49 protein-coding genes, 1 tRNA gene and 2 pseudogenes (2 of these 52 running past the window's edge) are annotated in these 57,163 nt (G+C 69.1%); 34 read left to right on the top strand and 18 right to left on the bottom strand.

The features are described 5' to 3' along the window. The 6 genes from ACIPV2_RS07640 to ACIPV2_RS07615 all read left to right on the top strand — a co-directional run. Window positions 1-408, top strand: the 3' portion of a protein-coding gene (locus ACIPV2_RS07640; RefSeq protein ID WP_400839846.1) for a pseudouridine synthase. It extends 411 nt beyond the left edge of the window; the window shows 408 of its 819 coding nt (coding positions 412-819); the start codon falls outside the window, past its left edge; it ends in the stop codon at window positions 406-408. After that, window positions 405-1,529 carry a prephenate dehydrogenase gene (locus tag ACIPV2_RS07635; RefSeq protein WP_400839844.1) on the top strand — a complete coding sequence of 375 codons (1,125 nt, stop codon included), beginning with the start codon at window positions 405-407 and terminating at the stop codon, window positions 1,527-1,529. The genes ACIPV2_RS07640 and ACIPV2_RS07635 overlap by 4 nt, the downstream gene beginning before the upstream one ends. Further along, entirely contained in the window at window positions 1,522-2,256 is a 735-nt protein-coding gene (cmk, locus tag ACIPV2_RS07630; RefSeq protein ID WP_400839842.1) for a (d)CMP kinase, read from the top strand. Before ACIPV2_RS07635 ends, cmk begins: the two co-directional genes overlap by 8 nt. 2 nt (window positions 2,257-2,258) lie before the next feature. Then, a complete protein-coding gene (gene der, locus ACIPV2_RS07625) occupies window positions 2,259-3,779 on the top strand; it encodes a ribosome biogenesis GTPase Der (RefSeq protein WP_101186930.1) in 1,521 nt (506 codons plus the stop codon). A gap of 196 nt (window positions 3,780-3,975) precedes the next feature. Further along, the gene (locus ACIPV2_RS07620; protein ID WP_400839839.1) at window positions 3,976-5,046 is read left to right on the top strand and encodes a Glu/Leu/Phe/Val dehydrogenase dimerization domain-containing protein; all 1,071 of its coding nucleotides are present in this window, start codon (window positions 3,976-3,978) and stop codon (window positions 5,044-5,046) included. Between the two features lie 103 nt (window positions 5,047-5,149). Further along, complete coding sequence (locus ACIPV2_RS07615; protein ID WP_400839837.1) at window positions 5,150-6,076, top strand: NUDIX domain-containing protein; 927 nt, start codon at window positions 5,150-5,152, stop codon at window positions 6,074-6,076. A gap of 101 nt (window positions 6,077-6,177) precedes the next feature. Here the strand turns inward: ACIPV2_RS07615 and ACIPV2_RS07610 are convergent, their stop codons facing one another. From ACIPV2_RS07610 to ACIPV2_RS07600, 3 genes are all read right to left on the bottom strand, one after another. Further along, complete coding sequence (locus ACIPV2_RS07610) at window positions 6,178-6,543, bottom strand: RNA-binding S4 domain-containing protein (RefSeq protein ID WP_400839835.1); 366 nt, start codon at window positions 6,541-6,543, stop codon at window positions 6,178-6,180. Between the two features lie 90 nt (window positions 6,544-6,633). Further along, the gene (locus ACIPV2_RS07605; protein WP_400839833.1) at window positions 6,634-7,086 is read right to left on the bottom strand and encodes a hypothetical protein; all 453 of its coding nucleotides are present in this window, start codon (window positions 7,084-7,086) and stop codon (window positions 6,634-6,636) included. A 31-nt stretch (window positions 7,087-7,117) separates the two neighbouring features. Further along, on the bottom strand, window positions 7,118-7,702 hold the full coding sequence (locus ACIPV2_RS07600) for a GNAT family N-acetyltransferase (RefSeq protein WP_400839832.1): 585 nt from the start codon (window positions 7,700-7,702) through the stop codon (window positions 7,118-7,120). Window positions 7,703-7,846: 144 nt separating this feature from the next. Here ACIPV2_RS07600 and ACIPV2_RS07595 point away from each other — a divergent pair. The 3 genes from ACIPV2_RS07595 to ACIPV2_RS07585 all read left to right on the top strand — a co-directional run bounded on the left by ACIPV2_RS07595 (window position 7,847) and on the right by ACIPV2_RS07585 (window position 12,547). Then, window positions 7,847-7,920 (top strand) — tRNA-Pro (locus ACIPV2_RS07595). A gap of 672 nt (window positions 7,921-8,592) precedes the next feature. Continuing rightward, entirely contained in the window at window positions 8,593-11,151 is a 2,559-nt protein-coding gene (locus tag ACIPV2_RS07590) for an SIR2 family protein (protein WP_400839831.1), read from the top strand. Between the two features lie 148 nt (window positions 11,152-11,299). Further along, complete coding sequence (locus ACIPV2_RS07585; protein ID WP_400839829.1) at window positions 11,300-12,547, top strand: IS256 family transposase; 1,248 nt, start codon at window positions 11,300-11,302, stop codon at window positions 12,545-12,547. Between the two features lie 176 nt (window positions 12,548-12,723). Here the strand turns inward: ACIPV2_RS07585 and ACIPV2_RS07580 are convergent. Beyond that, window positions 12,724-13,705, bottom strand: a pseudogene (locus ACIPV2_RS07580) (TerC family protein). 230 nt (window positions 13,706-13,935) lie between these two features. Between ACIPV2_RS07580 and ACIPV2_RS07575 the strand changes: the two are divergent. The 3 genes and pseudogenes from ACIPV2_RS07575 to ACIPV2_RS07565 all read left to right on the top strand — a co-directional run. Continuing rightward, window positions 13,936-17,067 (top strand): chondroitinase family polysaccharide lyase, encoded by a 3,132-nt coding sequence (locus tag ACIPV2_RS07575; RefSeq protein WP_400839827.1) that lies wholly within the window; start codon window positions 13,936-13,938, stop codon window positions 17,065-17,067. A gap of 83 nt (window positions 17,068-17,150) precedes the next feature. Further along, window positions 17,151-17,657 (top strand): metallophosphoesterase family protein, encoded by a 507-nt coding sequence (locus ACIPV2_RS07570; protein ID WP_400839825.1) that lies wholly within the window; start codon window positions 17,151-17,153, stop codon window positions 17,655-17,657. A gap of 205 nt (window positions 17,658-17,862) precedes the next feature. Continuing rightward, a pseudogene (locus tag ACIPV2_RS07565) lies at window positions 17,863-18,450 on the top strand (DUF998 domain-containing protein); the annotation flags it as partial. 185 nt (window positions 18,451-18,635) lie between these two features. Here the strand turns inward: ACIPV2_RS07565 and ACIPV2_RS07560 are convergent. The 5 genes from ACIPV2_RS07560 to ACIPV2_RS07540 form a co-directional block, all read right to left on the bottom strand. Continuing rightward, window positions 18,636-19,331, bottom strand: a complete 696-nt coding sequence (locus ACIPV2_RS07560; protein WP_400839823.1) for an NADPH-dependent F420 reductase — start codon at window positions 19,329-19,331, stop codon at window positions 18,636-18,638. 44 nt (window positions 19,332-19,375) lie between these two features. After that, the gene (locus ACIPV2_RS07555; protein ID WP_400839821.1) at window positions 19,376-19,636 is read right to left on the bottom strand and encodes a Rho termination factor N-terminal domain-containing protein; all 261 of its coding nucleotides are present in this window, start codon (window positions 19,634-19,636) and stop codon (window positions 19,376-19,378) included. Window positions 19,637-19,748: 112 nt separating this feature from the next. Continuing rightward, on the bottom strand, window positions 19,749-20,174 hold the full coding sequence (locus tag ACIPV2_RS07550) for a pyridoxamine 5'-phosphate oxidase family protein (protein WP_400839819.1): 426 nt from the start codon (window positions 20,172-20,174) through the stop codon (window positions 19,749-19,751). Window positions 20,175-20,229: 55 nt separating this feature from the next. Continuing rightward, the gene (locus ACIPV2_RS07545; RefSeq protein WP_400839817.1) at window positions 20,230-20,661 is read right to left on the bottom strand and encodes a pyrimidine dimer DNA glycosylase/endonuclease V; all 432 of its coding nucleotides are present in this window, start codon (window positions 20,659-20,661) and stop codon (window positions 20,230-20,232) included. Continuing rightward, window positions 20,658-22,919 carry an MMPL family transporter gene (locus ACIPV2_RS07540; RefSeq protein WP_400839815.1) on the bottom strand — a complete coding sequence of 754 codons (2,262 nt, stop codon included), beginning with the start codon at window positions 22,917-22,919 and terminating at the stop codon, window positions 20,658-20,660. Before ACIPV2_RS07540 ends, ACIPV2_RS07545 begins: the two co-directional genes overlap by 4 nt. A gap of 77 nt (window positions 22,920-22,996) precedes the next feature. Here ACIPV2_RS07540 and ACIPV2_RS07535 point away from each other — a divergent pair, with 77 nt between their 5' ends. After that, the gene (locus ACIPV2_RS07535; protein WP_400839813.1) at window positions 22,997-23,362 is read left to right on the top strand and encodes a hypothetical protein; all 366 of its coding nucleotides are present in this window, start codon (window positions 22,997-22,999) and stop codon (window positions 23,360-23,362) included. A 19-nt stretch (window positions 23,363-23,381) separates the two neighbouring features. On the opposite strand, the gene ACIPV2_RS07530 is transcribed toward ACIPV2_RS07535, so the two are convergent. From ACIPV2_RS07530 to ACIPV2_RS07520, 3 genes are read right to left on the bottom strand one after another with little or no spacing between them, the layout of a single operon-like run. Further along, a complete protein-coding gene (locus ACIPV2_RS07530; protein WP_400839811.1) occupies window positions 23,382-26,957 on the bottom strand; it encodes an error-prone DNA polymerase in 3,576 nt (1,191 codons plus the stop codon). After that, window positions 26,957-28,528 carry a DNA polymerase Y family protein gene (locus tag ACIPV2_RS07525; RefSeq protein WP_400839809.1) on the bottom strand — a complete coding sequence of 524 codons (1,572 nt, stop codon included), beginning with the start codon at window positions 28,526-28,528 and terminating at the stop codon, window positions 26,957-26,959. The genes ACIPV2_RS07530 and ACIPV2_RS07525 overlap by 1 nt, the downstream gene beginning before the upstream one ends. After that, complete coding sequence (locus tag ACIPV2_RS07520) at window positions 28,525-29,253, bottom strand: hypothetical protein (protein ID WP_400839808.1); 729 nt, start codon at window positions 29,251-29,253, stop codon at window positions 28,525-28,527. The genes ACIPV2_RS07525 and ACIPV2_RS07520 overlap by 4 nt, the downstream gene beginning before the upstream one ends. Window positions 29,254-29,417: 164 nt before the next feature. On the opposite strand from ACIPV2_RS07520, the gene ACIPV2_RS07515 reads away from it, so the two are divergent. From ACIPV2_RS07515 to ACIPV2_RS07490, 6 genes are all read left to right on the top strand, one after another. After that, on the top strand, window positions 29,418-29,888 hold the full coding sequence (locus tag ACIPV2_RS07515; RefSeq protein ID WP_400839806.1) for a prepilin peptidase: 471 nt from the start codon (window positions 29,418-29,420) through the stop codon (window positions 29,886-29,888). Window positions 29,889-29,931: 43 nt separating this feature from the next. After that, window positions 29,932-30,147, top strand: a complete 216-nt coding sequence (locus ACIPV2_RS07510) for a response regulator (protein ID WP_400839804.1) — start codon at window positions 29,932-29,934, stop codon at window positions 30,145-30,147. Between the two features lie 13 nt (window positions 30,148-30,160). Continuing rightward, the gene (locus tag ACIPV2_RS07505; RefSeq protein WP_400839802.1) at window positions 30,161-30,778 is read left to right on the top strand and encodes a CYTH domain-containing protein; all 618 of its coding nucleotides are present in this window, start codon (window positions 30,161-30,163) and stop codon (window positions 30,776-30,778) included. Window positions 30,779-30,841: 63 nt separating this feature from the next. Then, window positions 30,842-32,077, top strand: coding sequence for a type III polyketide synthase (locus ACIPV2_RS07500; RefSeq protein ID WP_400839800.1), 1,236 nt, complete (start codon window positions 30,842-30,844; stop codon window positions 32,075-32,077). Further along, entirely contained in the window at window positions 32,037-32,789 is a 753-nt protein-coding gene (locus ACIPV2_RS07495) for a methyltransferase domain-containing protein (RefSeq protein ID WP_400839798.1), read from the top strand. Before ACIPV2_RS07500 ends, ACIPV2_RS07495 begins: the two co-directional genes overlap by 41 nt. After that, window positions 32,776-33,924 (top strand): FAD-dependent oxidoreductase, encoded by a 1,149-nt coding sequence (locus ACIPV2_RS07490; protein ID WP_400839796.1) that lies wholly within the window; start codon window positions 32,776-32,778, stop codon window positions 33,922-33,924. Before ACIPV2_RS07495 ends, ACIPV2_RS07490 begins: the two co-directional genes overlap by 14 nt. Window positions 33,925-33,995: 71 nt before the next feature. Here ACIPV2_RS07490 and lpdA read toward each other — a convergent pair whose 3' ends face one another. Next, complete coding sequence (gene lpdA, locus ACIPV2_RS07485) at window positions 33,996-35,393, bottom strand: dihydrolipoyl dehydrogenase (RefSeq protein ID WP_101186904.1); 1,398 nt, start codon at window positions 35,391-35,393, stop codon at window positions 33,996-33,998. A gap of 132 nt (window positions 35,394-35,525) precedes the next feature. Here lpdA and ACIPV2_RS07480 point away from each other — a divergent pair, with 132 nt between their 5' ends. The 3 genes from ACIPV2_RS07480 to ACIPV2_RS07470 all read left to right on the top strand — a co-directional run bounded on the left by ACIPV2_RS07480 (window position 35,526) and on the right by ACIPV2_RS07470 (window position 37,343). Then, a complete protein-coding gene (locus tag ACIPV2_RS07480; RefSeq protein WP_101186903.1) occupies window positions 35,526-36,008 on the top strand; it encodes an FHA domain-containing protein in 483 nt (160 codons plus the stop codon). Next, a complete protein-coding gene (locus tag ACIPV2_RS07475) occupies window positions 36,008-36,697 on the top strand; it encodes a MerR family transcriptional regulator (protein WP_400839794.1) in 690 nt (229 codons plus the stop codon). Before ACIPV2_RS07480 ends, ACIPV2_RS07475 begins: the two co-directional genes overlap by 1 nt. A 100-nt stretch (window positions 36,698-36,797) precedes the next feature. Continuing rightward, window positions 36,798-37,343, top strand: a complete 546-nt coding sequence (locus ACIPV2_RS07470) for a MerR family transcriptional regulator (protein WP_101186901.1) — start codon at window positions 36,798-36,800, stop codon at window positions 37,341-37,343. A gap of 79 nt (window positions 37,344-37,422) precedes the next feature. Here ACIPV2_RS07470 and ACIPV2_RS07465 read toward each other — a convergent pair whose 3' ends face one another. Then, window positions 37,423-38,235, bottom strand: a complete 813-nt coding sequence (locus tag ACIPV2_RS07465) for a ParA family protein (RefSeq protein ID WP_101186900.1) — start codon at window positions 38,233-38,235, stop codon at window positions 37,423-37,425. A 141-nt stretch (window positions 38,236-38,376) separates the two neighbouring features. On the opposite strand from ACIPV2_RS07465, the gene ACIPV2_RS07460 reads away from it, so the two are divergent. Beyond that, on the top strand, window positions 38,377-40,410 hold the full coding sequence (locus tag ACIPV2_RS07460; protein WP_400839792.1) for a MinD/ParA family protein: 2,034 nt from the start codon (window positions 38,377-38,379) through the stop codon (window positions 40,408-40,410). Next, complete coding sequence (def, locus tag ACIPV2_RS07455; RefSeq protein ID WP_400839790.1) at window positions 40,407-40,898, top strand: peptide deformylase; 492 nt, start codon at window positions 40,407-40,409, stop codon at window positions 40,896-40,898. Before ACIPV2_RS07460 ends, def begins: the two co-directional genes overlap by 4 nt. A gap of 92 nt (window positions 40,899-40,990) precedes the next feature. Here the strand turns inward: def and ACIPV2_RS07450 are convergent, their stop codons facing one another. Next, a complete protein-coding gene (locus ACIPV2_RS07450; RefSeq protein ID WP_400839788.1) occupies window positions 40,991-42,817 on the bottom strand; it encodes an AMP-dependent synthetase/ligase in 1,827 nt (608 codons plus the stop codon). 115 nt (window positions 42,818-42,932) lie between these two features. Between ACIPV2_RS07450 and ACIPV2_RS07445 the strand changes: the two genes are divergently transcribed. Both ACIPV2_RS07445 and ACIPV2_RS07440 read left to right on the top strand, forming a co-directional pair. Continuing rightward, entirely contained in the window at window positions 42,933-43,631 is a 699-nt protein-coding gene (locus tag ACIPV2_RS07445) for a lysophospholipid acyltransferase family protein (protein ID WP_400839786.1), read from the top strand. 85 nt (window positions 43,632-43,716) lie between these two features. After that, on the top strand, window positions 43,717-45,054 hold the full coding sequence (locus tag ACIPV2_RS07440; RefSeq protein ID WP_400839784.1) for a class II 3-deoxy-7-phosphoheptulonate synthase: 1,338 nt from the start codon (window positions 43,717-43,719) through the stop codon (window positions 45,052-45,054). 118 nt (window positions 45,055-45,172) lie between these two features. On the opposite strand, the gene pknB is transcribed toward ACIPV2_RS07440, so the two are convergent. Together pknB and ACIPV2_RS07430 are read right to left on the bottom strand one after the other, a co-directional pair. Next, window positions 45,173-47,122, bottom strand: coding sequence for a Stk1 family PASTA domain-containing Ser/Thr kinase (gene pknB, locus ACIPV2_RS07435; protein WP_400839782.1), 1,950 nt, complete (start codon window positions 47,120-47,122; stop codon window positions 45,173-45,175). 82 nt (window positions 47,123-47,204) lie between these two features. Beyond that, window positions 47,205-48,416: a LysM peptidoglycan-binding domain-containing protein gene (locus tag ACIPV2_RS07430; RefSeq protein ID WP_400839780.1), complete on the bottom strand. Its 1,212-nt coding sequence runs from the start codon at window positions 48,414-48,416 to the stop codon at window positions 47,205-47,207. Between the two features lie 170 nt (window positions 48,417-48,586). Between ACIPV2_RS07430 and ACIPV2_RS07425 the strand changes: the two genes are divergently transcribed. Further along, window positions 48,587-48,931, top strand: coding sequence for an Rv2175c family DNA-binding protein (locus tag ACIPV2_RS07425; protein ID WP_400839778.1), 345 nt, complete (start codon window positions 48,587-48,589; stop codon window positions 48,929-48,931). 36 nt (window positions 48,932-48,967) lie between these two features. Here the strand turns inward: ACIPV2_RS07425 and ACIPV2_RS07420 are convergent, their stop codons facing one another. Beyond that, on the bottom strand, window positions 48,968-50,047 hold the full coding sequence (locus tag ACIPV2_RS07420; protein WP_400839959.1) for a polyprenyl synthetase family protein: 1,080 nt from the start codon (window positions 50,045-50,047) through the stop codon (window positions 48,968-48,970). Window positions 50,048-50,140: 93 nt separating this feature from the next. Between ACIPV2_RS07420 and ACIPV2_RS07415 the strand changes: the two genes are divergently transcribed. The 7 genes from ACIPV2_RS07415 to mraY all read left to right on the top strand — a co-directional run. After that, window positions 50,141-50,527 carry a DUF3040 domain-containing protein gene (locus ACIPV2_RS07415; protein WP_400839776.1) on the top strand — a complete coding sequence of 129 codons (387 nt, stop codon included), beginning with the start codon at window positions 50,141-50,143 and terminating at the stop codon, window positions 50,525-50,527. A 277-nt stretch (window positions 50,528-50,804) separates the two neighbouring features. Continuing rightward, complete coding sequence (gene mraZ / locus ACIPV2_RS07410) at window positions 50,805-51,236, top strand: division/cell wall cluster transcriptional repressor MraZ (RefSeq protein WP_101186892.1); 432 nt, start codon at window positions 50,805-50,807, stop codon at window positions 51,234-51,236. 96 nt (window positions 51,237-51,332) lie between these two features. Further along, window positions 51,333-52,271: a 16S rRNA (cytosine(1402)-N(4))-methyltransferase RsmH gene (gene rsmH / locus ACIPV2_RS07405; RefSeq protein ID WP_400839774.1), complete on the top strand. Its 939-nt coding sequence runs from the start codon at window positions 51,333-51,335 to the stop codon at window positions 52,269-52,271. Next, window positions 52,268-52,861: a hypothetical protein gene (locus ACIPV2_RS07400; protein WP_101186890.1), complete on the top strand. Its 594-nt coding sequence runs from the start codon at window positions 52,268-52,270 to the stop codon at window positions 52,859-52,861. Before rsmH ends, ACIPV2_RS07400 begins: the two co-directional genes overlap by 4 nt. A 21-nt stretch (window positions 52,862-52,882) precedes the next feature. Next, a complete protein-coding gene (locus tag ACIPV2_RS07395; protein WP_400839771.1) occupies window positions 52,883-54,682 on the top strand; it encodes a peptidoglycan D,D-transpeptidase FtsI family protein in 1,800 nt (599 codons plus the stop codon). Window positions 54,683-54,712: 30 nt separating this feature from the next. Then, window positions 54,713-56,125 (top strand): UDP-N-acetylmuramoyl-tripeptide--D-alanyl-D-alanine ligase, encoded by a 1,413-nt coding sequence (gene murF, locus ACIPV2_RS07390; protein ID WP_400839769.1) that lies wholly within the window; start codon window positions 54,713-54,715, stop codon window positions 56,123-56,125. Then, window positions 56,122-57,163, top strand: the 5' portion of a protein-coding gene (gene mraY / locus ACIPV2_RS07385) for a phospho-N-acetylmuramoyl-pentapeptide-transferase (protein ID WP_101186887.1). The gene runs 59 nt beyond the window's last position; only the first 1,042 of its 1,101 coding nucleotides appear in the window; its start codon is at window positions 56,122-56,124; its stop codon lies beyond the right edge, outside the window. Before murF ends, mraY begins: the two co-directional genes overlap by 4 nt.

Here is a 57,163-nt window from a genome sequence, read left to right as displayed (position 1 = left end):
CCGTCGTTCGGCGTCACCAAGGTCTACATCGCGAAGGTGTCCGGCACGGTCACGGCGCAGACCATCGCTCAGCTGACTCGCGGGATCGAACTCGAGGACGGACCGATCAAGGCCGACAAGGCTCGGCTCCTGGATGTCTCGCGCGGGTCGAGTTTGGTCGAGCTCACGCTGCACTCCGGACGCAACCGAATCGTCCGGCGCATGATGGCCGCGGTCGGGCATCCGGTCGACGAGCTGGTGCGCCGCCAGTTCGGGCCGCTGCACCTGGGAACTCTCGCGGTCGGCAAGGCGCGCGAGCTGACTAAAATCGAACGAGGCGCGCTGCTGACTCTGTCGCGCCAGGATTCCCCGGCGCCCGCTGCCACCGAGCAGCGACGAGCGCATGACAGCCCTCAGGAGAACGAGTGACCGATTCCCACAGTGCGCGCGCGGCTCAGCATGCCGCGCGGCTCTCGGGGACGGTGCGCGTCGTCGGAGCGGGGCTTCTCGGCTCGAGCATCGGGCATGCCCTCAGCGCCAAGGGCATCGACGTCGTGCTCGCCGACGCATCGCCGTCGCAGCTGCGTCTCGCCATCGACTACGGCGCGGGACGCGCCGCGCGCCACGACGACGCACCGCGGCTGATCGTCGTGGCCGTCCCGCCGGATGTCACCGCGGACGTCATCGAGGCCGAGCTGAGCGCCTACCCGGATGCCGTCGTCACCGACGTCGCGAGCGTGAAGCTCGACCCCTTCGACGAGCTGCGCCGCCGCGGCATCGACTTGACCCGTTACATCGGCTCGCACCCGCTCGCCGGACGTGAGCGCGGGGGAGCGATCTCGGCGCGCGCCGACCTGTTCATCGGCCGTCCGTGGGTGGTCTGCCGCGATGAGCAGACCCGCGCCGCCGATCTCGCCTTGGTCGAAGCGCTCGCGCTCGACGTCGGCGCGATGCCACTGGAGATGACTCCCGACGAGCACGACCGCTCGGTCGCGCTCACCTCCCACGTGCCGCAGGTGGTCGCGAGCCTGCTCGCCGGGCGCCTGGCCGAGGCGGACGAGGGCTCGCTGCGTCTCGCCGGTCAGGGCGTGCGCGACACGACCCGCATCGCCGCCTCGGCGCCGGAGCTGTGGGTGCAGATCCTCGGGGCGAACGCCGCCCCGGTCGTCGAGCTGCTGGATGCCCTGGCCCTGGACCTCAAGGAGGTCGCCGACGCTCTGCGCGAGCCGGACGCTCCCGGTGCCCGCAGAACGGTCGCGGATGCCATCCGCCAGGGCAACGAGGGCGTGGAGCGCCTGCCGGGCAAGCACGGTCAGAACCGACGCTTCGAGACGATGGTCGTCATGGTCGACGACACCCCGGGCCAGCTGGGCCGCCTGTTCGGCGAGCTCGGCGAACTGGGCGTCAACGTCGAGGACCTGCGTCTCGAGCACTCTCCTGGCGCCCAGTTCGGTCTCGCCGAGATTAGCCTGGCGCCGGCCGCACTGCGCGGTGCGATCGAAGGACTGGAAGAGCGCGGCTGGCGGATTGCGGGGAACACCAATGACTAGCCCTTCGACAGGCTCAGGGACCCAGGGGACAGGCACCCACGCGGTTGGTGCCGCGAAGTTCATCGCGATCGACGGGCCCGCCGGCTCCGGCAAGTCCAGCGTCTCGAAGGAGATCGCGCGCCGCGAGCGCTACGGCTACCTCGACACGGGAGCCGCCTACCGGGCGCTGGCGTGGCACGTGCTCGACCTCGGGGACGACACAGCTGACGCCGATGCGGTTCGCGCCGCGGCATCCGATTTCCCGTTCTCGCAGGGACTCGACCCGGATGACCGGATCGTGCGCGTCGGCGACGTGGACGTGACGGCCGCCATCCGCGAGCCGCGGGTGTCGGGCGCGGTCAGCGGCGTCGCTCGCGTACCCGAGGTCCGCGTGCAGGTGAACGAGATGTTCCGTCGCATCGTCGCCGAGTCGGACTACCCGGCCGTGATCGTCGAAGGACGGGACATCACCACCGTCGTCGCGCCCGACGCGCCCGTGCGGATCCTGCTCACCGCAGCGCCCGAGGTGCGCGCCGCCCGCCGCGCCGGCGAGCTCGCAGGCGAGAACGCCGCCGCTGTCGCGGAAGCGCTGCACAAGCGCGACGCATCTGACAGCACCGTCGTCGACTTCCTCAACGCCGCCGAAGGCGTTGACGTGGTCGACTCCACCGAACTTGATTTCGCGCAGACCATCGACGCCGTGCTCGCGGTGATCGCCCAGCGGCGCGACGCTGACAGAGGAGCTTGAACATGGCCGATGAAGAGTACACCGGCGCCCCCGACGATCTCGCCGAGAAGATGGCCTCGCTCGACGAGGACTTCGCCGAACAGCGCGCCACCGCGATGCGCGCATCGCTCAGCGACTACGAGCTGGAAGAGGACGACACCGCGCTGTTGGAGGGCATCGCCCTCGGCGAGGACGGCATCGAGTACTCGCCGGCCCTGCCGGTGGTGGCGATCGTCGGCCGTCCGAACGTGGGCAAGTCGGCGCTCGTGAACCGCATCCTCGGCCGCCGCGAGGCCGTCGTCGAGGACACCCCTGGCGTCACGCGTGACCGCGTCACCTACAAGGCCGAGTGGAATGACCGTCGCTTCTCGCTGGTCGACACCGGTGGCTGGGAGCCGGATGCCAAGGGCATCGACCGCTCGGTCGCCGCTCAGGCCGAGGTCGCGATCGACCTCGCCGACATGGTGCTGTTCGTCGTCGACGCGAAGGTCGGCGCCACCTCCACCGACGAGCACGTCGTGAAGCTGCTGCGCAAGAGCGGCAAGCCCGTGTTCCTCGTCGCGAACAAGATCGATGACGCCCGCCAGGAGCCCGAGGCCGCGGCCCTGTGGAACCTGGGACTGGGTGAGCCGCATCCGGTCTCGGCCATCCACGGTCGCGGTGTGGCCGATCTGCTCGACATGGTCATCGCCAAGCTGCCCGAGGTGTCGGCTGTCGCGAAGGCGGAGATCGGCGGCCCGCGCCGCGTCGCCATCATCGGGCGCCCGAACGTGGGCAAGTCGTCGCTGCTGAACAAGGCGGCGGGCGAGGAGCGCGTGGTCGTGAACGACCTCGCCGGCACCACCCGCGACCCGGTCGACGAGATCGTCGAGCTGGGCGGGAAGATGTGGCGTCTGGTCGACACCGCGGGCATCCGCCGCCGGGTGCACCTGCAGCAGGGCGCGGACTTCTACGCGTCGCTGCGCACCTCCGCCGCGCTCGAGAAGGCCGAGGTCGCCGTCGTCGTGCTCGACGTCTCGCAGCCGATCAGCGTGCAGGACCTGAACATCATCGACATGGTGCTCGAGTCGGGACGCGCGCTCGTGCTCGCGTTCAACAAGTGGGACCGCCTGTCGGACGACGACATGGAGAACTCTGACCGTCGCCGCTACCTCGAGCGGGAGATCGAGCAGGATCTCGCGCACGTCGCATGGGCTCCCCGGGTCAACATCTCGGCGAAGACCGGCAGGCACTTCGACAAGCTCGTCCCCGCGCTCGAGCAGGCTCTGGAGAACTGGGACCGTCGCATCCCGACCGGAAAGTTCAACGCGTTCATCACCGAGCTCGTCGCCGCCCACCCGCACCCCCTGCGCGGTGGCAAGCAGCCGCGCATCCTGTTCGGCACGCAGGCGTCGACCCGTCCGCCGACGTTCGTGCTCTTCACGACCGGATTCCTCGACCCCGGCTACCGCCGCTTCGTGCAGCGACGCCTGCGCGAGCTGTACCAGTTCGAGGGAACGCCGATCGTCATCAACATGCGGGTGCGCGAGCGTCGCCAGCGCTGACCGGCTGGGTTCCTGAGCCTGTCGAAGGACCCGAGCCTGTCGAAGGGCCCCATTGGGTCCCTGAGCGCGCCCCTTTGGGTCCCTGAGCGCGCCCCTTTGGGTCCCTGAGCCTGTCGAAGGGATAATGGCGTCGGATGCCGCAACACCGCGGCATCCGACGCACTGCCCACGAGGCCCCGCACGATACGAGGATGCAATGTCGCACACCCTGCCCCTGCCCGACCTCACCCACGAGCGCGTGGAGGTGACGACCGGGCGACGCAGCGGGCTGTTCATCGCCGTCGCGCTGCACTCGTCCGTGCTCGGCTCGGCCCTGGGCGGAGCTCGCCTGTGGACGTACCCGCACTGGAGCGACGCTCTCGGCGACGCGCTGCGGCTGTCGGCGGCGATGACGCTGAAGAACGCGGCCGCGGGTTTGGATGCCGGTGGCGGCAAGTCGGTGATCGGGCTGGCGCCCGGTGAGACCCTCGACGCCGATCGGCGGAGGGACGCGTTCCTCGACCTCGGCGACGCCGTCGAGCTGATGGGCGGCCTGTACCGCACGGCGGAGGATGTCGGATCGACCACCGACGACATGCTCACGGTCAGCGAGCGCACACAGCACGTCGTCGGACTGCCGTCCGCCGTGGGCGGTTCCGGTGAGCCGGCAGGGCCGACCAGCGTCGGCGTGTACGCGTCGCTGCAGGCCGTGCTCGAGCGTGTGACCGGGTCGGCGGATGCCGCGGGTCGCCGCATCACGATCTCCGGTCTCGGGCAGGTCGGCGGACGGCTGGCATCGCGCCTCGCCGAGCAGGGCGCGCAGCTGACCGTGACCGACATCAACCCCGCACGCCGCTCGTTCGCTGACGAGATCGGAGCGACCTGGGCGGAGCCGGGCACCGAGCATCTGATCGCCGGCGACGTGTTCGTGCCGGCCGGCATCGGCGGCGTGCTGACCGACGAGGTCATCGACGCGCTGGACGTGAAGGCCGTGTGCGGCCCGGCGAACAACCCGCTCGCCGACCGGTCGGGAGCCGACCGTCTCGCGCAGCGCGGCGTGCTGTACGCGCCCGACTTCGTCGTGAACGCCGGCGGAGTGATCTATCTCGACCTCGAGGCGAAGCGCATCGGCTCCAGCGACGAGATCATGCAGCGTGTGGCGGGGATAGGCGACACGGTGCGCCGGATTCTCGATGACGCGGAGGCTCGCGGTGTGACACCGCTGCTCGCCGCGGAGGAGCTCGCAGCGGCGCGCCTGCGTGCCGGAGCAGCCGTCGGCGCGCGCTGACTCTCTGGCCGCTCGAGTCTTCCCGGCGGTCGCCTCGCCGTGGCGGTCGCCTGTTCCTGCGGTCGTCGTGCCGAAGGGCGTCGCGGCATGAAAGGCTGGGGGAGTGACGATCGTTCCTCCCGCCCCCGATGAGCCGCGACGTCCGCTCGGTCCGCAGGACCCGGGTGATGCCTGGGTGATCGCGCCGACCGGGGAGAAGTACTGGGGCCGGTTCGGAGCTGCTGGCGTACTCGCCTTCGATCCTCAGCGCGGGGTGCTGCTGCAGCATCGCGTCGGCTGGAGTCACTTCGGCGGTACCTGGGGCATTCCGGGCGGCGCCCTGCACAAAGATGAGTCGCCCCTCGACGGCGCGCTGCGGGAGGCGCAGGAAGAGGCGGGAATCCCGGACGGCGCGTTGCACGCGAGGTTCGCGCGCGTGCTGGATCTGCAGATCTGGTCGTACACCACCGTCGTCGCCGATGTGCTCGCGCCCTTCGATCCGGTGATCAGCGACCCCGAGAGCCTCGCTCTGGAGTGGGTGCCGGTCGACGAGGTCGATCAGCGGCCGCTGCATCCCGGCTTCGCGGCATCGTGGCCGCTGCTGCGTTCGCTGCTGATGGTGCACCCGGTGATCGTCGTCGACGCGGCGAACGTCGTCGGCTCGGTGCCGGATGGGTGGTGGAAGGACCGGGCGGGAGCCGCGACGCGCCTTCATGAGCGGCTCTCGAAGTGGGCAGCAGACGGCGTGGATGCCGGATCGCTGGGTCTCGAGGCCGACCGCTGGTTCCCGCCGGTGACGATGGTCGTCGAGGGTGCGGCGCGGGCCATCCCGGATGCCGGGCAGCAGACTCACGGCGCCCGGGTCGCCATCGTGCGCGCCGCGGGCGCCGGAGACGAAGCGATCGTCGAGGAGGCCCGCCGCCTCGGCGCAGACGGTTCAGAGGTGATAACCGTGACCAGCGACCGCGGCCTCGCCGCCCGACTCGAGGAGGTCGACGCGAAAGTCGAGTCGGCCGGCTGGCTGCTGCGCCAGATGGATGCCCGCGGCTGACCCGATCGCTTCCAGTCAGAACGGTGGTCGCTCCGTCGGATCTGGACCGGCAGCGTGTGGCGAACCAGGCGGGTCGGGAAGCTCGATTGACGGCACGAACATCACTCGTACGGATCCCGACCGCGCAGCCGGTCGATCTCGCGCCTCTCGCGTTTGGTTGGCCGCCCGGCGCCGCGGTCGCGCACGGCGAGCATGGCCGACGGCTCGCGAGGGGGAGTGCGGTCTTCGTACGCCGTCACCGCGACGGGCGCGCCGACGCGCTTCGACAGCGTCTGCTTCACGATGAGGATGCGGTCGAACCCCGACATCCTCACCCGCACCTCATCGCCCGGCTTCACGGTCTGCGCGGCCTTGGTCCGCTCGCCTCCGACGCGCACGTGCCCGGCCCGGCAGGCCGCCGTGGCGGCGGAGCGGGTCTTGTAGATGCGGATCGCCCAGAGCCAGCTGTCGACGCGTACGGGTTTCATGGCATCCATCATCTGCCCTTCTCCAGAACGCGATCAGCGACGGCGACGTCGAGCGGATGCCGCGGGGCGTCCACCCGTCGGATGAAACGGTCAGCCCTCGACGGTGACCTCGCCGATGCTGCCGTCGACGCCGAGGTGCACGGCGGGCCAGTACCCCTCGGGGAAGTGCTGCCCGCACGAGTCGGTGAAGTGCAGCACGGTCGCGTCGTCGGTGATCTCGAGGGTGTCGAGCACGAGATCGTCTGCGCCCTCGTCGAGCTCGCTTGGGGATGGGGTCCTGTCGCTGAAGTGGGTGATGACAGCGTCGGATGCCCGGCGCCGGATCTCATCGAGATCTTCGACCACAGCGTGGGCGCGGGGGACGAGCGTGCGCACGGCTTCGACGTCGGCTCCGTCGATCATCAGCTCCAGTTCACGGCCGTCGATCGTCAGCGCGCCCGAGAACCAGTCGTGCGTGACGACGTCGCCATCGTCGAGCGTGGTCTCGGCGCGCGAGAGGGTGCCGAGTTCCGGATCTTCGATGGTCGGATGCTGGGTGCTCATGCGGTTACCGTAGCGCCTGAGTGCCCCGCGATCAGTCGGCCAGGCCGCGCGTCATCAGGACTCGCCCTGCGGTGAGGTCAGGACCGCGCTCGAATCCGGCGGCGAGGAAGGTGGAGACGGTGCCGTGGTACAGGTCGTTTGACCGGTGCGAGCCGGTGGATGTGTCGACCGGGTACGCCTCGATCATGCGTGCGTCCGATTCGCGGGCATAGTCGAGAGCGGATGCCAGCAATCTGGCGTTCAGCCCCTGAGCGCGGTGCTCCTGCCGGACGACGAAGCAGGTGACCGCCCAGACCGACTCATCGTCGAGCGCTTCGGTGGTGGTGGATGCGATGGCGCGGGTGTGCAGGATGCGCTGCTGGACGGTGCGCGGCCCGACGCGGATCCATCCGGCAGCCTCGCCGTCGACATACGCGATGAGCCCAGGGGGAGGGCCGGCGGCGATCTCGCCGTGCAGCATGTCGCGGCGCTGCTCGACGGTGGTCGTCTGCCAGACCTTGTTGCGCACGACCGGCCAGATGCACTGGCAGTCGGCACCGTCGCCGCCGCCGGAGAGCGAGTGCTGCACGTCGCCCCACCGGGTGATCGTCGCCGGTTCTGTGATGATCGTCGCCATGGCGGCACGCTACGCCGGGGCCCGGACATCGGCAACGGTTGCTTGCGCGGGTCGGCTTCCGCCACGCCCGGCGGCACCGGTTCGCGGCAGCCGAATCCGTCGGTTAGGATAGTGGAGTTGCCCGCGCTCCGGTGCGGACTGCCACGGGCTGTGGCGCAGCTTGGTAGCGCACCTGACTGGGGGTCAGGGGGTCGCAGGTTCAAATCCTGTCAGCCCGACGCAGACGCAAGAGGAGGGGGTTCCGATCCGCGAGGATCGGAACCCCCTCCTCTTGCGTCTACTCGCGCCCGTAAAGCGGGACCACGCGGCGCCGAGAGGCTCCGCGCGCCGCCGTACCGCCCAACTCATGTTGATCTCGATGACGAGCGGCGCGTGGAGGGCGCCGTGGGGATGCAGCCCGACGTAGAGGGTTGTTGGCAATACTGATTGCAGAACAGCTGGATGAAAGGGAAGGGCGCCTGCTTGGAGCAGGCGCCCTTCCCCAGCGCGCTCGTAAGGAATGCGCGGGCCTAGCCCACGTCAGAGTGCGCCGTTTGAAGGTGACGTCGCCTCAGCTCCTCAGGGCACACCTTTCGTTGTTGGATCGCGCTAGTGGCTGACGGATCCTTGCAGGAGCGTCCACGATGCGTCATCTTGGTGTGATGACGATCGATGCCCTCACCGCGGACGAGGTAATAACCAAGTTGACTCCGCTCATGCCCCGGATCCGATCCGCGGCGCGGAACGGAAAGTACCACTTGGTTCTCGGCGCGGGCGCGTCATTCGGAGCGATGAATGGGCGAAAGCGTAGCATCCCAATGGCGGAGCGGCTCGTTGAGATGCTTGCTGGCGAGTTTAGCTCGGCGCCTATCCCCCCGGGCACCTCCTTGCCGCGTGCCTATCAGCGCGCGGTGTCAACGACAAGCGACCAGGTCGTCTGGAAGTTCCTGCAAGGAGTCTTCGGCGGATGTCGCCACGAGGATTGGTTCACTGGGCTCGTGTCCCTACCGTGGCGCCGTGCTTGGACTCTGAACATCGACGATGCTTTCGAGAACGCGTATCGCGATGGATTGCGGGCGCCGACCCAGCCACTTCGTGTAGTGAACTGGACAGATGAATATGCTGATCGAGGTAGTTTTGAGCTGATTCATCTTCATGGGAGTATCTCTGGAGCGATCCCTAGTCCCATTGTGTTCTCATTTTCTGACTATCAGATTGCAAGTCGCATTAATCCGGTCTGGCACCAAGTGTTTCGCGGGACTGTTGCTTCCGATCCCGTGGTGGTCGTGGGGGCAAAAATACTAGATGACCCGGACGTGGAAACGACATTCTTGGCTGACCGAGTGCCGCGTGATGCGCCTTCGATCTTCGTCGATCCTTACATCTCGGACGACTACGCCTGGGAGCTGCAGCACAAGGGGTACGTGGTGCTTCGCACGACGGCGGAGACGTTCACGTCCGTTTGGCGGGAGCTGCACTCGTTTAGCGACGGTGAGCTCCGCTCGCTGTACGAGCAGAGCGCAATTGCCTTGCCGCAGATGCGGGTCCTTGACGAGTCAGCAGATCAGGAGCGACCCGCTAGTCATGACCTGCTTGGCGGGAGCGAGCCCCAATGGGTCGATGCGCGGCGCGATCTCATTGCCGAGTTCAAGTGGATCGCTTCGGCGCGCGACAAGGTTCTTGGCTGGACACTGCGGGAAGGCGGGCAAAGTGGCGTCCTGTTGCTTATCGCAGACAGGCTCGCGGGGGCAACAGCAGGCGCGTTCAAGATCGCTTACGATCTGCATCGCGCGAATCTCCACGTTCTATGGTTCGACAAATCGACCAGATTCGACGTCGACGATCTCATAGAGTATTGCTCAGGTCGGGGCGGCGTTGTCGTCATAGTTGACGGTGCACACCGTTTCGCCAACGATGTCGACCGAGCATTGACTCTCCTGACCGGGCGCTCGGACGTTTCCATCGTCTTCGTTCTATTCGAACGGAAGAACCATCAGACCCTTACCGAAGACGCGCTGGCGGGTCGGTACCCGAAGGAATCGGTCCGGATTGACCTCCGACGTACAACGAGCGATGGCAGGCGCATCGCGCAGGTGCTCGAACGCGAAGGACGCCTCGGCTCTCTCGAGGGACAGCCCGAGCAAGAGCAGGCAAGACACTTCGCTGATCGCGATATTTTTGCTGCGATGGGTGAGCTGTCGAATGCGCCCGGCTTCACGCGGCGGTTTTCTGCTGAGGTCGAAAGCCTGAAGGAACTCTGGCAGCGAGACCTACTACTGTTGGTCTCGCTGGCATCTTCGGCTGGAGCACAAGTCTCGCTGACGGAGGCCGCTTTCGCAGTTCAAAGACCGGCCTCGCTGATCGCCGACTCGGTAGCTCGAGACGATCACTTGAACGCTCTCATCGAGGTCCTCGATGACTTGATTTTCCCTCGGCACAGGCAGCGGGGTGCTGATCTCGTCGGCGTCACCGATCGCAGCGCGCAGCTTGACCGCCTCGCCAACATGCTTATTTCCCTCTCGCCGCTGTATACCCGAAGCAGTCATAAGAACCGGAACCGCGTGTCCATTCTCGTGGCGAGTCTGATGGGGGCTCGAATGCTCCGTAGCGCGTTTCAACTGAAATCGTTGAGTGCCTTCTACGAGAAGCTGCTTCCGCAGTTTGGGCACTGGAACGCTCGGTACTGGGAACAGCGCGCCATCGATCGTCGTATCGGCGGCGAACTCGCGCAGGCCGAAGCATTCGCGTTGCGCGCGGCAGTCATCCAGGATGATGCGTTCACTCAAACTACGCTCGGCGCGATCCAGATAGATCGGGCGATCGAGTTTGCTCGTGTTGGTGACGCGCGTTGGGAAAGATATTACGAGGACGGCTATGCATCGTTGGAACGAGCGGCTGGATCAGGGCCAGGTCGCGTGGCGCGAATGGCCTTCCTTCGGGGAAGCCTGAAACTTCTCCCGCTGCTCCGCGAGTATCGGTCCTCTGAGGGCGATGTAGGCGAAGACGTTGGTCGCGTCGAACGAGATTGGACCGCGGTTTATTCTATCGTACGGGTGAGGTTTGCGGACGAGTTTGGCGAGGATCAGGAACTTCGCGATCTTGCTCGGCGATTCGACCATGACGCGCAGTCGTCGGGCCAAAGCCCGTTGGGTCATCAGGGGCCACAGCACAGTGACCGGGCGCGGAACACTCGCCCCCGAGACCCACGATCGTTGCCCCCTGAGAGCGCCGAGTTGCAGGTGCTTCGCAAAGTGCTTCTAGAGCAGAAGGAACCTGTGCCGATCTCATCAGTCGCTCGGGAGGTCGAGCGTCAGCTTGGGGTGCGGCGCGATGTCCCCTGGTACCGGCCGTTTAACTCGCTGGCTGCTGCTGTCAGATCAGTCCGTGGAGCCGGCGCACTTCGTTACGAGGGAGGACGTGCGCTATTTCATCCCGGGAGCAGACCGGTTCGACATGACGCTGACTACTGACCTCAATCGACCTGCGTCGCGTCGTGGGGAGTAGTGCCCCGTAACGTGGTGTAGCCCGCGGTGGCCGGCTCGTCGTTCGCGACGTGAGCGCGGTCACCGTGTGATCCTTCGAGAAGTCTCTTACCTCCACTCGAAAGGCATCATCACGATGACCGCACTTCACATTGTCGACCCTGCGAGCGTGCTCGCTGAAGCCCTGACCGACGCGTCGCCGGATCTGATGCGCAGCCGGCTGCAAACCACGATCAACACGCTCCTGTCCGCCGACGTGGACGCCGTCGCCGGCGCGGAATGGGGCAAGCCCAGCCCTGACCGCATCGCGCAACGCAACGGCTACCGACACCGCGACCTCGATACCCGTGTCGGGACCATCGACGTCGCCATCCCCAAGCTCCGCCAGGGGACGTACTTTCCGGAATGGCTGCTCGAGCGGCGCAAACGAGCCGAGACAGCACTGATCACCGTCGTCGCGGACTGCTACCTCGCCGGCGTCTCCACGAGACGGATCGACAAGCTGGTGAAGACCCGCGGGATCCACTCCCTCTCGAAATCGCGGGTCTCGCGGATGGCGGCTGAGCTCGATGAGCACGTCGACCAGTTCCGCCACCGCCCTCTCGGCGATGCGGGCCCGTCCACATTCGTCGCCGCGGACGCTCTCACCATGAAGGTCCGCGAAGGCGGCCGAGTCATCAACGCGGTCGTGCTGGTCGCGACCGGCGTCAACGCCGACGGACGCCGCGAAGTCCTCGGACTTCGTGTCGCGACGAGTGAGACCGGGGCGGCCTGGAACAGCTTCTTCGCCGACCTCGTCGCCCGCGGCCTCAGCGGCGTCCGCCTCGTCACCTCCGACGCCCACCAAGGCCTCGTGGAAGCCATCGCGGCGAACCTGCCCGGCGCGGTCTGGCAACGCTGCCGCACCCACTACGCCGCGAACCTGATGTCCGTGACACCGAAGAGCATGTGGCCAGCGGTCAAAGCCATGCTGCACTCGGTCTATGACCAGCCCGACGCGAAGGCCGTGAACGCCCAGTTCGACCGGCTCCTGGACTACGCCGACGGCAAACTCCCCGACGCGCACGACCACCTCGACAACGCTCGGGCGGACATCCTCGCGTTCGCCGGGTTCCCCGAAGGCCTCTGGCAGCAGATCTGGTCCAACAGCCCCAACGAGAGATTGAACCGTGAGATCCGCTGCCGCACCGACTCCGTCGGCATCTTCCCCAACCGCGACGCGATCATCCGCCTCGTCGGCGCCGTCCTCGCCGAACAGACCGACGAATGGGCAGAAGGACGCCGCTACCTCGGCCTCGACATCCTCGCCAAGAGCCGCCTCACCCTCGTCACAGACACCGAAAACGAGGTGAACACCGACACCGCCCTCGAACTCAGCGCCTAACCACCAGAAGGATCACCGACCGCTACACCACGTCCCGGGACTTGACCGCGGCGTCGAGATCATCGACGCTGAAGCCGCTGAAGACCCGCTCCGGAGTGAACGCGCTCATGAGGCAATGGTGCGCTTGCCGACGGCGGATCTCCACCGCTTCCGCGATCGGTGCGCCGTCCCCGCGCTCAGCCCCGCCCCACCGCCTCCTCGCTGACACGCGTCTTCCGCAGGCTCGCAACCGTCACCACGGCGACCGTCCCCGCGATGAACAGCAGCGACAGCCAGATCGGGATCTCCGGGATCACCGTGATCGGCTCGCCGCCGTTGATGAACGGCAGCTCGTTCTTGTGCAGCGCGTGAATGAGCAGCTTCACACCGATGAAGGCGAGGATCACGGCCAGGCCCTGGGCGAGGTACACGAGGCGCTCGAGCAGGCCGCCGATCAGGAAGAAGAGCTGCCGTAGCCCCATCAGCGCGAAGACGTTGGCGGTGAAGACGAGGTACGCCTCCTCGGTCAGCCCGTAGATCGCGGGGATGGAGTCGACGGCGAAGATGAGGTCGACGAAGCCGATGGCGACGATGGTCAGCAACATCGGCGTGACCCAGCGGCGGCCCTCCTTGCGCACGGTGAGCTTGTCTTCGTGGTACTCGTCCGTCACCGGCAGATGCCTGCGAACGAAGCGCATGAACCTGCCGTCGACGACCTTCGAGTCGCCGTGCGAGAAGGCCTGGTGCCAGGCCAGCACCAGCAGCAGCGCTCCGAAGAGGTAGAAGACCCACGTGAAGTTCTCGATCAGCGCCGCACCGACCGCGATGAAGACGCCGCGCAGGATGAGCGCGATCACGATGCCGATCATCAGCCTTCTGCTGGTAGATCTTCGGCACGGCGAAGCCCGACATCACGATCAGGAACACGAACAGGTTGTCGATCGACAGCGCCTTCTCGGTCAGGTAGCCCGCGAAGTACTCACCGCCGAACGTCCAGCCCGAGACCACTCCGACCCCGACGCCGAAGAGCAGCGCGAGACCGATGTAGAACGCCGACCAGCGTGCCGACTCCGCGACAGTCGGCTCATGGGGTCTGCGGACGTGCGTGAAGAACTCGTAGACGAAGAACGCGACGGTCACCGCGACCGTGATGATCCAGACGAGGGGCGTGACTTCCAAGGGGTCTCCTGACCTGAGGCGAACGAATCGACGCCAAGGTCTTCTCCATCCCCGAGTCGGGAACCGGTGGACCGGGATGCGAGTGCATCCGTGGTGACGAGCCACCGCGCGGGAGTACTCCCCTTGTGGTGAGAAGTGTAACCGGTGTCGCAATGCATCTTGAATGCCCTCCTCGCACGCTGGGATCGTCACCTCCGAGACGACATCGAAGTTCGATCAGAGGAGTGTCAATGCAGATCTCACGACGCGGGTTCTTGGTGGCGGGCGCAGCATTCGGCAGCGCGGCGCTGATCGCGGGAAGTGCGCAGCCGGCCCTGGCATCCGGCGCGCGCATCGCGAGCGCGCTCGACCCGGCGGATGTCGAGGCGCGCGCACTCGCCCTGTCGCCGTCGGTCTTCCTGCTCGAGACCCATGTGCCGCGCCAGTTCTCGACCGGCAAGGCCAGCGCGATCTCGATCAGCGGCGAGCGCGGCAAGGTCGGCGCGCACAGTCTGAAGTGGGAGCACGCGCCCGGCGGCGTGCTCACCATCAAAGAGCCGCTGCGGTATCAGGCCAGCCGCTACACCGCGGGCATGGACCAGGCACTGATGGGCACGGTCGACACGTTCTCGATGTGGGTGTACAACGCGGAGCCCACCACCGAGCGCCTGCGCGTCGAGTTCGGCCGTGGTGCGACCACCGACACGGCCTTCGAGTTCGGGCTCGACTTCACCGGCTGGCGAACCTGCTGGGTGCGCCTGGGCTATGACACCGAGGGCACTGCGCATCACGCGATGAACCGGGTGCGCTTCATCGCGCCGCGGCGTTCGGGCACTCTGTTCATCGACCAGGTGGTGCTGAACACCGAGATGCGCCCCGATCACCCGACTCCCGACCGCCAGGCCCCCTTCGTGCAGCCGGAGATCGCCGAGGCCGACAATCGCCACTGGCTCGATCTGATGCGCTTCGACGACGACCTCGCCGCCGCAACCCTCCCGGCAGCCGACGGCGCCGGTGATCTCGCCGGCATCCGCGCGGCTCTGCTGAAGTCGGCGACGGTCGCCGCCGACGTGACGCCCGCCGGGCTGGCGAAGGCGAAGGAGCAGGTCGCCGAGCTCGGCGTGCCGGAACGGGCATCTGGTGCCCCTGTCGGCCCCGGCTCGTATATCAATGGCTACCAGTCGGCGATCCTTCCGGCTGACATCCGCGCCGACGTGATGACCCTCGCATCCGCGGTGGCGCTGCGCGCGTACGGTACCCGGATGCGCGCGATCGCCGCAGCCTCGGCGAAAGCGCGCAGCGCCGGGGCCGCGACGTCCGCAGAGTTCGACGAGCTCTACCTGCGCATGTACGCCCACCTCGAAGACCAGGGCTTCGCGAAGGGCAGCGCGCAGGGCACGATCCACCACATCGGCTACCAGTACCGCGAGGCAGCCGACTCGTTCCTCGTCGCGCAGCCGCTGCTCACCGAAGCCGGGTTGTGGCGACGCGCCATGGACAACCTCGCCTGGTTCGTCGGGCTGGGCCGGCTCACGCACGACTTCAGCGACCCGGCCGAGTACGGCGGCATCATCGACGTGCAGAACACACTGCTGAAGCCGATGGCGATCTGCGCCGTCGGCGCCGAGACCGACGACGAGCAGTGCCGGCTGCTGGCCGCCCTCACCCGCTTCACGGAGCGCTCGCTGAGCACCTCGCCCGGCATCGAGGGCGGGCTCAAGCCCGACGGCACGATCTTCCACCACATGGGCCCCTACCCGGACTACGGCCGCGATGCGCTGGTCGGGATGGCTCCGGTCGTCGCGCTGCTGCACGGCACCGCCTTCCGCCTCGGCGCGCCCGCCCGCGCGTCGCTTCGTCGGGCCCTGCTCACCCAGCGGCTGCACGCGAACACCACCCAGTGGCCGATCGCGCTGACCGGTCGTCACCCCGACGGTGAGCAGGGGCTCTCGCTGAATCCGTTCGCTGCGCTCGCGGCGACGCCGATGCCGGGAGATGGCGGCGCATTCGACCCGATGGTCGGAGCGGCGTTCCTGCGGCTGCTGCCGCCGAACCCCTCCGCCGCGCAGCGCAGCCTCGCCGCCGATCTACGTGAGGCGGGAATCGAGGCCGAGCCCGCGCCGAACGGACACTGGGCCTTGGGCTATGCCGCCTGCGGACTCCATCGCCGCGATGAATGGCTGGTCGCGTTGCGGGGACACAACCGCTACCTGTGGTCGAGCGAGATCTACGCGACCGACAATCTCTACGGCCGCTACCTCGCGTACGCGTCGGTCGAGGTGCTCGCGCAGGCTGACGGCACCGGGCAGATCACGCACCCCGCGAACGGCTACGTCCACCCCGGCTGGGATTGGAACCGCATCCCCGGCGCGACGACCAAGCACCTGCCCTGGGAGATGCTCAAGGGCGACCTGAGCGACACGATCGAGATCATGCCCTTGACGCGCTCGGCGTTCGGCGGGGCGGGCGCGTTCCAGGGCGAGCACGGCATCTTCGGAATGCACCTGATCGAGCATCCGAAGTTCGACCCCACCCACACGGCGAAGGTGTCGCGATTCAGCTTCGACGACGTCATCGTGTGTCTGGGCAGCGACATCGCTAACGACGACACGCGCCACACCACCGAGACGACTCTGTTCCAGGTCGCCGTGCCGGCGGCCGACGGCACCGACGGCGCGGCACAGCTGGCCGAGCCCACCGGCATCGTCGACCCCCTCGGCAACGGATTCCACCTGCCCGCCGGGCAGCGGCTGCGCCGCATCAGCGCGGTGCAGAGCGCTCCCGACGAGAAGGACACCACGACGGCATCCGTTCCCTACACCACCGCGCTGATCGACCACGGCACGGCGCCCACGGGCGCCGGATACGAGTACGCCCTGCTCGTGGGCGCGGGGGAGCAGCGCACCGCCGACTTCACAAAGCGAATGGGTTCGGATAATGCGCCCTACGCGGTCGTGCGCAAGGACGCCACGGCGCACGTGGTGCACCATCGAGACACCAGCGTCACCGGCGCCGTCGTCTTCGCGAATGCGACAGGCATCGACGAGACCATCACCGCCGTCGACGCGGCGTGCTTGCTGATGTGGCGGAGCGAGCAGCAGATGCTCGCCTTGTCGGTGACCGACCCCGACCTGCACCTGTACGAGGGAGACGACCCCGACCAGTTCGCCCCCGACGGCACCTACGTCGGGGCCAACACGAGCTACTCCCGGCCATGGCGGCGCAGCGCCAGCGCCCCGTCTCGGGTGAGCATCACCCTGCACGGGCGGTGGTCGTGCGACGCAGACGACGTGACGGTGACGCCCGCCGGCGACACGACGAGGGTCACCGTGACCTGCCGCGACGGCGCCTCGCGCGATCTCACCATGACCGCCATCGCGTGAGATTCGGCGCGGGTGCGTCGTCGGGGATGCGGTGAACCGCGGCGACACGCTCGCCCTGGCGTCGGTGGGATACTGGCCACACCATGACCGCCTCCCTGCTCCTGCTCGCCGACACGCACATCCCGGCGCGCGCGAGACGACTCCCGACGGCAGTTCTCGACGCGATCGACGCCGCAGACATCGTCGTGCACGCGGGGGACTGGGTCGATGTCGCGACGCTCGACCTCATCCAGTCGCGATCCCGAGAATTCCACGGCGTCTACGGCAACAACGACGGCCCGGAACTGCGCGCCAGACTCCCCGAGATCGCTCGCTTCACCCTCGACGACCGCAGCTTCGCGGTCATCCACGAGACTGGACCTGCATCTAAGCGCGAGGAGCGCATGGATCAGGCGTTCCCCGACACCGATGTGCTGATCTTCGGCCACTCCCACATCCCGTGGGACACCGTCACCCGGCGCGGCATGCGGCTGCTCAATCCCGGGTCGCCCACCGACCGGCGTCGGCAGCCGGTGTGCACCATGATGAGCGTGCGACTCGACTCCGGAGAGCTGGATGTCACGCTCATCCCGGTGAACCGCGACGCGTGACTCGCGACGCCCGACCGAGATCGGCTTGACCCAGAGCGCGGCGAACCGCACCAACGTGCGTCATTCCGCGAGATTGGTCGCTTGAACCCCGCCTTCCCGAATAGGCTCCAAGAAGCGGAGCTTTCTCGAGTCGCTCCGCACTCGTTTCGCGCTTCCGGGGGAGTCTCACACCCGCGTCTCTCCTGCGCGGGTGATAGGCGGACGGATGAGTGGACAAGCTCTGCTGACGGTACCGGTGATCGGCGTGCGCGCCGCGGAGATTGATGCGGAGGATCCGCCCATCGCCCGGGGTGCTGCCGTGCCCCGGCTCACGTGGGTGCTGTGCGCCGCACTGCTGCTCTGCGGATGCATCCTCGTCTCGGCGGCGACCACGACCGACGCCGACTGGTGGCATCTCTACTTCAGCCGCCTCGGCATGATGGGCGACTTCTCCAGCTTCGCCTTCAACGGAGGACTCATCGCGAGCGGCGCGATCATCGCCGGCTCCTCGTGGATGCTGAGGGTCCGCCTCACCAGCGTGATGCCGTTCGCCCGGCGCTCGCGCATCGCGATGCGCGTGATGCCCCCGGCGATCGCCGGCCTCGGCATCAGCCTCCTCGCGATCGGCGCCTACCCCCTCTCGGTGGATCCGATCGCCCACGAGCGAGCCACCAACGGCGCCGTGCTGTCTTTCGCCTTCCTGCTGCTCTCGCACCGCGTTCTGCTGTGGCAGCTCGAGGGGGCGCTGCGCCGCGCGACGATCGTCAGCGCCGTGACGATGATCGTCGCGCTCGCCGCATTGAAGGCCGAGGTCATCTCGCTCACCATCTTCGAGGCGATCGCCTTCGCGATCATCCTGTGGTGGGTGCACCTTCTCGAGCAGGTCGCTCACCGCCATGCATCGCAAGCGCCGTCAGCCGCCTCGGCATGGTGGCCCCGCAGACGTCGAATCGAGACGGATGCCCGGAGCACGACCATCGAGCCCGACGCGACGATCGGTCAGGAAGACGCAGACCGTCTCGCCCGCGCGACGACGATGCCGCGCCTGGACGTCGCGAACCCGTCGAGGATCTCCCGCAGCTCATCGGCACCGACGTCGGCGCCGAATGCGTCGGCTCCCGGCTCGAGCATGATGCCGGATGCCAGCGAACCGGCGATCACAGGATCGAAGCCGAGATCATTCACAAGCCTCGACACGACATCAAGATCGTCGGCCGAATCCCCGGCGATCGCGATGGCCTTGCGTCCGGATGCCCCGGCAGGGCGGGCCTCGTCCTCCATGTCGTGGTACCCCATGTGCCCGAGCCCCTTCACGACTCGCGCGCCGGTGAGGTGCCGCTGAACCAGCTCGCTCGTCGAGGTGCGCGGGTCGTCGAGGTCGGCACGGTCTCCGTCGGCGCCCCACCAGTAGTTCATGGCGTCGATGACCAGCATCCCGTGCATCTCCTCGGCCGGCAGCGTGCGGTACCGCCCGAGCGGCAGCGCCAGCACGACGGCATCCGACACCGCCACCAGGCCGGAGACGGTCAGCGCCTCGGCGCCGATCGCGGCCATCGCCCGTGCGATCGGGGCAGGGCTGCCTGATCGCGCGACGACGACCCGGTAGCCGGCATCGACCGCGAGTGCGGCCAGCACACGCCCCAGCCGGCCGGCGCCGATGATGCCGAGTGTCCGGATCGGCGAGGTGACAGTCACCCCGTCATCGTACGGCTGCCCGGTCAGGCGCCGGCGCGGCGTGCTCAGTGGTCGCGCAACATCGTGATCAGCTCGGCCTTGCGCTTGTCGGAGTACCCCTCGATGCCGAGCTCCTTCGCGCGCTTCTTCAGCTCCTCGACCGTCCAGTCGTCGTAGTCGCCGGATTTCCCTCCTCGGCGGCCGACCGCCGAGCGTCCGTCGCGGGCGGCCGCGTTCGAGATGCGCGCCGCCTTCTCCTTCGATGCGCCGTCATCGCGCAGCTTCTCGTACAGCTCTTCGTCCTTGAGCTCTGGCTGGTTCGGCATGGCCGCCTCCTCGGATCGTCGGACGTCGCAGTCAGCGACTCGGGGACGACCATACGCACGGCCGCCGCCCCGTCGAACGGCCTTGACACGCACGCCGCCCCGTCCTATCCGCTCACCGCCACGCCGCCTCGACGACGTGCGGCGGATGCTCGCCCGCGTCGTACATCCGCACCCAGTGCACATCGACCGCGATGACCTCGAATCCGGCATCCAGCGCCCTGGAGCCGGGGAAGCGCTCGCTGTACACCTCGCCCAGCCGCCAGCGCTCCTCGTCATGCGTGATGCGTGCCCTGCCCTCGAGCTGCACCGACGTGTCTGCTCCGGTGACGGCCACGGCGACGTTCGGACGCTCGCGGATGTTGCCGACCTTGCGCGAGTCTCGAGCGGCGTCGAAGACGAGCACGCCCGCGTCGGTGGCGGTGAGGCCCACGTATGCCGCCTGGGGCGCGCCGTCCACTCCTATGCTCGCCACGACGCCCGATCCGCACACGCGGATGAAATGCGCGACGGCCGCGCGGTCCGACACCTCGATGGTCATGCATCGACGGTACGCTCGTCGCCGCCGCACGGCGAGAGGTTCTTCGATCGCCGCCTCAGACCGCCCGCTCCCACGATTCCACCGGGCCCGGCACGACGGTGAACAGCGGGTGCGTGGTGGGCGCCGACGCGCGCCAGCGCACGGCATCTGCGGGACTGCGCTGGTCGAGCTTGGCACCCAGATGCTGCCACTCCAACGCCACCTGGCGGTCGGTGACCGGGATGGGGGCTACCGGCGCACCGGGTGAGAGGATCCTCGTTCGATCGAAGCGGTAGCCCCGGGCATCCGCCTCATCCGCGACCGACGCCAGGTAGAAGCCGACGGATGCCAGCGGGTCGGTCTGTGCGCGGAACCGTTCGAGCTGCGGATGCCTGGTGTACCCCTTCGTGCGCCCCGCGAGCACCGCCTGGGCGAGCAGCGTCTCGCGCCAGCAGGCGACGAGAGCTACCCGGTCCAGGTGCGCGGGATGCAGCGACCAGATCCTCACCCGAGACCAGGCTCCTCCGCTTTCGCGGCAGCGGGCTCGGCAGCCGACTGGACGTCCCGCTCGACAGCCGGCTCGGCGTCACGACGGCTGAGCTTCGAGGGCCACCAGATCGCGCGTCCGATGTCGTAGCCGAGCGCCGGCACGAGCAGCGAGCGCACGATGAACGTGTCGAGCAGCACGCCGAACGCGACGATGAACGCCAGCTGCACGAGGAACAGGATGGGGATCACCGACAGCGCCGCGAACGTCGCCGCCAGCACCAGTCCGGCGGACGTGATCACACCGCCGGTCACCGCCAGTCCGCGCAGGATGCCCTCACGCGTGCCGTGCCGCTTCGACTCCTCCCGCACGCGGGTCATCAGGAAGATGTTGTAGTCGATGCCCAGCGCGACGAGGAACACGAAGCCGAACAGCGGCACCGCCGGGTCGGCACCAGGGAACTGGAAGACGCCGTTGAACAGCAGCGCGGCCACACCCATCGCCGAGCCGAACGACAGCACGGTGGTGAGGATCAGCAGCACGGAGGCGAGAACCGCCCGCAGCAGCAGCATGAGGATCACCAGGATCACGCCCAGGATCACCGGGATGATCAGGTTGCGGTCGTGGATCGACGCCGTGTTCGTGTCGACCGCGGTGGCCGTCACGCCTCCCACCTTCGCGCCCGTCGCATCGAGATCGGCGCGCAGCCGCTCGACCGTCGCCTCGGCGTCCGCCGAGTCGGCGGCGTCGGTGAGCGTGCCCTGCAGCAGCACGCGCCCGTCGATGACCGTGGGCTCCGGTGCGGGGGTGCCGGGAGGGCCGAACGCGGTGATGCCGTCTTCGGTGACCGGGGCGCTGCCCGACGGCGAGTCCTCGGCGGTCACGCTGACGCCATCGACGCTGTCGTCGCCAAGCAGCACGTCGGCGGCATCCTGCAGCCGGTCCTCGTCGACGAGCACGTATGCGGGGCTGCCCGATCCGCCGGGGAAGTGCTCGCCGAGCACCGCCTGTCCGTCACGAGCCTCGGAGGCGCCGAGCACGAGATCGGACTGCGGCACGCCCTTGGCATCCAGCTGCACGACCCCGACCGCGGCGATCGCGAGCACGATGGCGGTCGAGATCCAGATCAGGCGAGGACGCTTCCGGATGCCGCGCGCGAGGCCCGGCCAGAGACCGCGACCCTCCAGCGGGTTGGCGTCGGCGATCCGCTCGGGCTCGTACTTCGGGCGCTTGGGCCAGAACGCCGCGCGGCCGAACAGGCCGAGCAGGGCGGGAAGCAGCGTGAGCGCGGAGAGCATCGCGAAGACGATGCCGATCGCGGCGACCGGCCCCAGCGTGCTGTTCGACTTCAGGTCGCTCAGCAGCAGACACAGCAGGCCCGCGATGACGGTGCCGCCCGAGGCGAGGATCGGCTCGAACGAGCCGCGCCAGGCTGCGGCGACCGCCGTCCACCGGTTCTGTGTGGCGTGCAGCTCCTCGCGGAAGCGCGCGACCATCAGCAGTGAGTAGTCGGTCGCGGCGCCGATGACGAGGATGAACAGGATGCCCTGCGTCTGCCCGCTCAGCAGCAGGATGTCGAACTTGGCCGCCCACCACACCACCAGCAGCGCCACGCACAGCGCGAACAGGCTGGTGCTGAGCACGACGACGGGCAGCAGCAGCGAGCGGTACACGATCACGAGGATGACGAGCACGGCCGCGAGGGCGACGAGCAGCAGGATGCCGTCGATCCCGGCGAAGCCGGCGACGAGGTCGGCCGTGAACCCGGCGGGGCCGGTGATGTACACGTCCACGCCGTCGGGCACGGTCTCTCGCAGGTCGGACGAGAGTGCGGTCGACACGTCGCCGATGTCGGCGTCGGTGTCGATCGGCACGAACGCCTGTGCGGCGAGGCCGTCGTCGGAGACGATCACGGGGGAGGAGCCGTCCTTCACGCCCTCGGCGGTCGTCGCATCCTCGAGCGCGGACGTCAGCTCGTCCTTCAGCGCATCATCGATCTCGTCGTCGGAGGCGAAGACGACCACCGCCGGGATCGAATCGGAGCCGAGGAAGTCGCCGAGAGCAGCCTGCACCTCGGTCGCGTCGGCCGAGTCGGGCAGGTAGGTCGTGCTGTCGTTCGAGGAGACCTCGTCGATCTTGCCGAACAGCGGTCCGCCGAGCCCCGCTCCGGTGAGCCAGAGCAGGATGAGTGCGGCCGAGATCAGCACCCGCCAGAGGGTCCTCGGCTTCTTCTTCTGCTGCTGCTGCCGCTCGGTGCGGAGCTGCGCTCGCGTCTTCATGAGGGTCCTCTCGTCAGAACAACGGTAGCGGCCAGCAGAAAGGTCCCCGGAGGACTTGACAGGCCTAGCATGAGGGCATGCAGAGAACACTCGTCATCGCGGCATCCGCTCCGGTGCCGAGAGGCAATCGCGTCGAGATCGCTCAGGCCGTCGACGGGACGGTCATCGCCGTGCGCGACCTCGACCGGGGCATCCAGTACGAGGTGCGAGACGTGACCCGGGAGCGGCTCGACGTCTGGCGCGCGGTGGTGCGCGACTGCCGCGTGACGGAGTCCGGTCGGGATCAGCGCACGACCCTCGTCGTCGGGTTCTCGGATGCGGTGTCGGCTGCCGAGGAGGCCCTCAGCGAGGCGGATGCCGCGGCTGCCGCGGCCAAGGCGGAGTCCGATCGCTGGGGTGGTGCCGGCAGGGCGCCGGCCGAGGTGCCCGAGCGGTTCTGGTGACCCTCGCGCGAGCGCACGCTCAGCGGAAGTCCCGCGAGCGGTGCGCGAGGCCGGTGCGCAGATCCTCGAACGCGTCGGCGAGCACGTTGGTGACGCCCTCCGGGGAGCGCTCGAGCAGGCCCCGCACGATGAGCGCGGGGGAGTCACGGGCCACCCGACGATAGCGCGCCCAGACGCCCGTCGTGCAGATGATGTTCACCAGGCCGTGCTCGTCCTCGAGATTCAGGAAGGTGACGCCGCTGGCCGTCGCCGGGCGCTGCCGGTGCGTGACCACTCCGGCGACCTCGATGCGCCGCCCGGTCTCGTGCGTGCGCAGCCGGGCGGAGGTCAGCACGCCCCGCTCGTCGAGAGCTGCTCGCAGGTGCGACATCGGGTGATCGTCGATCGAGACGCCCGTCGCCCACAGGTCGGCTGCCAGGCGCTCGTACCCGGACTGATCGGAGAACAGCGGCGGCTGGACTGAGAGAGCCGTGCCGGGCAGGAAGCGCGCGCGGTCTTCGGCGGCGGCACCCGCGAGCCAGATGCCCTCGCGTCTGCTCAGCCCCAGGCACTCGAAGGCCCCGGCCGTGGCCAGCGCCTCGATCTGCGCCGTCGTGGCGTCGGTGCGACGCACGAGGTCGTGCAGATCGCGGAACGGCCCGTGCTCGTCACGTGCCGCCACGATCCGCTCAGCCAGCTTCACGCCGATCCCGCGCACTCCCGACAGTCCGAGCCGCACGGCGAACCGGCCGTCGCGGCGGTGCGCGGCCGACTCGTCCGGGGCGGAGAAGTCGAACCGCAGAGGAGTCGGCTGGTCGAATGCCGTACAGGACTCCCGTCCTGTCGGCCCCGCACCGGCATCCGGTCGCGCACCGGCATCCGGAGGCGAGCCGGCATCGGTCGTGCCGACCGGCTCCAGCCCATCCATCACGCCGGACGCGTGCAGGTCGGGACGACGCACCTGCACGCCGTGATGGCGGGCATCCGCCGTGAGGGAGGCCGCAGAGTAGAACCCCATCGGCTGCGCCCGCAGCAGCCCGGCCAGGAACGCCGCCGGATAGTGCAGCTTGATCCACGAGCTGGCGTAGACGAGCAGCGCGAACGAGAGGGAATGCGACTCGGCGAAGCCGAAGTTCGAGAACGCCTGGATCTGCGCGTAGATGCGATCGGAGACCTCCGCGCTCAGTCCCCGCCGTCTCATCCCGGCGTACAGCTTCGCTCTCACCTTCTCGATCTTCTCCAGCCCGCGCTTGGAGCCCATCGCCCGGCGCAGCAGATCCGCCTCGTCGGCGGTGCAGTCGCCGATCGCGGTGGCCATCTGGATCAGCTGCTCCTGGAAGATCGGCACCCCCAGCGTGCGCTTGAGGATCGGCTCCAGATCATGGTGCGGATAGGGGATGTCGAAGGGCACCGGCTGCTCGCCGCGGCGCAGTCGCTCGCGGTTCTCGGCATCCACCCTGTCCTTCTCGAGCTTGCGGCGCACGAAGGGGTGCACCGCGCCGCCCTGGATGGGACCGGGCCGGATGAGAGCGATCTGGATGGCGAGGTCGTAGAAGCAGCGCGGCTGCAGCCGGGGCAGCAGCCCCATCTGCGCACGCGACTCGACCTGGAACACCCCGATCGAGTCGGCACGGCAGAGCATGTCGTAGACGCCCGCCTCCTCTTTGGGGATCGTCTCCAGCGTCCAGTGCTCGCCGGTGGATGCCCGGATCAGATCGAAGCAGTGCTGCAGCGCGGCGAGCATCCCGAGCCCCAGCAGATCGAACTTCACCAGCCCCATCGAGGCCGCGTCGTCCTTGTCCCACTGGATCACCGTGCGCTTCTCCATCCGGGCGTGCTCGACCGGCACCACCTCGCCGACCGGACGGTCGGTGAGCACCATCCCGCCGGAGTGGATGCCGAGATGCCGCGGCGCTCGCAGCAGGTCATCGGCATAGCCCAGCACGTCATCGGGGATGTCGTGGCCCTCCACCGGCTGCAGCCCCGAACTCCACCCGTCGACCTGCTTCGACCAGGCATCCTGCTGACCGGGGGAGTACCCCAGCGCCCGCGCCATATCGCGCACGGCGTTCTTCGGCCGGTACTGGATCACGTTCGCGACCTGGGCGGCGCGCTCGCGGCCGTAGGTCTCGTACACCCACTGAATGATCTCCTCGCGGCGGTCGGAGTCGAAATCGACGTCGATGTCGGGCTCTTCGGTGCGGGTGGTGGCGAGGAAGCGCTCAAAGGGCAGCCCGTACAGGATCGGATCGACCGCGGTGATGCCCAGCAGGTAGCAGACGGCGCTCGCCGCGGCCGATCCCCGCCCCTGGCACAGGATGCCCCGGCGCCTGGCCTCCTGCACGATGCCGTGCACGATGAGGAAGTAGCCGGGGAAGTCCTTCTCTTCGATGACATCGAGCTCCCGCGCGATCCGCGCCTGCCCGGCCTGGTCGAGCCGGGGATAGCGCGCGGGCACCGCCTCCCAGACCAGTCGGCGCAGCCAGGTCATGGGCGTGTGCCCATCGGGCACCTCCTGCTTCGGCAGCGCAGGACGCGCGGATCGCAGCGGAAAGGCGCATTCGGAGGCCAGCCGCAGCCCGTGCTCGATCGCCCCCGGATAGCGGCGGAACCGGGCGGCCATCTCGGCGCCGCTGCGCAGATGCGCCCCGCCGTGCGCGGGCAGCCAGCCGTCGAGGTCGTCCATGCTGCGCACCGCCCGCACCGCGGAGACCGCCTCGGCCAGACGCGCGGTCTCGGGTGAGGCGTAGTGCGCGTTGCTCGTCGCGACCACCGGCAGCCGCATGCGCGCGGCGAGCTCGGCGAGGGCGTCGTTGCGGCGGGTGTCGAGCGGGTCGCCGTGATCGAAGAGCTCCACCGCCACCCGGTCGTGCCCGAACAGGTCGACGAGCCGCTGCAGCGGGGCCTCTGCATCCCCGGCCTCCAGCCCGCGGCGGACGGCTCCCTTGCGGCATCCGGTCAGCACCGTCCAGTGCCCGTCTGCCCGCGCGGCGAGCTCGTCGAGGTCGTACACGGGGCGGCCCTTCTCGCCGCCGCGCAGCTGGGCGGCAGAGATGGCTCCGGAGAGCCGGTGATAGCCCTCGGCGCCTCGGGCCAGCACGAGCAGATGATCGCCATCGGGGTCGGGGGTGCCAGCCCGGCCCTTCACTTCGACTCGCTGACGCTCGCTCAGCACAGGCGACAGGCTCAGGGACCCAGAGGCCAGCGGCCGAACGGGGTCATCCACGATGCCGAGCGAGAGCTCGGCGCCGTAGACCGTCTGCACGCCGGCATCCATCGCCTCGGCCACCTCGGCGAAGCGGGAGGCCCCGTAGAAGCCGTCATGATCGGTGATCGCGAGGGCGCTGAGTCCCAGCCGCTCGGCCTCGGCCAGCAGGTCCTCGAGGGAGGAGGCGCCGTCGAGGAACGAGTACCACGAGTGCGCGTGCAGCTCGGCGTAGGGCACGGCATCGGCCGGCCGCTGCACCTCGAGGTGGGTCGTCGTCCGGCGACGCCGGCTCACCGGACCAGGATCGGCGCGCGGACGCACCGGCTCGCCCTGCACCGGAGCGGGTCCTTCCAGGTCGAGGGTGCGTTCGAGTTCATGCCAGGTCTGCGGCGGGTTGTGAAAGCCCATCAGCGGTACCGTCCCTCGGCCCACCAGCCGCCCGACGAGTGGAACACCAGCCAGGCGCGGTGTCCGGCATCGAGCAGCTGGAATCGATGCCCGGAGCGGGCGCGCTGGGCATCCCACCGGTGCTCGTGCACCGGCCACGGCCCCGCCCAGCCGACCACTGCGCTGTCCTCGATGAGCGCGGGCGGCGCCGACAGCGCCCCGCGCTCGTCGATGCGCACCTCGGCGCCGTCAGCACCGCTGACCCGCACCGGGCGCATGGGCGTGTACACCTCGGTCGGCAGCGGATCGGGCAGGCTGCCTGGCCACGGCTGCGAGGGGTCGCGCTGCACGAGCGGCCGCTCGCCCCACGGGGTGAGCACCTGCCGGTCGGCCAGCATGCGTCCGCCCGACAGCGCCGCCGTGCTCACTCCGCGATGGCCGAGCAGCGTCTGCACGCGCGAGACGGCATGGTGCAGACGCTCGTCGGTGCCCGAGCCGAACAGGCCGGGCTGATGGTGGGCGGCGTCGTCGACGGCGACCGGGGCGAGTCGCACGCCGATGATGCCGCGGAAGGCGTGCGCGGCATCGTCGGGCGCGTCGTCGACGATCGTCTCGAGCTGCCAGCGCACCCGGTCGACCAGGTCGCCCGCGTCGAAGCAGGTCGGATGCAGCCAGGTGCGCGAGAACACGGCTCCGTCATCGTCGGTGAGATCGATGCGCACCTCGGTGCACACCGCCGAGGCGTCGGCGAGCGCGAGCAGCACGGCATCCGCGGTCTGCCGCACGGCGAACGCGATCTGATCGGACTGCCCGAGCGGGGTCTCGAACTGCACCTCCCTCGCCAGCTGCGGGTCGGGCGGGCGCGGGGTGAGCGGACGGGAGTCGGACCCGGATGCCAGGTCGTGCAGCCGCGCCCCGTGCTCGCCGAACCGCGAGCGCACCGACAGCGCGTCGAGGGCGGCGAACTCGCCGAGGGTCGACACCCCCAGCCGTCGCAGCAGGTCGGCGAGATCCGGCTCGCCGAGCACCTGGAGGGGGAGCGGGGCGAGGAACTCGCGGGACGCCCCCGGCGGGATCACCGCCCAGGGATCGGCCCCGTCGCCACCGGGCGGAGCCGCGCGAGCGGCGAGCTCGGCGGTGAACATGCCGTCGCCCACACCGATGCGCGCTTCGCCGAATCCGGCATCCGAGAGCATCCGCACCAGCGCGGCCGCCGCGCCCTCCTCCCCGCCGTGGTAGCGCGAGATGCCCCGTGAGCGCAGGGCGGCGAGCCCCGGACGCAGCAGATGCGCGCCGGGCGCGTGCGCTTCGATCAGCCGCAGCACGGGCAGGAAGGCGCGCTCGTCTGCCGTCTCGTCGTGCGGCAGGATCCGCAGCGACGGCAGGCTGCTCTGCGCCTGCCGCTTGCGTTGCCCCACCCGCACACCGTGCACGCGGGCGGAGTCGGTGCACGCCGAGACGATGCCGGCGCGCACGAGAGCGGTGGGCGGATGCGGGGGAGCGGCGCCGAGCGCTGCCCGCAGCGGCCAGTCGGGGAACCACAGCACGTGCACGCGCATCGTCTCGCTCGGGGAGGGGGTCTCTGCGCTCATGACGCCACCGCCCAGCTCGGGTGCGTCGGCAGCGACTCACGCGGATCGAGTGCGGGCTCGGCGGCGGTGTCGATGCGGCCGAGGTCATCGGGCAGTCGCACCCGCAGGCTCTTCGGCACCGGTGTGGAGCGGGTCTGCGCGGTGACGGTCACCGTGCGATCCGACAGCAGGCCCCACCCCTCGCCGAGCCCCTCCCAGTGCGGGTCGTGCAGGGTGATCAGCCCTTCGCCCTGCGGCCAGGGGGAGGTGGTGAGCAGCGTGCAGCCGCGGTCGCGCAGCCGTGCCGCGAGACGTGCGGCCTCGGCATCCGGCACGCGGGAGCCGGGATTCATCGCGATCAGCGGCACCACCTCGGCCAGCGCTGAGACCACGGCGAGCCAGCGCTCGCCCGGCTCGGGCACGAGGATCAGCCGCGACAGGTCGATGCCGAAGGCGGTCGCCGCCTCGAGACCGAGCGTGGGCATGCCGACGGCGGCGCACCAGCCGCCGCGCTGCGAGAGCGCGCTCATCAGTGCGAAGATCAGGCTCGGCGAGGGCGAGACCGAGTACACCGTTCCGGTCTGCAGGCCGCCCTGCGGCAGCAGATCCCGCAGCGCGGCAGGCATCGGCAGATGCGCCTCGTCGCTGCGACGGCGCTGCATGCGGCCGATCTCGCGGCGCAGGCGCAGAATGTCCCCTGCCCGTTCATCGGCGGGGGAGAGTGCCGCGGTCGTTCTGATCCCCATGCATCCATCCTCGAATAGATCTTCGAACACTTCAAGTCGTCCTGTGAGACTAATTCGGACATCCGACATCGCCGGCATCGTCTCTACCGACCTCCAGATCCTCGACGTGCGAGGTTCTCCACAGGCGCCGACCGCGCTCGCCGCCCATCGCCTAGCCTGCGATCGTGACATCCCACTCCGTCGCCGTGCTGATCGTGCACCTCGCGCTCGCCGCGATCGGCGCGTGGCTCATCGCGATCGATGCGCGCACGCACCGGCTGCCGAACCGCATCGTGCTGCCCACGCTGGGCGCCCTGCTCGTGCTCGTGGCGGTCGAGGCGCTGGCGACCGGAGAGACGGAGCGGCTGGTGCGCGCCCTGCTCGGCGGCATCGCCCTCGGCGCGTTCTTCGCGGTGCTGCGCCTCGCCTCGCGACGCGGCATGGGCGGCGGAGATGTGAAGCTCGCGACCGTGATCGGGCTGGTGCTCGCCTGGCACGGCTGGCAGATCCTCCTGCTCGGAGCCGCGGCGGCATTCCTGCTCGGCGCTCTGCACGCCCTGGTCCTGATGGCCCTGCGGCGCGCCACCCGGCACACGCAGATCGCGTTCGGGCCGTGGATGATCGTCGGCGCAGCCCTGGCGATCGGTCTCTCCTGAGCGCATCGGACGTGCTGTCGGCGGGTGGGGATAGGGTGAGCACATGGCAATCGCACGACTTCACGGCGGCCCGCTCGACGGGCAGATCATCCCGCTCGACGACGCGGATCAGGATTCCCTGATCCTGCCCTACAGCGAGACCCAGCTCACCTATCGGCGCGAAGGCGAGGCGACCGGCACCGGCGAACACGACGGACCGACCGAGACCGCCTTCTGGTTCGTCGAGGCGGGCGACGACATCAGCCCCGGCGACGACTGACCGCGCGACGCCCGTGAGCGCGGAACCGCAGCGCACGTTCGAGATCGAGCGCAAGTACGACGCGGATGCCGATACCGGCCTCCCCGACTGGTCGGGGATCCCCGGCGTCGTCGCGGTGACCGACGGCGAGCCGAGAGAGCTCGACGCGCGGTACTTCGACACGACGGACGCCGCGCTCGCCCGCCACGGCGTCGCCCTGCGCCGGCGCACCGGCGGGCCCGATGCCGGCTGGCACATCAAGGGACCCCGCCAGGGCGACGGCCGGCTCGAACTCGGCTGGCCGCTCGGTGAGACAGATCGGCTGCCCGCCGCGGTTGCCGAGACGGTCGCGCAGTGGACGGATGCCGAACTGCACCCCCTCGCGCGCATCGAGAACTCCCGCACCGCCTTCCACCTTCTCGGCGCCGACGGCGTCATCGCCGAGTTCGTCGACGACCACGTGCGTGCGACGGACCTGCGCACCGGCACGCGCCGGGAATGGCGCGAGTGGGAGATGGAGCTCGGACCCGCCGCTCCCGCTGACCCCGCTCAGCGGGGCGCCTTCTTCGCGGCCGTCGAGACGGCCGTGTTCGCGGCCGGCGGTCGCGAGCCGTCGTCGGGCTCGAAGCTCGCCAGGGCGCTCGGACTCTGACCCGAACACGACCGGCGACGCAACCCCTTTCACTCTGCGCCGACGCGATGGTTGAGTCTGACCATGAAGCCCGCTGTGCATCTCCGTTCGATCCAGACGCTCGTCCCCGACACCCTGCTGGAGCAGACCGCGGTCCGCGACGTGTTCGCCTCCCAGCCGGGCATGTCCCGACTCGCCACGCGACTGGTGTCGGCGTCCTTCGACGGGGCGGGCGTCGAGACCAGGCACACCGTACTCGACGAATTGGACCTCACATCCGAGCCCCCCTCTCCGCGTTTCTACGACCGGAAGTCCGGCACCCTGCTCGCCCCCGGCACCCAGATGCGCAACGAGGTCTACACCAGAGAGGCCGACCGTCTCTTCGTCGGCGTCGCGCAGCGCTCCCTCGACGCGGATCCTGACATCTCGGCATCCGACATCACGCATGTGATCACCGTCTCGTGCACCGGCTTCCATGCTCCTGGACCCGACTACGCGATCGTGCGCGGGCTGGGGCTCTCCGACGCCGTGCACCGGTACCACCTGGGATTCATGGGCTGCTATGCGGCCATGCCGGCGCTGCGCGCCGCCACTCAGTTCTGCCAGGCCGACCCGCAGGCGGTGGTGCTCGTCGCCAGCGTGGAGCTGTGCACCCTGCATCTGCGCTCCTCCGACGATCCCGACACGATCATCGCCTCGTCGCTGTTCGCCGACGGCGCCGCCGCCGCACTGGTCACGGCTCGCTCGCTGCCGTCGGAGGTCGACGCGTTCACCCTCGACGGGTTCCACACCGGGATCATCCCCGAAGGCGAGCAGGACATGGCATGGACCATCGGCGACACGGGATTCGAGATGGTGCTCTCGACGGCGGTGCCGCAGCGGATCGGCGCGAACATCGAAAGCGCGCTGGGCCCGCTGTGGGCTGCGGATGCGGAGATCGCGGACACGCTCCCGCAGCAGCCCATCGGCGAGACGGTGCGGCACTGGGCGGTCCACCCGGGCGGCCGGAGCATCCTCGATCGGGTGCAGGAGCGGATGCAGCTGACCGACGAGCAGCTGCGGCCGGCGCGGGAGGTGCTGCGCACCTGCGGGAACATGTCGAGCGCGACCGTGCTGTTCGTGCTGAAGCGCATCCTCGAGCAGGAGGGCGCGCAGCCAGGGGAGCGGGTCGCGGCGATGGCGTTCGGTCCCGGCCTCACGGCCGAGAGCGCGCTGCTGACTGTGGCCGCAGCCGACGCAGCGGATGCCGGAGCCGGCGCAGCGGATGCCGGAGCCGCCGGTGCTGAAGTCGCCGGTGCTGAAGCGGCCGATGGCCGCTGATCTGCGCCGGCGCGCCGTCGCTCTGCAGGAGCTGATGGATGCCGATGACGCCGACCTCGCGATGCTCGAGCGCACTTATGCGCGCTTCCCGCTGGTGAACGCCGTGGTGTCGGGCTGGCGAGGGGTGTACCGCCAAGAGATCCTCCCGCGCGCGCGCCGCGGCCGGATCCGTGTGCTCGACATCGGCTGCGGCGGCGGAGACATCTCCAGGACGATCGCACGCAGCCTGCAGCGGGACGGGCTCACCGCCGATGTGGTCGGCGCCGACATCGATCCGCGAGCCGTGCGCTGGGCGGCTGAGGCCGATAAGCATCGCCTGGTCGACTGGCGCTGCGCGTCGAGCGGCGAGCTGGCAGCGGCGGGGGAGCTCTTCGACGTCGTGCTGTCGAATCACCTGCTGCATCACCTGAGCGCCGCCCGGCTCGCCGATCTACTCGACGACTCGGCCCGCCTCACCGCGCCGGGCGGCATCGCGGTGCACAGCGACATCGCGCGCAGTCGCACGGCGTACCGGCTCTTCGATGCCGCGACTCTGCCGCTGGCGCGCAATGTGCTGGCCGGTTCCTTCATCCGGGAGGACGGGCTGATCAGCATCCGGCGCTCGTACACCGCCGCCGAGCTCGCCGCCGTCGCTCCCGAGGGGTGGCGGGTGCAGCGGCGGATGCCGGCACGCCTTCTGCTCGTGCGGGAGGCTCCGGATGCCCGATCATGACGTCATCGTCGTCGGCGCCGGTCCCGTCGGCCTGCTGCTGAGCTGCCTGCTCGCGGCGCGGGGACTGGACGTGATGGTCTGCGAACGCCGGCACGGCATCGACGGTGCGGATGCTGATCAGCGCACCCGCGCGATCGGCATCCATCCTCCCGGCCTAGCAGCTCTGGACGCCGCGGGCGTGGGCAGCGAGGTGCGCGAGGAGGCTGTGCGGCTCGTACGGGGGGAGGTGCACGCGCGCGGGCGAAGGCTGGCATCCGTCCCCTTCGGCGTCGCACGACCGGTGCTGACCCTGCCGCAGCCGCGCACCGACGCGCTGCTGCGCAGCCGCCTGCGCACGCTCGGAGTCTCGGTGCGCGGGGGACGCGAAGCGGTCGGCCTGCGGCAGGACGCCGCGCAGGTCGTGCTGCGCACCCGCCGGGTCGATGCGGATCGCGCGGGAGCCGAGAGCGAATCATCCGCATCGTTCCTCATCGCCGCCGACGGGGTGCGCAGCGATCTTCGCGCGCAGCTCGACATCCCCTGGCTCACCCAACCCGGTCTCGGACGCTATTCGATGATCGACCTGCCTGACCCCGACGAAGAACCTGTCGCGCGCCTGTTCTGCGGGCCGGAGGGGCTCGTGGAGTCCTTCCCCCTGCCGCAGGGCCGACGGCGCTGGGTGGTACGCCATCCCGCCGGTGTCGACGAGCTCCCGGGTGAGCGCTTCACGGCGGAGGTGCGCCGGCGCACCGGCGCCGCGCTGGAGCTGCCCGGCGACAGGGAGCCGGAGTCGTTCGTCGCCGCCCAGCACCGAGCGCAGCGGGTGATCGATGGGCGGATCGTGCTGCTCGGCGACGCCGCGCATGAGGTCAGTCCGATCGGCGGCCAGGGGATGAACCTCGGCTGGGTCGACGCGCTGCGCCTCGCCGACCCCCTGCGACGATCCGTCGCGACCGGACGGCCCGCGCTGTCCGGCTTTGAGCGCCGCAGCGCCCGCGCCGTCGCGGATGTGCACCGGCGCGCCCGGTTCTACATGTGGATGGGCAGCTCGAGACGGCCGGCCGGTCAGGCCGTGCAGGAGGGCATGATCCGGATGCTGGGTGCGCCGCCGCTGCGCTTCGGAGCCGCTGCCCTGATCACCATGCGCGGGGTCTGAGCCGCGGTCATGCCCGCAGACGAAAGGAGGCCCGATCCGTGCGGACCGGGCCTCCTTCTCGAGACGGGATGTCACATGTTGATCATGTGACCGGCGAGACCGTGGAAGGCCTCCTGCAGCGCCTCCGACAGCGTCGGGTGGGTGTGCACGTTGCGCGCGGCCTCGAGAGCGGTGAGGTCCCACTTCTGCGCGAGCGTCAGCTCGGGCAGCAGCTCCGACACGTCGGGTCCGATCAGGTGCCCGCCGATGAGCTCGAGGTGCTCGGCGTCGGCGATCAGCTTGACGAAGCCGACCGGCTCGCCCAGGCCGTTGGCCTTGCCGTTCGCGCTGAACGGGAACTTCGCGACCTTGATCTCGCGGCCTTCGGCCTTCGCCTGCTCCTCGGTGAGGCCGAAGCTGGCCACCTGCGGCTGGCAGAACGTGGCGCGCGGCATCATCCGGTAGTCGCCCAGCGTCATGGTCTCGGCCTTGCCGATGGTTTCGGCGGCGACGACGGCCTGCGCCTCGGCCACGTGTGCGAGCTGCAGCTTCGCGGTGACGTCGCCGATCGCGTAGATGCCCTCGACATTGGTGCGCATGTGGTCGTCGATGTCGATCGCGCCGCGCTCGGTGAGCTTCACACCGGTCTTGTCCAGGCCGAAGCCCTCCACCCGCGGGGCGAAGCCGACCGACATGAGCACCTTGTCGGCGGTGATCTCGCCGGGCTTGCCGTCGCGGGTCTCATAGGTGACGTGCACGGAGGAGCCGTTGTCGGTGACCGTCTTCACCGCGGTGGAGGTGAGGATGTCGACGCCGAGCTTCTTGTACTGGCGCTGGATCTCCTTGGAGACCTCGGGGTCCTCGTTGGGAAGCGCGCGGTCCAGGAACTCGATGATCGTGACCTTGACGCCGTAGTTCGTCATCACGTAGCCGAACTCCATGCCGATGGCACCGGCGCCGACGATGACGATCGACTCAGGCAGCTCGCGCGAGAGGATCTGCTCTTCGTAGGTGACGACGTTGTCGCTGAGCTGCACGCCGGGAAGCAGACGCACGGTCGAGCCGGTCGCGATGATCGCGTTGTCGAAGGTGATCTCCTCGGTGGAGCCGTCGCTCTTCGCCACCGAGATGGCCTTCGGGCCGGTGAACGTGCCGCGGCCCTCGTGCTCGGTCACCTTGTTCTTCTTCGTCAGGTAGTGGATGCCCTTGACGTGGGTCTCCGCCACCTTGCGGCTGCGGTCGAACGCCGCGCCGAAGTCGAAGCTCACATCCCCCGAGATGCCGAAGAACTCGGCCTTGTGCGTGAAGGTGTGCGCGACCTCCGCGTTCTTGAGGAGCGACTTCGAGGGGATGCATCCGACGTTCAGACACACACCGCCCCAGTACTTCTCCTCGATGATCGCGGTGGACAGGCCGAGCTGGGCGCTGCGGACGGCGGCGACGTATCCGCCAGGGCCCGCGCCGAGGATGACGACATCGTAGTGTGGCATGCCCACAGCCTAATCCCTGGCTGATGGTGCGAGCGGGCGCGGGACCCGACAGAAAGTGATGGACGGGGCTGTATCGGGCCTCCTCCCGGACCCGCGCATCAGCTAGTCTGGAGTGCCGGAGGAGGGAGAACCGTGACAGACGACAGCATCGGCGCCGGAGGCGCGATACACCGCAGCGGCGGCGAGAAGCGCCACGACGTGACACAGACGTTCGGACATGACTCCGATCTCTCCTTCGTGCCCTTCGGAGCCGACCTCACCGAGCCCGAGGCGGCCGCGATCTCGGCGCTGCCGTCCGGATCCGCGCTGCTGCTCGTGCGCGCCGGTGCGCTGGCGGGTGCGCGCTACCTGCTCGACTCCGACGTCACCACCGTGGGTCGCCACCCCGAGGCGGACATCTTCTTCGACGATGTCACCGTCTCGCGTCGTCACGCCGAGATCACCCGTTCGGGAACGGCGTTCGAGATCGTCGATCAGCGTTCGCTGAACGGCACCTATGTCAACGGGGAGCGGGTCGACCGCAGTGAGCTGGCCAACGGCTACGAGCTGCGCATCGGCAAGTTCCGGATGAACTTCTTCGCGTCGCCGATCGATCTCGCGACGGCGACCGACTGATGGCGGCGGCTGGCGCCGCCAGGGACCGCTCCGCATCCTCGGGTCTTCTGAGCATCGGTCAGGTCCTGGCTCGGCTCACCCCCGAGTTCCCGCAGCTCACCTCCAGCAAGCTCCGCTTCCTTGAGGTGCAGGGCATCGTCACTCCGTCGCGCACGGAGTCCGGCTACCGGAAGTTCTCCGGCTCGGACGTCGAGCGTCTGCGTGCCGGGCTCACCCTTCAGCGCGATCACTACCTGCCGCTCAGCGTCATCCGCGAGCAGCTGGATGAGGCCGAGGCGAAGGGCGAAGGGTGGGGCAGCATCGCGCCTCCCTCGATCTCGCCGCCGGCCCGCCGCCGTCGACGCGATGAGCTGCTGCTGCACACCGGCGCGACGCCGCAGCTGCTCAACGACGCGATCAGTGCCGGGCTGATCGTCGCGGCCGAGCACTACAGCGACCAGGCGGTCGCGATGCTCTCCGGCCTGGTCACGCTCGCGCGGCACGGCATCGAGCCGCGCCACCTGCGCAGCATGCGCCAGAACGCCGAACGCGAAGCCGCTCTCATCGAGTCCGCGCTCGCGACACTGCTGCGCCGCACCGATGCGGCCTCGCGGGGGAGAGCGGCAGAACTCGCCCCCGAACTCGCCACGCACATCGACGAGGTGCGGCGTCAGCTCGTGGCCCAGTCGCTGGATCGCGTGCTTTCGTAACGAACGGATTGCGACACACCTTCCCCGCGGGTCGGATGTCATTGCCGGGGCAGGTGTCCTGCTCTACCGTGGGGAATAAGCCGTTCAGGAGGGACAGACTATGAGTGCGGATGGGCCTGCAGGCGATCCCCGATTCGTGACCGAACTCCTGTTCACCGACGGTCTGCCGGCGATGGACGACGAGGTCGGGTACCGCGGTGCGGTCGCCGCTCGCGCTGCGGGCATCACCTACCGTCAGCTCGACTACTGGGCGCGCACCGAGCTGGTCGTCCCGACCGTGCGCGGCGCCTCCGGATCCGGTTCGCAGCGCCTGTACGGCTTCCGCGACATCCTCGTGCTCAAGCTCGTCAAGCGACTGCTCGACACCGGCATCTCGCTGCAGCAGATCCGCACCGCGGTCGAGCAGCTCCGTGCCGCGGGCATCCGGGATCTCGCCGGAACCACGCTGATGAGCGACGGCGCATCGGTCTATCTGTGCACGTCGAACGACGAGGTCATCGACCTGGTCAGCCGCGGGCAGGGCGTGTTCGGCATCGCCGTCGGCAAGGTGCTGCGCGAGGTGGAGTCGACGCTGGTGGAGTTCGACCCCACGGCGCCGGACCCCGTCGACGAGCTCGCAGCACGCCGCTCCAAGCGCACCGCCTGATCGTCAGCCTGCGCGAGCAGGCGTCAACGAAGAAAGCCGCCCCGAGGGGCGGCTTCTCTCATGCACACGTGCGCGGCCCTCAGGCCGTGGCGCCGCTCTCGGGCACCGGCACCCGGCCGGTGCGGATGATCCGGTCGAGCAGCGCGTCGAAGTCGGCGGCGAGCTCCTGAGCGGAGTCGCCCGGCCAGATGTGCAGGGGCTTGGCGGCACCCTGCGCCTGCTGCAGGGAGGTGCGCTCGGGCAGCTGAGGTGACAGCACGAGCGGGCCGAACATGTCGCGCAGCTCCTTGATGCGGAACTGGTGCTCGATCGACTGGGGGCGCACGCGGTTCACGACGATCCCCAGCGGCTGGAGGCGCGGGGACAGACCGCGACGGATCTCCTCGATGGCGCGCAGTGCGCGGTCGGCCGCGGCGACCGAGAAGAGACCGGGCTCGGTGACGACCATCACGCGGTCGCTGGCCGCCCAGGCCGTGCGCGTGAGGGCGTTCAGCGACGGTGCGCAGTCGATCAGCACGAGGTCGTACTCGCTCTCGACGGTCGCCAGCGCCTCTTCCAGCTTCCAGACGTCGCGGACGCTGGGGTGCGGGCCGTCGAAGTTGATGGCGGACGGGCTGCCGATGAGCACGTCGATCGTGCCGGGGTGCACCTTGGCCCAGCCGCTGGTGGTGATCGCCTGGCGCACCACCTTCTCCTTGGGATTGCCGAGGACGTCGGCGATGTTCAGCCGTCCGGCGATCTGGAGGTCCATGCCGGTGGACACGTCGGACTGGGGGTCGAGGTCGACGACGAGGGTCCGGATGCCACGGGCGAAGGCGGCGGAGGCGAGACCGAGAGTCACGGTCGTCTTGCCGACGCCTCCCTTGAGGGAGCTGACGCTGAGTACGTGCACGTCCTACACGTTACCGTGCGCTCCTTCGGGCGGCGCTCAGCGTCGGGCGGTGCGTTTGCGCGAGGGTGCCCTTTTGCTCGTGATCAGGCGGGAGCACTAACCTTGTCGGGCGCCCACAGGGGCGCGAGCTGGGAGTGAACCGTGAACCCGAAGAACAACGTCGATCCCGAGGATGACGACTCGCTGGGTGTCCTCGACGACAGCCCGTCGTCGGACACGATGGGAATCGGGCTGACCGGCTCCACCGCGCACGTCGAGGTCATCCTGCCCACCGGCGGATACGACGACGAAGCGGACGACGAGGCAGTCGACGATGGGGTCGTCGACGCCGAGACTGCCTCGGTGGTCACTGATCTCATCATCGACACGTCGGCTGTCGCCGACGCCGAACTCCTCGCGCGCATCCAGCAGGAGGCGCCGGACATCATCATCGAGCTGCCAGCCGAGGACCTTCCGGTCGCCGATCCGGAGCCACTGAGCGACCCGGATGCGAGCGACGCGCCGGCCGAGGACGAGGTCGAGATCGTCGCGGAGCTGATCGACGATGCCGCTCATTCCGAGGACGTCGCCGCCGACTTCGACGCGCTCGGAGCTGACACGGTCGACGAGTCCGTCTCCGGGGAGGTGCCGACGCCGGAACCGGAGGCCGAGTTCGACGCGGCCGAGTCACACGTGACCGTCATCCAGGTCGATGCCGAGGACGTCGACGCTGATGACGAGGCCGAGGGCGTCGATGACGATCCCCAGGACGTCGACGCCGGCTATGCCGACGACGATCACGACGACGACGAAGAAGCCGACGACGATGCCGACGCCGCCGCCGATGCCGCCGCCGCCGACCACGCCGAAGACGACGACGAAGCCTACGACGCCGACGCCGACGACGCCGATGACGATCTCGATGACGTCATCGAGGAAGAGCACGAGCACGACCTCGACGACGACGAGGAAGATGATGATGACGGGCTCGTCGAGGCGGGTCCCGTCGACGACCAGGCCCGCGAACAGGGAGGTACCGGTCCGGTAGACCGCGCTCCGGCGTCAGAGCACGCAGCGGTTCGGCTCGATGCACCGCTACCTCCCGCACCGGCAGAGGAGACCGATCCTGTGGCATCCCACGACCCTGCTCCCGAGTCGCGGCCGGTGGTCGCGCAGCCCGCTGAGGTCGCCCAACCCGCTGAGGTCGCGCTGACCTCCAAGCGGCTCGACGACCTCGGATCCGCTGCGACCAGCGAGACCGCCGACCTGCTCACGGCAGACCGACTGCTCGACCCTGCCCGGATGACCAGACCCGAGCCCGAGGGCGCCTGGAGCCACCTGCTCTACTCGATCTCCGGTGGCCGCATCAACGTCGGCGACAGCCGCAAGGCGCGTGAGCGCAAGCAGCTCAGCGCTCGCATCGCCGCTCCGCTCGCCGGCACCGCCCGCTTCGTGCCCGTGCTCTCGCGCAAGGGCGGCGTGGGCAAGACCACCGTCACCGCGCTGCTCGGCATGGCGCTGGCCGACGCCCGCGACGACCGCGTCATCGCCGTCGACGCCAATCCCGACCGCGGCACCCTCGCCGAGCGCGTGGTCGGCTCGCACACGAAGTCGGTCCGCGACCTCGTGCGCGCGCAGCACGACATCCGCGGCTTCCACGACGTGTCTGCACTCGTCGCCCGCGACGAGACCCGCCTCGACGTGCTCGCGTCCGATGCCGACCCGCGCATCGCGGAGGCGTTCGGAGACGCGGACTACCGCGATGTGGCCACGGTCGCCGCGCAGTACTACTCGCTGGTGCTCACCGACTCCGGCACCGGCATCGTGCACTCGGTGATGGGCGCCACGCTCGACCTCGCCGACCAGCTCATCATCGTGTCGGGCCTGAGCGTCGACGAGGCGCGCCTGGCATCCGAGACCCTGACCTGGCTCGAGACGAACGGGCATGCCGGACTCGCCCGCGAGGCGATCGTCGTGCTGAACCAGTCGAACCCCGGAGCGCCGCTCGTGCGGCTGGGCGAGCTCGAAGCGCACTTCTCGACGCGCGCCAAGCACGTGCTCCGCATCCCGTACGACTCGCAGATCGCCGGGGGCGGCGAGATCGATTTCGGCAGCCTGCAGCCCGCCACCCGCCAGGCTGCTCGCGAAGTGGCGGCAGCCCTCGTCGAGGGCCTGCGAGCGAAGGCAGCCCGATGACGGTCCGGGAGATCCGCCTCTACGGCGACCCGGTGCTGCGCACCGTCTGCGAACCGATCGGCGAGATCGACGAGGGCGTGCGCGCGCTCATCGCCGACCTGATCGACACCGTCGAGCTGCCCGGACGGGCAGGCGTGGCCGCGAACCAGATCGGCTTCGCCCTGCGCGCCTTCAGCTACAACGTCGATGGCGAGATCGGCTACGTCATCAACCCCGTGCTCACCGAAGTGCGCGGCGAGCCCGTGCCGACGGGCGAGGGATGCCTGTCTGTGCCGGGCCTGTGGCACGACACTCCACGGCACCCGTGGGCCCGCGTCGAGGGCATCGACCTCGACGGCGACCCGATCGTGCTCGAGGGCGACGGTCTGCTTGCCCAGGCGCTGCAGCACGAGACCGACCACCTCGACGGGCGGGTCTACCTGAGCCGCCTGGAGGGTGACACCCGCAAGCTCGCTATGCGGCAGGTGCGCGAGAGCGACTGGTTCTGACGTCGAGGCCCCCTCTCATCGTCGACGCCCCCTCTGGGTTCCGTCACCCCGAGGGGGCGCGGACAGCCAGAGGGGGCGTCGACGTGTGAAGGTCAGCCGAGCGGCGTGGTGGTCGTCTGCACCGGAGCGTCGTAGAGCTCGCCGACCGCGTCGGCGAAGTCGTCGAGGATGACGTTGCGCTTGATCGACATCTTGGGGGTCAGGTGACCGCTGGCCTCGGTCCACTCCACCGGGAGGATCGTGAACTTGCGGATGGACTCGGCGCGGGAGACGGTCTTGTTGGCGCGATCCACCGCGCGCTGCACCTCGTCACGCACGGCCGGGTTGCGGCTCGCCTCGCTCAGCGACATGTCCGCCGGAAGGCCGTTGTTCGCCAGCCACGTCGGCAGCATCTCGCTGTCGAGCGTGACCAGCGCCGAGATGAACGGCTTCTGATCGCCGAGCACGACGACCTGACCGACGATCGGGTTCGAGCGGATCGGATCCTCGAGCATCGCCGGCGCGACGTTCTTGCCACCCGCCGTGACGATGATCTCCTTCTTGCGACCGGTGATCGTGAGGAAGCCCTCCGAGTCGAAGCTGCCCAGATCGCCGGTGCGGAACCAGCCGTCGTCGAATGCCGCCTCGGTGGCCTCGGGGTTGTTCCAGTACTCCTTGAAGACGTTGATGCCCTTGACCTCGATCTCGCCGTCATCGGCGAGGCGCACCCCGACTCCGGGAAGGGCGGGCCCCACCGTGCCGATCTTCGACTTGTGCGCGAGGTTGACCGTCGCGGGCGCGGTCGTCTCGGTCAGGCCGTAACCCTCCAGGATCACGATGCCGAGGCTGTGGAAGAAGTGACCGAGGCGCGCACCGAGCGGGGCGGAACCCGACACCGCGTACGACACGTTGCCACCCATCGCCTCACGCAGCTTGCTGTAGACCAGCTTGTTGAAGAGCGCGAACTTCATCCGCAGCCCGAAGGGGATCGGCTTGCCCTCCTCGAGAAGGGTGGAGTGCTCGATCGCCGCTGCGGCCGCCGCGCGGAAGATCTTGCCCTTGCCGCCTGCCTCCGCCTTCTGCTCGGCGGAGTTGTAGACCTTCTCGAACACGCGCGGCACCGCCAGCAGGAAGGTCGGCTTGAACGACCCGAGCGCCGGGAGCAGCTGCTTCGTGTCTGGCTGGTGTCCCGTGCGCACGCCCGCATGCACGGAGAGGATCGAGATGAACCGTGCGAACACGTGCGCAGTCGTGATGAACAGCAGGGTCGAGGCGCCCGGCGCCGAGACGACCTCGTCGAGCGCCTTCCCGGAGTTGCGCGAGAGCTCGACGAAGTTGCTGTGCGTCAGGACGCAGCCCTTCGGACGCCCGGTCGAGCCGGAGGTGTAGATCAGTGTGGCGATGTCGGAGCCCACCGCGATGCCCCGGCGGCGCTCGATCTCCGCGTCGTCCACCGCCGCGCCGCGTGCGGTGAGGGTGTCGATCGCGCCCAGGTGCAGCTGCCACACCTCGCGCACGAGAGGCAGGTCGCCGCGCACCTCGTCGGCGCGGGTGAAGTGCTCGGCGGACTCGACGATGAGGGCGGTCGCTCCGGAGTCCTCCATGATCCACTGGATCTGCGCGGGGGAGCTCGTCTCATAGACGGGCACCATCACGGCTCCGGCATAGAACAGCGCGAAGTCGACGAGCGTCCAGTCGTAGGTCGTCTTGGCGATGAAGCCGACCTTCTCGCCGGGCTGGATGCCGGCGGCCACGAAGCCCTTGGCGAGAGCGATGACCGCAGTCTCGAAGTCCTTCGCCGAGATGTCGCGCCATCCGCTGCCCTCGGGCACGCTGAACAGGGCGAGATCAGGGGTCTTCTTCACCCGTTCGGCGAGCAGATCGCTGACGTTCCCCTCCGGGTCGGCAGGGACGATTGCGGGGACTTCGAACTGGGCCACGGCAGCTCCTTCGGCACCGAACGGACGGGTATCCCTGAAGTCTATGGCATGAGACCCAGTCGCAACTTGGAAGAAACTCGGTCGCCGATGCCGCCTCGGCGCTAGACTGCCCACGATGTTCTACTGGCTGATGAAGTACATCGCGATCGGTCCGCTGGTCAAGGCGATCTTCCGACCCTGGATCGTGGGGCGAGACAACGTCCCCACCAGCGGTGCGGCCATTCTGGCGAGCAATCATCTGTCTTTCGCCGACTCGATCTTCCTGCCGCTGCTCATCGACCGGCCCATGTCCTTCCTCGCCAAGAGCGACTACTTCACCGGCCGAGGGCCGAAGGGCTGGGCGACCAGGATCTTCATGAAGGGCACCGGTCAGATCCCCATCGACCGCTCAGGAGGAAAGGCCTCCGAGGCATCCCTGAACACGGGCCTGCAGATCCTGGGCCGCGGCGACCTGCTCGGCATCTACCCGGAGGGCACGCGAAGTCCCGACGGCCGGCTCTACCGAGGGCGCACCGGGATCGCGCGCATGGCACTGGAGGCGAAGGTCCCGGTGATCCCGGTGGTCATGGTCGACACCGACACCGCCATGCCGATCGGCCAGCGCGTGCCGAACATCATGCGCGTGGGAATCGTCATCGGCGAGCCGCTCGACTTCTCGCGCTACGAGGGCATGGAGAACGACCGTTACATCCTCAGAGCGGTCACCGACGAGATCATGATCGCGTTGCAGCGCCTGGGCGCCCAGCGGTACGACGACGTGTACGCATCCACCGTGAAGGACCGCCTGCCCGCCGGTGCACCCGGTCGCCCCTGACCGCCGCAACCGACTCCATCGTCGCGGCTTGGTCGTCCCGTCACAGCGCCGATCGGCGCTGTGAGCGGACACTAAGCTTGAGCACATGCTTCCCTCGCACTCCGAACTCGACGCGTGGCGATCCCTTCCCATCAAGCAGCAGCCGCAGTGGCCCGATGCCGAGCGCACCGCCGAGGTGTCGACTCAGCTGGCCGCTCTTCCGCCGCTCGTGTTCGCGGGTGAGGTCGACAATCTCCGCGCGCGGCTCGCCCGCGCGGCATCCGGACACGCCTTCCTGCTGCAGGGCGGCGACTGCGCCGAGACCTTCGCCGGGGCCACGGCGGACCAGATCCGCAACCGGATCAAGACGGTGCTGCAGATGGCGGTCGTGCTCACGTACGGCGCTTCGATGCCGGTCGTGAAGATGGGGCGCATGGCGGGTCAGTTCGCCAAGCCGCGTTCGAGCGACACCGAGACCCGGGGCGACGTCACGCTGCCCGCCTACCGCGGCGACATCGTCAACGGCTACGACTTCACCGAGAACTCCCGGCAGCCCGACCCCGGTCGCCTGCTGCAGGGCTACCACATGGCCGCGTCGACGCTGAACCTCATCCGCGCGTTCACGCAGGGCGGCTTCGCCGACCTGCGCGAGGTGCACTCGTGGAACAAGGGCTTTGCGCAGAACCCCGCCAACCAGCGCTACGAGCGCATGGCGGCCGAGATCGATCGCGCCATCAAGTTCATGGAGGCGGCCGGCGCCGACTTCGAAGAGCTCAGGCGCGTCGAGTTCTTCACGGGTCACGAGGGCCTGCTGATGGACTACGAGAGCCCGATGACGCGCATCGACTCGCGCACCGGAACTCCCTACAACACCTCGGCGCACTTCCTGTGGGTGGGGGAGCGCACCCGTGAGCTGGATGGTGCGCACGTCGACTACTTCTCGCGAATCCGCAACCCCATCGGGGTCAAGCTCGGTCCGACGACGACTCCCGAGACGGCGCTCGCGCTGATCGACAAGCTCGACCCGGACCGCGAGCCGGGTCGGCTCACGTTCATCACTCGGATGGGCTCGGGGAAGATCCGGGATGCCCTTCCTCCGCTGCTCGAGGCGGTGAAGGACTCCGGTGCCGCGCCGCTCTGGGTCACCGACCCCATGCACGGCAACGGCATCACCACGCCCAGCGGCTACAAGACGCGACGCTTCGACGACGTCGTCGACGAGGTCCGCGGCTTCTTCGAGGCTCACCGCGCGGTGGGCACCTTCCCCGGTGGCATCCATGTCGAGCTGACCGGCGACGACGTCACCGAGTGCCTCGGCGGCTCGGAGCAGATCGATGAGGCGGGCCTCGCGACCCGCTACGAGAGCCTGTGCGACCCCCGCCTGAACCACATGCAGAGCCTCGAACTCGCCTTCCTCGTCGCGGAGGAGCTCGAGAAGCGCTGAGCTCTCCGGCGACCTCGATCGCACATACGAGAGCGGTCGTCCGGATCACCGGGCGGCCGCTCTCGTCATGCGGGCGATGCCGAATCAGCAGAAGAGCGCTGTCAGCAGAAGAGCGCTATCAGCAGAAGAACCCTGGGGTGAGCGTGACCGTCGTGCCGCGCGCTGCGCTGCCGTTCGGGTCATAGCTGCACACCTTGTAGACGTCCCAGTACTTGCCGCCCAGCGGCAGCTCGATGTCCTCGATCGTGGGATTCACCTTGAAGCCGGCGCCCTTCAGCGCATCGACCGCCTGGCGGACCGTCTTGCCCTTGACGTCGGGGATGGGCAGCGGCTGCGGACCCTTCGAGACGGTCAGGGTCACGGTGTCGCCACGGCGCCAGGGACCGCCGTCGGGACGCTCGGCGCTCTGCGAGATGACCGATCCCTTGGCGACCGACTCGCTCCAGTCCTCGGGGCGCTCATCGGCGACCTTCAGGTCTGCGTCCTCGAGCTCGCGCACCGCCTCGTCGAGTGGTCGACCGGTGACCTCGGGCACAGGTCCGAGTGAGAGCTGGATGAGAGCTGTGTCGTCCTCGAACACGGTGCAGCCGTCGGCGCAGCCGTACGCCTCGCCCTGGTCACGCGGCGTGATGCGCACATTGAGCACGAGACCCTTGTCGAGCTCGTCGAAGTACTCCTCGACGTCATCCGAGACGTTCACGCGGTTCTCGGCGAGCAGGCTCCGCACCTCGTCGGCGCTCTTGTCGCGCAGTGCCGGCAGCTCGTGCTCGGCGGGGCCGGTGGAGACGACGAGCGTCACCGTGCTGTCCTTCTCGACCCGCTCTCCCTCGCCGGGCGCGGACTCGATGATGAGCCCCGCATCGACGTCGATCGACGACTGCTCGGCCCTCTCGGGAATCAGGCCCTCCGCCGTGACGGCGGCAGCGGCATCCTCGTAGGTCTGGCCCGCGACCGACGGAACGGCGATGAGCGAGCCGGGGCCCGATCCGAACCACCATCCGATGCCGCCCGCGAGCACCGCGAGCAGCAGCACGACGGTGAGCAGCGCCGTGCCGGTCGAACGACGACGGGCCGTGCGGCGACGCAGCCGCGTCGCGTTGTCGACGGATTCCGCGACGTCCTCGACCGGGGCCGGCAGCAGGGCCGTGCCGGGCAGGATCTTCGTGACCGAGCCGGAGTCGTACTCGCCCGAGGGCGCGTCGGTCGCGGTCGGGGCGGGTGCGACGCCGATCTCGCGCTCGATCTCCCGCAGACGCGTGAGCATCGCTTTCGCGTCGAGCGGACGATCGTCGGGTGACTTCTCAGTGGCCCACAGCACCAGCTCGTCGAGCCGTTCCGGAACGGAGGGGTTGCGCGCGCTCGGCCGTGGCACCTGCTCGGTGGCGTGCTGGAAGGCGATCTGCATGGGCTGCTCGCCCTTGTACGGCTGCTCGCCGACGAGCATCTCGTACAGCATGATGCCCAGGGCGTAGATGTCACTGCGAGCGTCGGCGGTCCCGCGGGTGACGAGTTCTGGGGCGAGATAGGCGATCGTGCCGAGCAGCTGCGCGCCGGTGGCCGTGTTCGCCGTCGTCGCCCGCGCGAGTCCGAAGTCCCCGATCTTGATGCGGCCGTCCTCGGCCAGCAGCACGTTCTCGGGCTTCACGTCGCGGTGCACGATACCGGCCCCGTGAGCGGCGGCGAGACCCGAGAGGATCGCGTCCATGATCGTGATCGTCTGCGTGATCGTGAGCCGCTTCTGCTCGCGCATGAGCTCACGCAGGGTGATGCCGGGGAGGTACTCCATCACCAGGTAGGCGAGCTCGCCGTCCTGACCCTGATCGAACACGTTCACCACATGCGGATCCGCGAGCCGCGCGGCGGCTCGGGCCTCCTGGATGAAACGGCTCTGGAACGCCGAGTCGTCACTGAGATGCGCGTGCATCACCTTGAGCGCGATGCGCCGTTCGAGGCGCATGTCCGTCGCCACGTAGACGGTCGCCATGCCGCCGCGCGCGATTCGCGCACGAACACGGTACCGGCCGTCGACAAGCCGCCCGATGAGCGGGTCGGCCTGCGGAGCGTTCACAGGTCGAGTCTATGAAGAACAGGCCGGGTGAACAGGCAACGGCGCACCCTGGACGGGTTTCGATCCGGTGACGATGGGCGAGTCATCGCAGTGCGGCGAGCCATTGGGTGGCCTGCAGCTCCCACGTCCCGTATCGATCGGGATAGGCCGACACCTGCACGGCCTGAGCCGCGACCGTGAACGGCATCTCCTGCCAGCCGGGGATGTCGAGCAGCCCGCGGGTCGTGGCGCCGTTGGGGTTGCCGGGCCCGCCGTAGAACACGCGGATGCTGCGGTCGGCATCCATCGCCTGCGCAGGCGTGCCCCAGCCCTGGCTCGGACGCTGCTGGAAGAGGCCCAGCGAGTCGCGGTCGCCGTGGTCGAGATTGCGCATCGACGACTCGACCATCGCGGTGGCGAGCGCGATCGCGATCCCGCGATCGGGCACGCCGAGCTCGCGGCCGATCCGGACGATGTGAGCGGCGTGTGCGGCCTGGGTGGCGTCCAGCGCCGCCGAGCGCTGCTCGGTCGTCGCTGTGGTTGCCGCTGTCGGTGCCGGGGCCGGTGCTGCCAGTCGAAGGGCCTGCCCCGGATAGATGATGCTGCCCTCGCCGAGGCCGTTCGCCTGCAGCAGGACGCCCACGCTGGTGCCGTACTTCCGGGCGATCCCGTAGAGCGTGTCGCCCGCGGCGACGGTGTGCGCGGCCGGCGCGGCGGCGGCGGGCGGAGCGGGGGCCGGCGTCGCCGGGGCGGCGGCCGCCGGGGTCGCGGCGATGCGCAGGATCTGCCCCGGTGTGATCATGGCGGAGCCACCCAGGCCGTTGATCGACATGATCGCCGAGACCGTCGTGCCGTATCTCTTCGCGATCCCGAAGACCGTGTCGCCGCGGACGACCGTGTGCGAGGCCGACGTCGCGGGAGCGGCGGGAGTCGCCGGGGCGGGTGCGCTCTGCGGTGCAGACGCGGGGGAGAGGTGCAGCGTCTGGCCGGGGAAGATCACCGATCGCCAGCCCAGCCCGTTCCAGGCGAGCAGGTCGGCGGTGGCGACACCGTGTCGTGCGGCCACCGATGAGATCGTGTCGCCCGGCTGGATCGTGTAGTCGGAGGGCAGAGCGACGGCCGGCCGAACGGCGGCGTGCGGAGCGCGATCGACGGACGAGAGCGCGCGCATGCTCGGCGTGTGACTCGCCACCGCGGTCGCGCGGATCTCCTCCGCAGCGGCGGGTGCGGCGGTCAGGGCCGCTGCCAGAGTGCCGACGACGGCGGCCGGCGCGGTGATCCGCATCGTCGCGGTGCGCGGATTGGTGATGTGCATGTCGTCTCTCTCCCGTGGTCCCCAGAGGCGCTCGATTCCCAGAAGCGCGCTTCGATCCAGTGAAACGCTGACACGCATGTAAACGGATGTCAACAGATGTTGAGTCTGTGACTGGAGTGTTCTGAGTGGTCTGACGTGCTGCGCCGCGTCGCGGATGAGATAGTGGGAGGGTGTCTGAGAACGCTGCTGATCCCTCTGCCTGGCTGACGATCCCCGAACTCGTGGAGGCGCTCGATGAGACGCCCAGCCGCGTGCGTCGGCTGCTCGACGAGCACTACCTGATCGGCTCGCGTCGCAACGGCGCATTCGCCGTGCCGGCCGTGTTCATCGTCGACGGGCGTCCGCTCTCGTCGCTGCGCGGCACGATCATGGCCCTGCAGGACGCCTCGTTCTCTGACGACGAGATCATCGACTGGCTGCTCGCGGAGGAGGAGACGCTCGGCCGCACGCCGATCGCCGCGCTTCTCGCCGGGCACAAGAGCGCGGTCCGTCGCGTCGCGCGAACTCTCGCCTGAGGTCTGCCGGTCCGAGTCCCTGACTGCAGCGCCGGTTCAGGCCGATCGCGCGATCGCGGCCTCGGCCACGCTCTGCAAGGCCTGAGATGCCGTCGCACCCACCTCGGCATCGCGGAGAGCTCGCACGGCGGCGTCGCTGTACTCCGCGATCATCTGCTCGACCCGATCTGCCGCGCCCGTCTCGCGGATCAGCTCCTGAAGCTGAACGACCTCGTCCGCGGTGAGGTCGGGGTCGCCGATGCGCGCGTCGAGGTGCGCACGGGCATCCGGCGGCAGAGTCTCACGCGCGATCGCGATGAGCGCCGTGCGCTTGCCCTCGCGCAGGTCGTCGCCCGCCGGCTTGCCCGTGACCGCCGGGTCTCCGAAGACGCCGAGCATGTCGTCGCGCAGCTGGAACGCCATGCCGACCGGATGCCCGAAGGCTCGCAGCCGCACCAGCAGCCGCTGGTCGGCGCCCCCGAGAGTCGCGCCGAGGAGGATCGGCTGCTCGACGCTGTAGCGCGCGGACTTCAGAGAAGCCACCCGCAGCGCGCGCTCGAGAAGAGAGGCGGGCGGGTTCACGCTCCATGCCGACTCCTCCGTCACGTCGAGCATCTGGCCGACGGTGACGTCCCGTCGCATCCGGGCGTACTCGGTGCGGGTCGGCGCCGCATGCGGATGCCCGATGAGGCTCTCCTCGAGCAGGTCGTCGCTCCAGGCGACGAGGAGGTCGCCGAGCAGCACTGCCGTCGAGCGGCCGAAGGCCGCGGCATCGCCGTGCCATCCGGCGTCGCGATGGGCGGCCTCCAGCGCGCGGTGAGACGCCGGGCGCCCGCGGCGCGTATCGGAGTTGTCGATCAGATCGTCGTGCACGAGAGCTGCCGACTGGAAGACCTCCAGCGCCGCGCCGAGACCCCACAGGGCGGCATCCGTCGTCGTGCTGGCGCCCGCCGCCGCGAGCCAGCCCGCGTGTGCGAAGCGCGCACGGAGCCGCTTTCCGCCCTGCAGGGTGGTGACAGCAGCGTCCAGGAACAGCTCAGCGTCGGGACCGTATTCCGCGCTTCGCGAGCGGATGCTCTGCACGAAGCAGTCGAGTCTCTCTGCGACGGCGTCGATGACGAGGGAGGATGACACGATTCCCAGCCTAGATGCAGACAATCCGGCGACGCTCGGCTAGCCGACCGCCTCGCACGCGGGTAGACTTGGCTGACCGAACCGAGGGGGTTGGACATGCCTCTTTCAGAACAAGAGCAGCGCATGCTCGACGAGATGGAACGCCATCTTCTTCAGCACGACGCGGATGTCGTCACGGCGCCTTCCGGCGACCGTGCTCTCAGCTACCGCAACCTGGTCTACGGCGCGCTTCTGCTGCTCGCCGGCATCGGCGGTCTCGTCGCTGCCGTCGCGGCGGGCGAGAGGCTCGGTGCGATCGGCAGCATCATCCTCGGTGTGGTCGCCTTCCTCGCCATGCTGGGCGGCGCGATCCTGGCTTTCACACCAGTGCGCAGAACCGCACCCGTCGGGTCGCCGACGAGGGCTCGCGGCGCGAAGACGCGGGACTCCTCGTTCATGGATCGCATGAACGACCGCTGGGATCGGCGTCAGGACGAGCGCTGAGCTGACCCGCCGACCTCACCCACTGAATGACCCGGATGCCGAGCATCCGGGTTTTTTCATGCTCTTCCGACGTTCCTGCGTCGGCTGCCCTCCACTCGGCCTCCACTGGCCCTCCACATGGCCCCACCCGCCTGATTCCGCGGAATGACGGGCCTCGTACTCGACATCTCCGGGTTCCCCTGGCGGTTCGGTCAGGATTGACCGTAGGAAAGTGGAGTGAAGTGGAGTAAAGTGGTGCGCACCTCGAGTTGGCCGGACGCAGAGGGGGTGATGGCCAGTGCTGCTGGGTACCCACACGCCGAAGCTCGACGACAAGGGCCGCGTGATCCTTCCTGCGAAGTTCCGCGAGGACCTTGCCGGCGGCATCGTGGTCACCCGCGGGCAGGAGCGCTGCCTGTACGTCTTCAGCACCGCCGAGTTCGAGGCCAAGCACGAGCGGATCCGCGAGGCTCCGCTCACCGACAAGCAGGCCCGCAGCTTTCTGCGCATGTTCCTCTCCGGAGCGAGCGCCGAGATGCCCGACAGTCAGAACCGCATCACCATCCCCGCGCACCTCAGGCAGTACGCGGGGCTGGAAAAGGAGCTGGTCGTCACGGGTGTCGGCGCCCACGCCGAGATCTGGGACGCCGCCGCCTGGAACGACTACCTCGAGAGCAACGAAGAGACCTACGCCGATCTGGAACAGGAGGTGATTCCCGGCTTGTTCTGACCACGGCTGTGATGCCTCGCCGCTCCGCCCCGACACACTTCCCCGGTGCCGGGTCGAGCGGAGAGGAATCAGAGCCGGAGGTCACGGGAGAACATCATGAGCATCCGCGACATCCACACACCCGTGCTGCTGGAGCGCTGCATCGAGCTGCTCGCACCGGCGCTGCAGCAGGACGGTGCGGTGCTCGTCGACGCCACGCTCGGCATGGGCGGGCACTCCGAGGCGTTCCTCGAGCGCTTCCCGGGCATCCGGCTGGTCGGACTCGACCGCGACACCGACGCCCTCCGCATCGCGGGCGAGCGCCTGGCGCCCTTCGGCGATCGGGTCACTCTCGTGCACACCGTCTACGACGAGATCGGCCTGCATGCGCTGGGCGCCTCGGCGATCCTGTTCGACCTGGGCGTCTCGTCCCTCCAGCTCGATGAGGCCGAGCGCGGGTTCGCGTACTCGAAGGACGCGCCGCTGGACATGCGCATGGACCAGACGAAGGGGCGCACTGCCGCGACCATCCTGGCCGAGTACAGCGAGGGGCAGCTGCGGCGCATCTTCGAGCGCTTCGGCGAGGAGAAGCTCGCCGGCCGTTACGCCCGCTTCATCGTCGAGGCCAGAGACGAGCATCCGCTCACCCGCTCGGGCGAACTCGTCGACCTGCTGATCGCCGCCACGCCGGCCGCCGCGCAGCGCGCCGGCCACCCCGCGAAGCGCGTCTTCCAGGCGCTGCGCATCGAGGTCAACTCCGAGCTCAGCGTGCTCGCCGACGCCATTCCGGCCGCGATGGACGCACTGGTCGTCGGAGGACGCATCGCCGTCATGGCCTACCAGTCCCTGGAGGACCGCCTCGTCAAGCAGGCGTTCGTGGCGGCGTCTTCGTCGACCGCGCCCGCCGGCCTGCCCGTCGAGCTGCCGGAGCACGCCCCCCGCTTCCGCACGCTCACGAAGGGCGCGGAACTCGCGAGCGACGAAGAGAAGGCGCGCAATCCGCGCGCGATACCCGTGCGGCTGCGCGCCGCTGAGAAGCTGAGGGAGTCGGCATGAGCCTCCAGACCGCGCGCGCCCTGCCGCGCCCCGCACCGCACGTCGAGCCGCCGCGGCGGCTGGCGCCGGTGACCGCGCCCGCCCCCCGACGCCGGCCTCGGCTCGCGTACGCGGCTCTCGCCGTCGGCGGCGCTGTGGCGATCGGCGCAGCGCAGATGGGCATCTCGCTCGCCACCACCCAGGACGCCTTCGTGCTCGCGGGTCTGAACACGCAGCAGCACGAGCTCGGACTGCAGAAGCAGGCGCTGCACGAGCAGCTCGTCGGCATCAGCTCCCCCCAGTCGCTGGCGCAGAAGGCGGATGCCATGGGGCTGGTCGTCGCCGGATCGGCGTCGTACCTGCGCCTCAGCGACGGGCAGCTCCTCGGCGCCGGGGACAGCGCCAGCTGGGCGTCCACGGTCAACCCCAACGGGGGGACCGCCGTCGGCAACGCGCTGCTCGTCCCGCCCGCGCCGCCGGCCTCCGACACGACGCCCGCGCCCGAGGACGGCACGCTCGCCGACGGGGTGTCCGACACTGCCGTCGTGCCGCCCGAGCCCGCAGCCCCTCCGGTCGTCACCGACGGCCTGCCCACCCCCGTCACCCGATAACCCACCCGCACGGAGACGCGAATGACGACTCGAGCCACTCGTTCACAGCGCCGACGGACGGTCGTCGCTCTCGCGGTGATCCTCACGGTGCTCAGCGCCTTCGTGTTCCGCCTCGTCGACATCCAGGTGGTGCACGCCGACGACCATGTGGCCGACGGCGTGAACACCGGAAACCTGGGTTCGACCCAGGTCATCGCGGGAGCACGCGGCGACATCACCGACGCCGCCGGCACCGTGCTCGCATCCAGCGTTCTCGTCTACGACGCCGAGCTCTCTCCCGTGCTCATCCGTCAGTTCGAGGAGCAGACCGACAAGCGGAAGAAGCCGAAGCTCGGGTGGGACGAGGCCAGCGAGCGCATCGCCCGCATCGCCGGCCTCAGCGCCGCCGGCCTGCGCGACCGCCTCTCGGCGAAGCTCGCAGAGGATCCGGACTCCCAGTACCTCGATCTCGCCAGCGGGCTGAGCACCGAGCAGTACCTCGAGCTGCGCTCGCTGAAGACCGATCAGGGGCTCGCCTACATCACCATGACCCCGCGATCGGTGCGGGTCTACCCGAACGGGGCCGTCGCCGGCAACGCCCTCGGCTTCCTCGACGGGTCGGGCACCCCCCAGTACGGCGTCGAGCGCATCGCCAACGAGTGCCTCACTCCGGAGAACGGCGAGATGACGTACCTCAGCGGTCAGGGCGGGGTGAAGATCCCCGGCAGCGAGCAGATCACCCCGGCCGCCGACGGCGGCACGGTGGAGCTCTCGATCAACAGCGACCTGAACTGGTACCTGCAGCAGATGATCGCCGAAGAGGCGCAGAAGCAGGGTGCGCAGAGCGGCACGGTCACGGTGGTCGAGGTGAAGACCGGGAAGATCCGCGCCATGGCGGAGTGGCCCGCGCTCGACCCCAACGACGTCGACAGCGTGCCGGCCAAGCTGTGGAATTCGCAGGTCTTCACCCACACCTACGAGCCGGGATCGACCTTCAAGCCGATCACCGCTTCGACCCTGCTCGAGGAGAAGGCGGTCACGCCGGACACCACCGTCTCGGCGGCCAGCCGCGAGCGCTTCCCCAACGGCGCGAACATCGGCGATGCCTTCTCGCATCCGCGCTACGACTACACCCTCGCCGGCGCTCTCATCGACTCCTCGAACGTGGCCCTGTCGAAGTTCGGCACGATGGTGTCGCCCGAGACCCGCTACGAGTACCTGAAGAAGTTCGGCGTGGGCGAGAAGACCGATGTCGGCTGGTACCTGGAGGAGCCCGGTGGAGTGGCTGCGCCGCAGACGTGGGACAACCAGACGCTGTACACGACCACCTTCGGGCAGGCGTTCACTGTGACCCCCGCGCAGGTGGTCAGCGCCTACCAGACCCTCGCGAACGACGGCGAGCGGATCGGCCTGAGCCTGATCGAGTCCTGCACGGACAGCGACGGCACGGTGCACAAGACCCGTACCGAGCACGAGCGGGTCGTCTCGTCGGACACCGCCTCGCAGGTCCGCCGCATGCTCGAGAACGTCGCCGTGCAGGGCGGACTCGCCGACGCGATCGCCGTTCCCGGCTACCGGATCGGCTCGAAGACCGGCACCGCGCAGAAGCCGGACGGGCACGGCGGGTACAAGGCCGGGGTGTACTACACGAGCATCCTCGGGGTCGCTCCGATCGAGGATCCGCAGTACGTCGTGATGGTCACTCTCGATGAGCCGACTAGGATTACATCGTCCGCGGCCACCGCGCCTGCTCTGCAGAAGGCGCTCACCCAGGTGCTCAAGACCTACCGCGTCGCTCCCTCTTCGCAGCCCATGGACGAGCTGCTTCCCAAATTCGACTAGCCGGCATTCCGCCGCGCAAGGAGATGCCACATGATCGCCCTTCCGCTCGGCGAGATCGCCGAGATCCTCCGCGGCGAGCTGCGCCTGCACGCCCCGGACACGACTGACACCATCGTCGACGGGGTCGTCGACACCGACTCCCGGGAGATGGCCCCGGGAGCGATCTTCGTCGCCAAGCCCGGCGAGGTGACCGACGGGCACGAGTTCGTCGCCGCCGCTGTTGCAGCCGGCGCCGTGCTCGCGATCGTGGAACGTCCGGTCGAGGCTCCGATCACGCAGATCATCGTCGCCGATGCCGTCGCCGCTCTGGCAGACCTCGCGCGCGCCGTCGTCGCGCGCGTGCGCGCCGCCGGCCGGCTGCGGATCGTGGGCATCACCGGGTCGAACGGCAAGACCACGACCAAGAACTTCCTCGCGCGCATCCTCTCCGACGAGGGCGAGACCGTCGCCCCCGTCCGCTCGTACAACAACGAGGTCGGCGCGCCGCTGACCATGCTGCGGGTCACGCACGACACGCGCTACCTGGTCAGCGAGTTCGGCGCCGCCGGTCGCGGCAGCATCGCGCGCCTCGCCGGTCTCGTCGAGCCTGACGTCTCGGTCGTGCTGATGGTCGGCCTCGCGCACGCCGGGGGATTCGGCGGCATCGAGCAGACAGCCCTGGCGAAGTCCGAGCTGGTCTCCGCTGCCCGCGCCGACGGAACCGCCGTGCTGAACGTCGACGACCCCCGCGTCTGGGCGATGCGCCGCATCGCCGAGGAGCGGGGCATGTCGGTGGTCGGGTTCGGTCAGCATCCGGATGCCGAGGTGCGAGCCGATCGCATCGAGGTCGCGTCCGACGGCACGACCGCCGCCATCATCGCCGACGGCGAGGAGACTCCGCTGCGGCTTCAGGTGCTGGGCGCGCACCACGTGCACAACGCCCTCGCCGCGATCTCGGCCGCCCGCGTGCTCGGCGTGCCCGTGGGCGCGTCGGTCAGCCGTCTGGAGACCGTGCAGATCGCCGAGCGCTGGCGCATGCAGCCGATGGGATCCGACCGCGTGCGCATCATCAACGACGCCTACAACGCCAGCCCGGACTCGATGTCGGCAGCCCTCCGCACGCTTGCGCAGATCTCCGGCCCTGGCGAGCGCACCGTCGCCGTGCTCGGCGCGATGAGCGAACTCGGCGAGACGGCAGGGGAGGAGCACGACCGCATCGGGCTGCTCGCCGTGCGGCTGAACATCCAGCGCATCGTGGTCGTCGGCGCAGACGCGAGGCGTCTGTACCTCGCTGCGGTCGGCGAGGGCTCGTGGGATGGCGAAGCCGTGCACCTGCCGGATCAGGACGCGGCGTTCGAATATCTGAGGGACGAGCTGCGCGACGGTGACCGGGTGCTCGTGAAGTCGTCCAACTCCGCCGGGCTGCGGCACCTCGGCGATCGTCTGGGAGAATCGTTCTCGTGAGGTCTTTGTTGATGGCGACCGCGATCTCGCTCGCCTTCTCGCTCTTCCTGACCCCGGTCTTCCTCAAGCTGTTCCGTCGGATCGGCTGGGGGCAGGTCATCCGCACCCCCGAGGACATCGCCAACCCGAGCCACGAGGCCAAGCGCGGCACGCCCACGATGGGCGGCGTGATCTTCATCCTCGGCACGATCGTCGGCTACTTCGCCGGCAGCCTGTTCGGCGGCACGACACCCGCTCTGTCGGCCATCCTCGTGCTGTGGCTGATGGTCGGCTTCGGCGTCGTCGGCTTCATCGACGACTACATGAAGGTGCGCAGCCAGCGCAGTCTGGGCCTCTCGGGGTGGCGCAAGGTCATCGGCCAGCTGCTCGTGCTCGTGCCGTTCGGCATCGTCGCGCTGAACTTCCCGAACCGCCTCGGTCAGTACCCGGCCAGCGGCTACGTGTCCCTCTTCCGTGACATCCCCTGGCTCAACCTCTTCGCCTTCGGCGCCGTCCTCGGCTGGATCCTCTACCTGATCTGGGTCTCGGTGATCGGGGTCGCCACCTCCAACAGCGTGAATCTGACCGACGGGCTCGACGGCCTGGCCGCCGGGGCCGGCGTCTTCGTCGTCGGCGCGTACAGCCTCATCGCGTTCTGGCAGTTCAAGCAGTCGTGCGTTGGCTCGCTGTTGGCTCAGGCCGGATGCTACGAGGTGCGCGAGCCCCTCAACCTGGCCACGGTCGCGGCTGCATTCGCCGGCGGACTGGTCGGATTCCTGTGGTGGAACGCCCCTAAGGCCAAGGTGTTCATGGGCGACGTCGGCTCGATGGCCATCGGAGGAGTGGTGACCGCGATGGCCATCCTCACCCGCACCGAGCTGCTGCTGTTCATCATCGCGGGCATCTTCGTGCTCTCGTCGGGATCCGTCATCCTGCAGCGGCTGTACTTCAAGGTCACCCGCGGCAAGCGCCTGTTCCTGATGAGCCCGTTCCATCACCATCTCGAGATGCGGGGCTGGGCCGAGGTGACCATCGTCGTGCGGCTGTGGATCATCGCCG

The sequence above is a fragment of the Microbacterium sp. NPDC089987 genome, from assembly GCF_044748505.1.
GTDB lineage: Bacteria > Actinomycetota > Actinomycetes > Actinomycetales > Microbacteriaceae > Microbacterium.
Note: the sequence above shows the minus strand (reverse complement) of the source record. Positions and strands in the feature narration are given on the sequence as shown.

Excerpts from the sequence above, each read along its gene's own strand:
- ACIPV2_RS07395 (WP_400839771.1), top strand. The coding sequence starts at position 52,883 with ATGACGACTCGAGCCACTCGTTCACAGCGCCGACGGACGGTCGTCGCT.
- ACIPV2_RS07430 (WP_400839780.1), bottom strand. The coding sequence starts at position 48,416 with ATGCACATCACCAATCCGCGCACCGCGACGATGCGGATCACCGCGCCG.
- ACIPV2_RS07535 (WP_400839813.1), top strand. The coding sequence starts at position 22,997 with ATGCAGAGAACACTCGTCATCGCGGCATCCGCTCCGGTGCCGAGAGGC.
- ACIPV2_RS07585 (WP_400839829.1), top strand. The coding sequence starts at position 11,300 with ATGACCGCACTTCACATTGTCGACCCTGCGAGCGTGCTCGCTGAAGCC.
- ACIPV2_RS07555 (WP_400839821.1), bottom strand. The coding sequence starts at position 19,636 with ATGCCGAACCAGCCAGAGCTCAAGGACGAAGAGCTGTACGAGAAGCTG.
- ACIPV2_RS07510 (WP_400839804.1), top strand. The coding sequence starts at position 29,932 with ATGGCAATCGCACGACTTCACGGCGGCCCGCTCGACGGGCAGATCATC.
- ACIPV2_RS07475 (WP_400839794.1), top strand. The coding sequence starts at position 36,008 with ATGGCGGCGGCTGGCGCCGCCAGGGACCGCTCCGCATCCTCGGGTCTT.
- cmk (WP_400839842.1), top strand. The coding sequence starts at position 1,522 with ATGACTAGCCCTTCGACAGGCTCAGGGACCCAGGGGACAGGCACCCAC.
- ACIPV2_RS07610 (WP_400839835.1), bottom strand. The coding sequence starts at position 6,543 with ATGAAACCCGTACGCGTCGACAGCTGGCTCTGGGCGATCCGCATCTAC.
- ACIPV2_RS07525 (WP_400839809.1), bottom strand. The coding sequence starts at position 28,528 with ATGAGCGCAGAGACCCCCTCCCCGAGCGAGACGATGCGCGTGCACGTG.
- ACIPV2_RS07415 (WP_400839776.1), top strand. The coding sequence starts at position 50,141 with ATGCCTCTTTCAGAACAAGAGCAGCGCATGCTCGACGAGATGGAACGC.
- def (WP_400839790.1), top strand. The coding sequence starts at position 40,407 with ATGACGGTCCGGGAGATCCGCCTCTACGGCGACCCGGTGCTGCGCACC.
- ACIPV2_RS07520 (WP_400839808.1), bottom strand. The coding sequence starts at position 29,253 with ATGGGGATCAGAACGACCGCGGCACTCTCCCCCGCCGATGAACGGGCA.
- ACIPV2_RS07570 (WP_400839825.1), top strand. The coding sequence starts at position 17,151 with ATGACCGCCTCCCTGCTCCTGCTCGCCGACACGCACATCCCGGCGCGC.
- murF (WP_400839769.1), top strand. The coding sequence starts at position 54,713 with ATGATCGCCCTTCCGCTCGGCGAGATCGCCGAGATCCTCCGCGGCGAG.
- ACIPV2_RS07550 (WP_400839819.1), bottom strand. The coding sequence starts at position 20,174 with ATGACCATCGAGGTGTCGGACCGCGCGGCCGTCGCGCATTTCATCCGC.
- ACIPV2_RS07440 (WP_400839784.1), top strand. The coding sequence starts at position 43,717 with ATGCTTCCCTCGCACTCCGAACTCGACGCGTGGCGATCCCTTCCCATC.
- ACIPV2_RS07500 (WP_400839800.1), top strand. The coding sequence starts at position 30,842 with ATGAAGCCCGCTGTGCATCTCCGTTCGATCCAGACGCTCGTCCCCGAC.
- ACIPV2_RS07445 (WP_400839786.1), top strand. The coding sequence starts at position 42,933 with ATGTTCTACTGGCTGATGAAGTACATCGCGATCGGTCCGCTGGTCAAG.
- der (WP_101186930.1), top strand. The coding sequence starts at position 2,259 with ATGGCCGATGAAGAGTACACCGGCGCCCCCGACGATCTCGCCGAGAAG.
- ACIPV2_RS07605 (WP_400839833.1), bottom strand. The coding sequence starts at position 7,086 with ATGAGCACCCAGCATCCGACCATCGAAGATCCGGAACTCGGCACCCTC.
- ACIPV2_RS07540 (WP_400839815.1), bottom strand. The coding sequence starts at position 22,919 with ATGAAGACGCGAGCGCAGCTCCGCACCGAGCGGCAGCAGCAGCAGAAG.
- ACIPV2_RS07400 (WP_101186890.1), top strand. The coding sequence starts at position 52,268 with ATGAGCCTCCAGACCGCGCGCGCCCTGCCGCGCCCCGCACCGCACGTC.
- ACIPV2_RS07490 (WP_400839796.1), top strand. The coding sequence starts at position 32,776 with ATGCCCGATCATGACGTCATCGTCGTCGGCGCCGGTCCCGTCGGCCTG.
- ACIPV2_RS07575 (WP_400839827.1), top strand. The coding sequence starts at position 13,936 with ATGCAGATCTCACGACGCGGGTTCTTGGTGGCGGGCGCAGCATTCGGC.
- ACIPV2_RS07530 (WP_400839811.1), bottom strand. The coding sequence starts at position 26,957 with ATGGGCTTTCACAACCCGCCGCAGACCTGGCATGAACTCGAACGCACC.
- ACIPV2_RS07600 (WP_400839832.1), bottom strand. The coding sequence starts at position 7,702 with ATGGCGACGATCATCACAGAACCGGCGACGATCACCCGGTGGGGCGAC.
- ACIPV2_RS07620 (WP_400839839.1), top strand. The coding sequence starts at position 3,976 with ATGTCGCACACCCTGCCCCTGCCCGACCTCACCCACGAGCGCGTGGAG.
- ACIPV2_RS07470 (WP_101186901.1), top strand. The coding sequence starts at position 36,798 with ATGAGTGCGGATGGGCCTGCAGGCGATCCCCGATTCGTGACCGAACTC.
- lpdA (WP_101186904.1), bottom strand. The coding sequence starts at position 35,393 with ATGCCACACTACGATGTCGTCATCCTCGGCGCGGGCCCTGGCGGATAC.
- rsmH (WP_400839774.1), top strand. The coding sequence starts at position 51,333 with ATGAGCATCCGCGACATCCACACACCCGTGCTGCTGGAGCGCTGCATC.